Source organism: Lunatimonas salinarum (assembly GCF_017811155.1).
In the GTDB taxonomy this organism is placed as follows: Bacteria; Bacteroidota; Bacteroidia; order Cytophagales; family Cyclobacteriaceae; genus Lunatimonas; species Lunatimonas salinarum.
In genome coordinates this window covers 1-57,671 of sequence record NZ_JACVCV010000011.1, presented here as the reverse complement: position 1 = coordinate 57,671, position 57,671 = coordinate 1, and the positions used below count along the sequence as shown (strand labels likewise).

General features: G+C 44.8%; 51 protein-coding genes (1 of these 51 running past the window's edge). 20 read left to right on the top strand and 31 right to left on the bottom strand.

The features are described from left to right. Both IAQ59_RS14235 and IAQ59_RS14230 read left to right on the top strand, forming a co-directional pair. Nucleotides 1-259 carry the 3' portion of a bactofilin family protein gene (locus IAQ59_RS14235; protein WP_209331501.1) on the top strand. 188 nt of this gene lie to the left of the window's left edge, so the window shows 259 of its 447 coding nt (coding positions 189-447); its start codon lies off the left edge, out of view; the stop codon is at nt 257-259. A 147-nt stretch (nt 260-406) separates the two neighbouring features. Beyond that, a complete protein-coding gene (locus IAQ59_RS14230) occupies nt 407-925 on the top strand; it encodes a hypothetical protein (RefSeq protein WP_209331500.1) in 519 nt (172 codons plus the stop codon). 57 nt (nt 926-982) lie between these two features. On the opposite strand, the gene IAQ59_RS14225 is transcribed toward IAQ59_RS14230, so the two are convergent. The 3 genes from IAQ59_RS14225 to IAQ59_RS14215 are packed head-to-tail and all read right to left on the bottom strand — an operon-like array spanning nt 983 to nt 3,786. Beyond that, nucleotides 983-2,023, bottom strand: a complete 1,041-nt coding sequence (locus tag IAQ59_RS14225) for a vWA domain-containing protein (protein ID WP_209331499.1) — start codon at nt 2,021-2,023, stop codon at nt 983-985. Continuing rightward, on the bottom strand, nt 2,016-2,915 hold the full coding sequence (locus tag IAQ59_RS14220; RefSeq protein WP_342450707.1) for a hypothetical protein: 900 nt from the start codon (nt 2,913-2,915) through the stop codon (nt 2,016-2,018). Before IAQ59_RS14220 ends, IAQ59_RS14225 begins: the two co-directional genes overlap by 8 nt. After that, complete coding sequence (locus IAQ59_RS14215; protein WP_209331498.1) at nt 2,908-3,786, bottom strand: DUF58 domain-containing protein; 879 nt, start codon at nt 3,784-3,786, stop codon at nt 2,908-2,910. Before IAQ59_RS14215 ends, IAQ59_RS14220 begins: the two co-directional genes overlap by 8 nt. Before the next feature lie 105 nt (nt 3,787-3,891). Here IAQ59_RS14215 and IAQ59_RS14210 point away from each other — a divergent pair, with 105 nt between their 5' ends. Then, nucleotides 3,892-4,236: a DUF4296 domain-containing protein gene (locus IAQ59_RS14210; RefSeq protein WP_342450706.1), complete on the top strand. Its 345-nt coding sequence runs from the start codon at nt 3,892-3,894 to the stop codon at nt 4,234-4,236. Beyond that, complete coding sequence (locus IAQ59_RS14205; protein ID WP_209331497.1) at nt 4,233-6,632, top strand: endonuclease MutS2; 2,400 nt, start codon at nt 4,233-4,235, stop codon at nt 6,630-6,632. The genes IAQ59_RS14210 and IAQ59_RS14205 overlap by 4 nt, the downstream gene beginning before the upstream one ends. A 94-nt stretch (nt 6,633-6,726) precedes the next feature. On the opposite strand, the gene IAQ59_RS14200 is transcribed toward IAQ59_RS14205, so the two are convergent. The 7 genes from IAQ59_RS14200 to IAQ59_RS14170 all read right to left on the bottom strand — a co-directional run bounded on the left by IAQ59_RS14200 (nt 6,727) and on the right by IAQ59_RS14170 (nt 12,827). Next, entirely contained in the window at nt 6,727-7,161 is a 435-nt protein-coding gene (locus tag IAQ59_RS14200; protein WP_209331496.1) for a nuclear transport factor 2 family protein, read from the bottom strand. Nucleotides 7,162-7,164: 3 nt separating this feature from the next. Continuing rightward, nucleotides 7,165-7,653 carry a hypothetical protein gene (locus IAQ59_RS14195; RefSeq protein ID WP_209331495.1) on the bottom strand — a complete coding sequence of 163 codons (489 nt, stop codon included), beginning with the start codon at nt 7,651-7,653 and terminating at the stop codon, nt 7,165-7,167. Between the two features lie 64 nt (nt 7,654-7,717). Further along, entirely contained in the window at nt 7,718-8,338 is a 621-nt protein-coding gene (locus IAQ59_RS14190; protein ID WP_209331494.1) for an ABC transporter ATP-binding protein, read from the bottom strand. 1 nt (nt 8,339) lies between these two features. After that, nucleotides 8,340-9,119: an acyl-ACP--UDP-N-acetylglucosamine O-acyltransferase gene (gene lpxA / locus IAQ59_RS14185; RefSeq protein ID WP_209331493.1), complete on the bottom strand. Its 780-nt coding sequence runs from the start codon at nt 9,117-9,119 to the stop codon at nt 8,340-8,342. Continuing rightward, nucleotides 9,116-10,510, bottom strand: a complete 1,395-nt coding sequence (locus tag IAQ59_RS14180; RefSeq protein ID WP_209331492.1) for a bifunctional UDP-3-O-[3-hydroxymyristoyl] N-acetylglucosamine deacetylase/3-hydroxyacyl-ACP dehydratase — start codon at nt 10,508-10,510, stop codon at nt 9,116-9,118. Before IAQ59_RS14180 ends, lpxA begins: the two co-directional genes overlap by 4 nt. Nucleotides 10,511-10,556: 46 nt before the next feature. Beyond that, complete coding sequence (gene lpxD, locus IAQ59_RS14175) at nt 10,557-11,579, bottom strand: UDP-3-O-(3-hydroxymyristoyl)glucosamine N-acyltransferase (protein WP_209331491.1); 1,023 nt, start codon at nt 11,577-11,579, stop codon at nt 10,557-10,559. An 18-nt stretch (nt 11,580-11,597) separates the two neighbouring features. After that, on the bottom strand, nt 11,598-12,827 hold the full coding sequence (locus IAQ59_RS14170; RefSeq protein ID WP_209331490.1) for an HD domain-containing protein: 1,230 nt from the start codon (nt 12,825-12,827) through the stop codon (nt 11,598-11,600). A gap of 66 nt (nt 12,828-12,893) precedes the next feature. Between IAQ59_RS14170 and porX the strand changes: the two genes are divergently transcribed. From porX to IAQ59_RS14155, 3 genes are read left to right on the top strand one after another with little or no spacing between them, the layout of a single operon-like run. Beyond that, nucleotides 12,894-14,450 carry a T9SS response regulator signal transducer PorX gene (gene porX / locus IAQ59_RS14165; protein WP_209331489.1) on the top strand — a complete coding sequence of 519 codons (1,557 nt, stop codon included), beginning with the start codon at nt 12,894-12,896 and terminating at the stop codon, nt 14,448-14,450. A gap of 3 nt (nt 14,451-14,453) precedes the next feature. Beyond that, nucleotides 14,454-14,870: a tRNA (adenosine(37)-N6)-threonylcarbamoyltransferase complex ATPase subunit type 1 TsaE gene (tsaE, locus tag IAQ59_RS14160; protein WP_209331488.1), complete on the top strand. Its 417-nt coding sequence runs from the start codon at nt 14,454-14,456 to the stop codon at nt 14,868-14,870. 1 nt (nt 14,871) lies between these two features. After that, nucleotides 14,872-16,092: an alanine dehydrogenase gene (locus tag IAQ59_RS14155; RefSeq protein WP_209331487.1), complete on the top strand. Its 1,221-nt coding sequence runs from the start codon at nt 14,872-14,874 to the stop codon at nt 16,090-16,092. A gap of 3 nt (nt 16,093-16,095) precedes the next feature. Here IAQ59_RS14155 and IAQ59_RS14150 read toward each other — a convergent pair whose 3' ends face one another. Beyond that, on the bottom strand, nt 16,096-16,560 hold the full coding sequence (locus IAQ59_RS14150; protein WP_209331486.1) for a response regulator: 465 nt from the start codon (nt 16,558-16,560) through the stop codon (nt 16,096-16,098). Between the two features lie 259 nt (nt 16,561-16,819). Here IAQ59_RS14150 and IAQ59_RS14145 point away from each other — a divergent pair, with 259 nt between their 5' ends. From IAQ59_RS14145 to IAQ59_RS14120, 6 genes are all read left to right on the top strand, one after another. Next, nucleotides 16,820-17,929, top strand: a complete 1,110-nt coding sequence (locus tag IAQ59_RS14145) for a ThiF family adenylyltransferase (RefSeq protein ID WP_209331485.1) — start codon at nt 16,820-16,822, stop codon at nt 17,927-17,929. Further along, the gene (locus IAQ59_RS14140; protein ID WP_209331484.1) at nt 17,913-18,614 is read left to right on the top strand and encodes a hypothetical protein; all 702 of its coding nucleotides are present in this window, start codon (nt 17,913-17,915) and stop codon (nt 18,612-18,614) included. The genes IAQ59_RS14145 and IAQ59_RS14140 overlap by 17 nt, the downstream gene beginning before the upstream one ends. Next, a complete protein-coding gene (locus IAQ59_RS14135; protein ID WP_209331483.1) occupies nt 18,611-20,740 on the top strand; it encodes a 7TM diverse intracellular signaling domain-containing protein in 2,130 nt (709 codons plus the stop codon). Before IAQ59_RS14140 ends, IAQ59_RS14135 begins: the two co-directional genes overlap by 4 nt. A 7-nt stretch (nt 20,741-20,747) precedes the next feature. Further along, a complete protein-coding gene (locus IAQ59_RS14130) occupies nt 20,748-21,839 on the top strand; it encodes a hybrid sensor histidine kinase/response regulator (protein WP_209331482.1) in 1,092 nt (363 codons plus the stop codon). An 87-nt stretch (nt 21,840-21,926) separates the two neighbouring features. Continuing rightward, complete coding sequence (locus tag IAQ59_RS14125) at nt 21,927-22,466, top strand: inorganic diphosphatase (RefSeq protein ID WP_209331481.1); 540 nt, start codon at nt 21,927-21,929, stop codon at nt 22,464-22,466. Between the two features lie 68 nt (nt 22,467-22,534). Further along, entirely contained in the window at nt 22,535-23,590 is a 1,056-nt protein-coding gene (locus IAQ59_RS14120; protein WP_209331480.1) for a porin, read from the top strand. Between the two features lie 88 nt (nt 23,591-23,678). Here IAQ59_RS14120 and IAQ59_RS14115 read toward each other — a convergent pair whose 3' ends face one another. The 3 genes from IAQ59_RS14115 to sppA all read right to left on the bottom strand — a co-directional run bounded on the left by IAQ59_RS14115 (nt 23,679) and on the right by sppA (nt 29,042). Continuing rightward, on the bottom strand, nt 23,679-26,309 hold the full coding sequence (locus IAQ59_RS14115) for a valine--tRNA ligase (RefSeq protein ID WP_209331479.1): 2,631 nt from the start codon (nt 26,307-26,309) through the stop codon (nt 23,679-23,681). Nucleotides 26,310-26,547: 238 nt separating this feature from the next. Further along, nucleotides 26,548-27,003, bottom strand: coding sequence for an exonuclease/endonuclease/phosphatase family protein (locus tag IAQ59_RS14110; RefSeq protein WP_209331478.1), 456 nt, complete (start codon nt 27,001-27,003; stop codon nt 26,548-26,550). A 281-nt stretch (nt 27,004-27,284) separates the two neighbouring features. Then, on the bottom strand, nt 27,285-29,042 hold the full coding sequence (gene sppA / locus IAQ59_RS14105; RefSeq protein WP_209331477.1) for a signal peptide peptidase SppA: 1,758 nt from the start codon (nt 29,040-29,042) through the stop codon (nt 27,285-27,287). A gap of 80 nt (nt 29,043-29,122) precedes the next feature. On the opposite strand from sppA, the gene folK reads away from it, so the two are divergent. Further along, a complete protein-coding gene (gene folK / locus IAQ59_RS14100; RefSeq protein ID WP_209331476.1) occupies nt 29,123-29,614 on the top strand; it encodes a 2-amino-4-hydroxy-6-hydroxymethyldihydropteridine diphosphokinase in 492 nt (163 codons plus the stop codon). A gap of 21 nt (nt 29,615-29,635) precedes the next feature. Here the strand turns inward: folK and fabD are convergent, their stop codons facing one another. The 3 genes from fabD to IAQ59_RS14085 all read right to left on the bottom strand — a co-directional run bounded on the left by fabD (nt 29,636) and on the right by IAQ59_RS14085 (nt 34,216). Continuing rightward, nucleotides 29,636-30,511 carry an ACP S-malonyltransferase gene (fabD, locus tag IAQ59_RS14095; RefSeq protein WP_209331475.1) on the bottom strand — a complete coding sequence of 292 codons (876 nt, stop codon included), beginning with the start codon at nt 30,509-30,511 and terminating at the stop codon, nt 29,636-29,638. 109 nt (nt 30,512-30,620) lie between these two features. Next, the gene (locus tag IAQ59_RS14090; protein ID WP_209331474.1) at nt 30,621-31,247 is read right to left on the bottom strand and encodes a carbonic anhydrase family protein; all 627 of its coding nucleotides are present in this window, start codon (nt 31,245-31,247) and stop codon (nt 30,621-30,623) included. Between the two features lie 191 nt (nt 31,248-31,438). Next, a complete protein-coding gene (locus IAQ59_RS14085) occupies nt 31,439-34,216 on the bottom strand; it encodes a T9SS type B sorting domain-containing protein (protein WP_209331473.1) in 2,778 nt (925 codons plus the stop codon). 553 nt (nt 34,217-34,769) lie between these two features. Between IAQ59_RS14085 and IAQ59_RS14080 the strand changes: the two genes are divergently transcribed. The 6 genes from IAQ59_RS14080 (at nt 34,770) to IAQ59_RS14055 (ending at nt 41,331) form a co-directional block, all read left to right on the top strand. Further along, nucleotides 34,770-35,453 carry a succinate dehydrogenase cytochrome b subunit gene (locus tag IAQ59_RS14080; protein WP_209331472.1) on the top strand — a complete coding sequence of 228 codons (684 nt, stop codon included), beginning with the start codon at nt 34,770-34,772 and terminating at the stop codon, nt 35,451-35,453. A gap of 40 nt (nt 35,454-35,493) precedes the next feature. Beyond that, nucleotides 35,494-37,428 carry a fumarate reductase/succinate dehydrogenase flavoprotein subunit gene (locus IAQ59_RS14075; RefSeq protein ID WP_209331471.1) on the top strand — a complete coding sequence of 645 codons (1,935 nt, stop codon included), beginning with the start codon at nt 35,494-35,496 and terminating at the stop codon, nt 37,426-37,428. 27 nt (nt 37,429-37,455) lie between these two features. Next, entirely contained in the window at nt 37,456-38,205 is a 750-nt protein-coding gene (locus IAQ59_RS14070) for a succinate dehydrogenase/fumarate reductase iron-sulfur subunit (protein WP_209331470.1), read from the top strand. A 168-nt stretch (nt 38,206-38,373) separates the two neighbouring features. Then, entirely contained in the window at nt 38,374-39,801 is a 1,428-nt protein-coding gene (locus tag IAQ59_RS14065; protein ID WP_209331469.1) for a sodium:solute symporter family protein, read from the top strand. Between the two features lie 17 nt (nt 39,802-39,818). After that, complete coding sequence (locus IAQ59_RS14060) at nt 39,819-40,259, top strand: GNAT family N-acetyltransferase (protein WP_209331468.1); 441 nt, start codon at nt 39,819-39,821, stop codon at nt 40,257-40,259. A 1-nt stretch (nt 40,260) separates the two neighbouring features. Beyond that, entirely contained in the window at nt 40,261-41,331 is a 1,071-nt protein-coding gene (locus tag IAQ59_RS14055; protein WP_209331467.1) for an alanine racemase, read from the top strand. A 113-nt stretch (nt 41,332-41,444) separates the two neighbouring features. Here IAQ59_RS14055 and IAQ59_RS14050 read toward each other — a convergent pair whose 3' ends face one another. The 14 genes from IAQ59_RS14050 to IAQ59_RS13985 all read right to left on the bottom strand — a co-directional run bounded on the left by IAQ59_RS14050 (nt 41,445) and on the right by IAQ59_RS13985 (nt 57,302). Then, nucleotides 41,445-42,329: a carbohydrate kinase family protein gene (locus tag IAQ59_RS14050; protein ID WP_209331466.1), complete on the bottom strand. Its 885-nt coding sequence runs from the start codon at nt 42,327-42,329 to the stop codon at nt 41,445-41,447. Next, entirely contained in the window at nt 42,322-43,665 is a 1,344-nt protein-coding gene (locus IAQ59_RS14045) for a sugar porter family MFS transporter (protein ID WP_209331465.1), read from the bottom strand. Before IAQ59_RS14045 ends, IAQ59_RS14050 begins: the two co-directional genes overlap by 8 nt. Nucleotides 43,666-43,712: 47 nt before the next feature. Next, nucleotides 43,713-44,045, bottom strand: a complete 333-nt coding sequence (locus IAQ59_RS14040; RefSeq protein WP_209331464.1) for a GH32 C-terminal domain-containing protein — start codon at nt 44,043-44,045, stop codon at nt 43,713-43,715. 6 nt (nt 44,046-44,051) lie between these two features. After that, nucleotides 44,052-44,744, bottom strand: coding sequence for a hypothetical protein (locus IAQ59_RS14035; RefSeq protein WP_209331463.1), 693 nt, complete (start codon nt 44,742-44,744; stop codon nt 44,052-44,054). 93 nt (nt 44,745-44,837) lie between these two features. After that, complete coding sequence (locus tag IAQ59_RS14030) at nt 44,838-45,329, bottom strand: DUF4494 domain-containing protein (protein ID WP_209331462.1); 492 nt, start codon at nt 45,327-45,329, stop codon at nt 44,838-44,840. A 112-nt stretch (nt 45,330-45,441) separates the two neighbouring features. Next, nucleotides 45,442-46,611 carry a hypothetical protein gene (locus IAQ59_RS14025; RefSeq protein WP_209331461.1) on the bottom strand — a complete coding sequence of 390 codons (1,170 nt, stop codon included), beginning with the start codon at nt 46,609-46,611 and terminating at the stop codon, nt 45,442-45,444. Between the two features lie 112 nt (nt 46,612-46,723). Then, entirely contained in the window at nt 46,724-48,073 is a 1,350-nt protein-coding gene (locus IAQ59_RS14020) for an FAD-dependent oxidoreductase (protein ID WP_209331460.1), read from the bottom strand. A gap of 17 nt (nt 48,074-48,090) precedes the next feature. Next, nucleotides 48,091-49,542, bottom strand: coding sequence for a pyruvate kinase (locus IAQ59_RS14015; protein WP_209331459.1), 1,452 nt, complete (start codon nt 49,540-49,542; stop codon nt 48,091-48,093). A 1,145-nt stretch (nt 49,543-50,687) separates the two neighbouring features. Next, on the bottom strand, nt 50,688-50,993 hold the full coding sequence (locus tag IAQ59_RS14010) for a helix-turn-helix domain-containing protein (RefSeq protein ID WP_209331458.1): 306 nt from the start codon (nt 50,991-50,993) through the stop codon (nt 50,688-50,690). 4 nt (nt 50,994-50,997) lie between these two features. Continuing rightward, nucleotides 50,998-51,324 (bottom strand): type II toxin-antitoxin system RelE/ParE family toxin, encoded by a 327-nt coding sequence (locus tag IAQ59_RS14005; protein WP_342450711.1) that lies wholly within the window; start codon nt 51,322-51,324, stop codon nt 50,998-51,000. Between the two features lie 496 nt (nt 51,325-51,820). Further along, nucleotides 51,821-53,374: an Eco57I restriction-modification methylase domain-containing protein gene (locus IAQ59_RS14000; RefSeq protein ID WP_209331457.1), complete on the bottom strand. Its 1,554-nt coding sequence runs from the start codon at nt 53,372-53,374 to the stop codon at nt 51,821-51,823. Next, on the bottom strand, nt 53,364-54,059 hold the full coding sequence (locus IAQ59_RS13995) for a hypothetical protein (protein WP_209331456.1): 696 nt from the start codon (nt 54,057-54,059) through the stop codon (nt 53,364-53,366). The genes IAQ59_RS14000 and IAQ59_RS13995 overlap by 11 nt, the downstream gene beginning before the upstream one ends. Nucleotides 54,060-54,066: 7 nt before the next feature. Then, complete coding sequence (locus IAQ59_RS13990; protein WP_209331455.1) at nt 54,067-55,047, bottom strand: response regulator; 981 nt, start codon at nt 55,045-55,047, stop codon at nt 54,067-54,069. Next, nucleotides 55,044-57,302 carry an ATP-binding protein gene (locus tag IAQ59_RS13985; protein ID WP_209331454.1) on the bottom strand — a complete coding sequence of 753 codons (2,259 nt, stop codon included), beginning with the start codon at nt 57,300-57,302 and terminating at the stop codon, nt 55,044-55,046. The genes IAQ59_RS13990 and IAQ59_RS13985 overlap by 4 nt, the downstream gene beginning before the upstream one ends. Between the last annotated feature and the right edge of the window lie 369 nt (nt 57,303-57,671).

Below are 57,671 nucleotides of genomic sequence, written 5' to 3'. Positions count from 1 at the left end.
GAATGTAAGGGCCGCCAACCTCTGTGTAATGGGGGAGTTTGTCGGTGAAGCCTTGGTTGGTGAATTGGCAAAGATCGAAGCAACAGGTAGCGTCAGCGGTACCCTGCGGTCTGTACATTTCCAAATAGAACCGGGAGCCACCGTTGAGGCCAACTTGGGGAGGCTATCCGCGGAACACCAAAACGTCGGTGCTATGGAACCTATTGACTTTAATGCTGATAGAAGGAGTATTAGCAGCCTTCACCTATCGGTAGGGTAAGCATGTTTTTGAAGTAGTTAGCAGCCATCTTCCTGCGGGGGAGATGGCTGTTTTGGATTTGGCACCTGCTGTTTCTTGAAGGGTTAGCATTATTTTTAATCCGGTCCTTTCTTCATATTATTCCCACATTTCCGTAACTTCATGCGCATGGATGCAGGAACTATATTTTACATCATTGCGGTTGTCATTTACTTCATTTACTCAGCGCTCCAACAAAAGAAGGGTTTGCCAAAGGAAGGGGAAGCAACAGGTGAAAATCGGGATGCTCCGCAGGATATTCCCAGAAGGGGGACTTTCGAGGATTTATTAAGGGAAATCCGAAAGCAACAAGGTGAAAAGGAAGATGATTTGGTGCCCACGGGTAGACCTAAAGAGCCTGAGATCAAAGATGCCCCCGTAACCAAGCCGTATGTGGTGAGGGAAGAGGTAGCGCCTTCTGCGGCTCGCGGAAGAGTGGCTGAAGCTTATGAAAAATATCAAAGTAAACAGCCCCTTGTAAAGTTGGACGATCAGGTGGATATCCACGATGATAAGCGGATTCTCGGCAACGTAGCATCTCTGTCTACGAAAAGCAACAGAAATCCCTATGCGCAACTTTTGAAGAATCCGAATACGTTAAGAGAGGCCGTGGTGGTTTCTGAGATCCTAAATCGTAGGCATTTTTAACAAGACAACTCCGAAAGAGGGATTAGTTGGTGCTTAAAATAGTTATTTACCGCTATGTCAATCGATTAAGAAATTGTTGAAGAACGTATTTTTAAGCAGAAGCCAAACGAAGAAAAAGCCCATCCCCCACAGGAGATATACTCGGTAGAAGTCGATGGTTTCCTTATACCGAGACTCGGTAATCTCGGCCTTCTCAAGTTCATCGATTTCGTCGAATATTCCTTCGAGGGCATCACCATCAGCTGCACGATAGAACCTTCCTTTTGCTATACGGGCGATATCCCTGAGGGTGGTTTCATTGAGATAGCTCTCCACCATCTGCGGCCTACCAAAAAAGTCGGTTCCGTAGGGAACCATACCGTCTTTGCCTACGGCAATTGTATAGATTTTGATATTCATTGCCTCCGCGAGTTGGGCGGCAAAAATTGGGTCCACATTTCCGGCATTATTGTCTCCGTCGCTGAGCAATACCATGACCTTCGAATTGGCTTCAGATTCCCTCATTCGATTGGTCGCAACGGACAATGCGCTCCCTATCGCCGTACCTTTGGCATCCATCATATTAAACGAAATATCTTTGATCAAGTCTTTAAGCAAATCATAGTCGGTGGTTAGCGGTGCCAGTGAGAATGCTTCTCCAGAGAAGATCACGACTCCTATCCGGTCTCCAAATCTTCCTTCAATAAATTCCGTTGCGGTTACTTTGGCTGCTTCCAGTCTATTGGGGGTGAAATCCTGTAAATCCATGGATTCAGAGATATCCAATACCAACATGATATCGATGCCTTCTGTAAATTGCTCTACTTTTTCATTTGTTCGCTGAGGCCTTGCCAGGGAAATAATTACCATCCACATGCAAAGGGTGAAAAAACCCATAGGTACCAGTCTTAGGTAAGTCCATGGGTTGGATCTCGGAGCCATTTTCGGAATAGATAATTCCAAGCGGGGGTTTTTCAGGATTTTCGTAAACTTTCGGATCAGCAGTAAAAGAGGGATTACCCAAAGCAAGTGTAGTGCCCAAAGATTTTCCCATTCATAGGATCGGAAAGTTTCTGGCGTAAACCAGGTCCACGAAAAATAGCTGTTCATGTCATTCATGGCCGTGGAGATTTTTAATTTTTCTTTGGAATTCCTGTTCTGTTAACGAAGAAATACGTTCACAGGCTTTCCTGATGCCTTCGGTTACTCGGTTTGCATAGATGACTACTTCGATTTCTCTTAAGTCCTTTACCAGTTCTGGCTGCTCGAGGTTTTGGGCAATCTCGGTAGAAGTCCACTCTCGAAAAGGCCGACCTGTCAACGACTCCATGTAACCTCTCCATACCCCCAAGAGCTCATCGGCAGCTTCTAAGTCCTTTTTTTCAAAGAAAACCGCCTGTGCCTTATCCCATCGTAAAACAAATCGCTGCCTTCGTTTTTTCTCAAGGTAGATAAGCCACTGTCGATTCAGTCGGTCGCCAAAGAATACATAACCCGCAGCGAGGAGAATACAGACTACCACCGTCATCAAAATAAGTATGGGGTAATTAAAGCCGCGTTGTAGTTTTTGGTATGCGTTTGTTTCTTGAAATGCCAGGGCGTCAGGGAGTTCATCGATAACCAGTTTCAGTGCCAAAGGCGCATCTGCGGGCCGGTGGGTGATGCTGTCGTACCGCAATATCTCAAACACCGGCAAATGGTACATTTTCACCGGTTCTAACGAGAAGTTGGCCAGGAAATACAGTGCGCTGTCTGTCGTAAGGGTGTCCCGGGTAACCGAACGGAAGGTCTGTTTTCCCAGATATTCCATGCTGCCAAAATTATGCAGCGAATCGGGGAACAACAGGTTCATGTCAGCAGGGTATTCTGCTTTGAGCACGTAGGTTACACGTTCTCCTAACTTGGCCGAATCCTGCATAAAATACCCACGAACCCTTACTTCCTGTGCAGGCAATTTGAACTGGGCGATCAATAAAAATAGAATAAAGTAAATATAGCCTGTTTTAGCCACGCTTCATGCTTCGGTTTCGGATTTTAAATAGTTCCATCAAAGGTAAGACAATGTCTTGCCTTGTGTCAATCTGCAGGTAATTGATTTGATTTTTTTTGCATAAATCTTTTAATGATTCCCTGTCTTGGTGGAAGGACTGAAAGATCTTTTTTGCAAAGCCGCCAAAGGCCGTATTTACCCACGTAGTTTTCCCGAGTTCCTTGTCATAAACCGGTATGATACCCAAAGATGGTAAAGCAGATTCGAGCGGGTCAGTAACCTGAATGGCGATCACATCGTGTTTGTTTGCCAAGGATTTTAAGGGCTGCTCGTAGTTTTCGTCAATAAAGTCAGAGATCACGATAATGATGCTCCGCTTTTTTATGAGGTTAAGGCAAAATGAAAACATTCCCCTAAGGTCTGTTTTCACAGATCTATTGGTATGGTTAAAAATTCCTTGGATGACTTTGATCGCTTGCCTCGGCCCTTTGCCGGGCACAATGATTTTTTCTTTTTGATCAGAATAACTGATTAATCCTACTTGGCTTCCTTCGTATATCGCAGCGAGTGTGAGTACGCCGGCCACTTCCTTACTGGTGTCGATTTTTTTTTGTTCTTTACTGCCTATATCCTGGGACCCGCTGATGTCCAGCAGAAAGTAGACCGATTGATCTTTGTCTTCCTTAAAGGTTTTTACAAAAGTCCCATGTCCTTTTGCCGATACCTTCCATTCTACAGTGCGGATATCGTCACCATATTGGTAAGGCCTTAAATCATCAAATTCCAAGCCCGCCCCTTTGAATATAGATTGATAGTCTCCTTGGAGATGGTTGTTGGCAATCTTTCGGAGCATGATCTCATACCTGCGCAGTTTTTTGATTAGTTGGTTCATGTGGGCGGTCTATAAAAGGCCTAATTTAAGGTACTCGGCTGAATAATAAAACGACAATGTGGATACATATTGTCAAAATTGTGAAGAATTGGGTAATTTTGCCCCGTGAAATATTTTATCGGGTTAGTAGCGGCATGCTTCTTTTATGGCTCTTGTAGTTCTGATGATAAGCCTCCGGGATTGTTGTCAGAAGATCAGATGGTCGCCATCGTCGTGGATATCCACCTTACGGAAGGGTTTGTGCAGTCGTTACCCATACCCTATGACTCTTCAAAAAAGGTGTACCCTATTTTGGAAAGGGAGATTTTCGAAAAACATCGGGTCTCCGATTCGGTTTATATGGCTAGCCTCCAATATTACCTGAGATATCCGTCCTTCATGGAGCGAGTATACGAAAGAGCGATTGATTCCTTATCCGTATTTGAAAAAAGAGCTGAAACCAGTAAATGAAGATATATCCCCTTAACCTAGAGCAGAAGATCAGTTTTGATAAAATCAGGGAATTGATTAGGGAGGAGTGTAGTAGCAGTTTAGGGTCGGACTTTGTCCAAAAGATTTCCTTTTCAAGAGATTCGGTTCTGATCCAACGGCTTTTGGATCAGACCGAAGAATTTAAGCGCCTATTGCTGTCTGGAGAATATTTTCCGACTACCAATTTTGTAAATATTCATCCCTACTTGGATAAGGCCCGCCTTGAGGGTACATTTCTGTACGAAGAGGAGTTCCACGAAATCAAGCTAGGACTGCAAACACTTACTTCTTGCGTGGATTTTTTTAATTACAACGAGCAGGAATATCCGCAGTTGTTCCAGCTTTTGGGTATGGTAAACGATGATAGGACCCTAATTAGAGCCATTGATCGGGTACTGGATGAAAGGGGAAAGGTGAAAAACAACGCTACACAAGAGCTAGCGATGATACGTAGCCAGTTACTCTACGAGGAAAGCCGCCTCCGCAAAGTGCTGGATGCTGTTTTTCGTCAAGCTAAATCCCAAGGCTTTACACCGGAAGATGCCTCTGTCACCATAAGGGGTGGCCGAATGGTCATGCCGGTATTGGCCGAATATAAGCGACGAATCAAAGGCTTTATCCACGATGAGTCCGCCACCGGGCAAACGGTTTACATGGAGCCTGCGGAAGTATTAGATATCAACAATGATATTAGGGATCTGGAATACATGGAACGCAGAGAGGTCCAGAAAATTCTTACCCAACTGACAGATATACTCCGCGGATATATCCCCGACCTAAGAAAGGCATTTCATTTTTTGGGCCTGGTAGATTTTATTCGTGCAAAGGCAAAATTTGCCCTAAAGATTGAGGGAAATAAGCCGCATCTGGAAAGAAGTAAGCAGATAAGCTGGAAAAAGGCCAGGCATCCCCTTCTCGAACTGAGCCTAAAGGCCCAAAAGAAGCAAATCGTACCGATTGATGTTTCGTTGGATCCCAATCGAAGAATACTGGTAATCTCCGGTCCCAATGCAGGAGGCAAGTCTGTGACGTTAAAGACGATCGCCCTGCTGCAATACATGTTTCAGTGCGGAATCCTGATACCAGTGGAACCGGAGTCAAAATGTACGGTGTTCGACCAGTTTTTCATAGATATCGGTGATGAACAGAACCTGGAAAACGACCTAAGTACTTACAGCTCCCACTTGATGAACATGAAAAACTTCACCCGTTTTGCCAATAAGCGGACCTTGTTTTTTATTGATGAGTTTGGGACCGGGACAGAACCTCAGTTTGGTGGCGCCATAGCCGAGGGTATTTTGATTGCGTTGAACAAGTCTGGCGCTTTTGGAGTGATCACGACTCATTATGGAAACCTGAAGCAATTGGCCTCAAAAAGCCAAGGTCTTGTCAATGGGGCAATGCGCTACGATGTGGAGCATTTAGAGCCGCTTTATCAGCTTGAAATGGGAAAGCCAGGAAGCTCTTTTGCGTTTGAAATTGCCAAGAAAATTGGCATTGACGAAGAAATCATCCTACATGCCAAAGCGCAAGTGGGTGAAACAAGGGTGAACTACGACCGCATGTTGCTTAAGTTGGAGGGTGAGAAAAACCGCTATGAACAGCTTCTTTTGGAAAATGAACGAAAGGAAAAGCAACTCAACAGACAGTTGGTTGAATACACTGAATTAAAGGCGACTTTGGAATCCAGCAAGAAGCAGATTTTGAACGAAGCGAAAGTGCAGGCAAAGGCCTTGTTGGATGACACAAACAAGCGGATTGAAAATACAATTCGCGAGATTAAGGAAAACAAAGCGGATAAGGAGAAAACCAAACAAGTCCGAAAATCACTGGAGGAACACAAAGCATCCATCAAGCCGGAGAAAAGCAAGCTACCCCAACCCACGGCTGAGATAAAAGTGCTAGATGGGGAGATCAAAGTGGGGGATCAGGTAAGGCTGAAGGATAATGGTGCGATTGCTGAAGTGATTGCCATTCAGCAACGTACTGCTGAAATCACCATAGGTGACCTTAAATCAAAGGTCAAGCTGTCCCGCTTGGAAAGGGTGTCAAACACAGCAGTTAAAAAGGAAAAAAAGGCATTGGCGCGAAGCTCGGGCTTCAGTACTCACACCCGCATGTTGGAGTTTTCGACCAACTTAGATCTTCGCGGCAAGCGAGGAGAGGAGATTTTGCCCTTGTTACAAAACTTTATTGATGATGGCTATATGCTAGGGAGGACCGAACTACGCGTGGTACACGGCAAAGGGGATGGAATTCTTAGGGATCTTTGTAGAAACATGCTTCGTCACATGCCTGTAGTCAGTAGGTTTGAAGATGAGCATGTAGATCGTGGGGGATCGGGCGTCACGCTGGTATTTCTCAAGGAAAATTGAGATGGTTCCAACTGAAAAAAAGCGCTGGGATCGGAAGATGCCAGCGCCTTGTTAGTAGTACCTTGGAGTGTTTCCGGGAAGGGGTATCAGGTCTTCAGCGTTTGAAAGCTTGTCTTGCGAGCAGTTTCCAGTTTTTACCTTCCTTTTGCCAGACCAAAAGAACACCAAGGTTGACTGTGGCCGGGTCAGCGCCTTTATTGTGCGTGGAGCCAGTGAGATTATGTCTTACCAAGGCTATTTTTCCCAGTACCTCCACTGATTGGTCAGCAAGGGTGATTTGTGTAAAATTGTTGTTGCCACTTGCCAATGCCTCCACAAATGCCGCTTGGTTCTCTATGGTTCCATTGGAGTGGCCATAGGTGAGGTTTTTGGAGGAGATAGCTTTTAGTGCGGCTGCGTCTCCACTAAGCATCGCTTCACGGAGATCCGAAATGGCTTTTTCTACAGCTAAAAGATCTTTGCCTTGGGCAGCGCCAAGCATCGAAACACCGAAAAGCAAAAGAAGGGAAAGCAATGAAAATTTAAACATAGGTTATGGTTTTGGTTTTAGAGTAAATACGTAAAACCCTACGAGCGCTTCCACCCTGGCAGAAGCTTCCGTTGGATTTGGTACAGTGAATTCCAATCGGAGATCGGTTCCTTGCTTTTCGTACGAAATGTCCCTGTTTGCAACAGGTTGTATGCCCGATAGTCGCAACAGACTGTAGGATTCACCTTCCAATGACCATGACCCAGAGGGATCAAATAACCCATTACTGCCGGTTGTTTCGTAGTTTAGTCCAGCGGAACCTCGATTTCGAAAGGTTACCTCAAAATCTGTGTAGTTATTGGTCAACGATGCCCCGTCTCGTGAAACTGACCCTCCGCCACTGATGGTCCAGGTTTGCTCAGAAGTCCCTGCAAGTGATTCAATAGCGATCTCTTCTGGTGTTTTTTCAGGGCCTTCATCCTCATTTGAACAAGAAAAAAAAGTGAAAGATGTCAAGCCTAGCAGGAAGAATATTATGCCGAAATACTTCATATTGATTGAGTAGGAACGTGTTGTAAAATTAAGCAATTTGGAATCAAAACAAAGAAAAACTGTGTCACTTGAAGTTTTCGATGCCCAGACGATCCTTGCAAAATGGAAATTCCCTGGGGTCGTTTGACCCGACAATGATGGTTTTATCCTGTCCGTATGATTCCACAAGATCCAAATACCAGTTCACGCCCCTTTCATCGAGGTTTGACGTAGGTTCATCCAGCAGAAGCAACGGGCTGCTGGATAAGAAACATAATCCCAATTTTAGTCGCTGCTTCATTCCAGAAGAAAAATTCTGAATCGCTTTCTCTTTGGATTTTTCCAGGTACATGATTTTTATCGCTTCGCTAATGCTCAAGCCCGGGGAAAGGTTTTTGAACTTAAAGTGAAAATGTAAAAATTCGACTAAGGTGAATTCTTCCGGGAGATCAAGGTAGGGAGCGGAAATCGACAGGTGTCGGTAAATCTCGGTGGCTAGAATGGGGGTGTCCCCAATTTGATAATGTATACTTCCTTCGGATAGAGGCATTTGTCCCCCGATGCATTTGATAAGTGTGGATTTGCCGGATCCGTTGCTCCCCATGATGGCCAATTTTTGGCAGGGCGTGAGGGAAATTGTCAGTTTTCTGAAAATCCATTCATACTGAAAGCGTTTCCCTGCTTGGTCCAGCTTCAATTTCAGCATCTTATTGGATGTATCCTTTCATCACACCTCGTTCCGACGATCGAATAAAGTTTACGATTTCATCACGTTCTTTGGTCGCCGGAAGATTTACTTCGATTTCTTCGAGAGCCCTGCTGTTGTTCAGGCTATTCAAAAACAGGTATCGATAGACTTCTTGGATTTGATTGATTGTTTCACTGGTGAATCCCCTTCTACGCAAGCCAAGGGAGTTTACGCCAGCATAACTGAGCGGTTCTCGGGCTGCTTTTGTGTACGGAGGAACATCTTTTCGAACCAGCGAACCTCCTGAAATCATGCTGTGGGTACCAATTTTTACAAACTGATGGACGGCACTACTGCCTCCTACAAAGGCCCAATCGTCAATGGTTACATGCCCGGCTACCTGAACGGTATTAGCGATGATTACGTGGTTTTTGATGATACAGTCATGGGCAATATGAACATAAGCCATAACCAAGCAAGACTGGCCGATCTTTGTCGTTTTCTTGTCCAAGGTTCCTCGGTTTATTGTCACACACTCCCGGATAGTTGTGTTGTCACCGATTTCAGCCAAAGAGGATTCCCCTTGGAATTTCAAATCCTGTGGGATAGCCGAAATGACCGCACCTGGAAATATTTTGCAATTTTTGCCTATCCGTGCACCGGGGTAGATGGTCACGTTGGAGCCAATCCATGTTCCCTCGCCGATTTCAACATTTTCATGGATGGTAGAAAAAGGTTCTACCGTAATGTTATCACCGAGTACAGCGTCGGGGTGTATATGGGATAGTTTACTTATCATGCTTCTTTTCTTACTATACTGGCTGTCATAACCGCCTCACAAACTAGTGTGTTGCCTACAAAAGCTTCGCCCTTCATCTTCGCAATACCTCTCCTAATGGGATTTAAAAGTTCACATTTGAATATGAGCGTATCTCCAGGGAGTACCATCTTTCGAAACTTACAATTTTCGATGCTTAAGAAATATGTCCAGTAGTTTTCAGGGTCATCTACTGTACTTAAAACCAGGATTCCCCCGGTTTGGGCCATGGCTTCTACTTGAAGTACGCCAGGCATCACTGGATTATTGGGGAAGTGTCCCATGAAAAAGGGTTCGTTGATTGTCACGTTCTTTACCCCTGCCACCACGGTCTGGTCTAGGTAGATTATTTTGTCCAGCAATTGAAAAGGATACCGGTGGGGTAGGATATTGCTGATTTGATTGATATCGAGTACCGGAGGTAATTTCGGATCGTAATAGGGGATGTGCATGGGGCCTGCCTTCTCCATGGCTCGTTTGATTTTTTTGGCAAAGGCAACGTTGGCCGCATGTCCTGGACGGGCAGCCATGATTTGGGCTTTCAAAGGCCTGCCAACCAAAGCCAAATCACCGATTACATCCAATAATTTATGCCTCGCAGGCTCATTTTTATACCGTAACTCTACGTTGTTCAGAATGCCTTCTTTACGGACTTCGACCTTTGGCTTATTGAACATTTTCGCCAAATGACTCAGCTCCTCCTCCTGAACTGCGCGATCTACCACCACAATGGCATTGTTTAAATCGCCACCTTTGATCAGGTTTTGGTTATAAAGCATTTCCAACTCATGGAGGAAGCAGAACGTTCGGCAGGAGGCTATTTCGGCTTTAAATTGGCTGATATCGGTAATGGATGCGTGTTGGCTCCCCAATACAGGAGAGTTATAATCCACCATGACGGTTACCCGGAAATCGTCTAATGGCAAAGCAGCCATTTCAACCTCACGAGCGGCATCTTTATAGTGGATACTTTCCGGAATTTCAAAAAATCGACGGAGCGCATTCTGCTCTTCCAGCCCTGCCTCCTCCAAGATATGGATGAAGGGCAGGCTGCTGCCATCCATGATAGGCGGTTCCGGGCCATTGAGCTGAATCAACACATTATCGATTTCCAATCCTACCAAAGCCGCTAGGACATGCTCTACTGTAAATACTCTGGCACCGCTTTGTTCTAGCGTGGTTCCTCTGGACACATCTACTACGTTGTCCACATCCGCATCCACTATTGGGTATCCCTCCAAATCCATTCGCTGAAACTTGTATCCGTGATTAGGTGGAGCTGGGATAAAAGTCATCGTTGCTACTACGCCGGTATGTAAACCCACCCCGGTAAGGGTTACCTGCTTCCCAATAGTGTGTTGCTTTACTTTCATTAAAATTTTTTATGAAGCCAAATAGGTCAGTATTAAGGATACAAATTTATTGTTTTTTTTCCAGTTCTGTTAATTTGTTCTGCAAATCGGGTAACTTTTTGAACACAGCGTATGATTTCAGGAAGTCTTTCATCTCCATGCCGATGTACCCCAATAGGGTTTGTCCTGGTTTGGTAATGGATTTCATGATACCGGTATTCCCACCTACGGTCGTGTTGTCTGCGAGTTTGATGTGGCCTACAATGCTGGATTTTCCGGCGAGCACGCAATTTTTTCCGATTTCTGCCGATCCTGAAATTCCTGACTGTGAAGCAATCACGGTATTTTCTCCTATGTGGACGTTATGGGCTACCTGTACCAGGTTATCGATCTTCACCCCTTTTCCAATGTGGGTGGATCCCATGGTAGCGCAGTCAATGGTGGTATTGGCTCCGATGGAGACATGGTCTTCGAGCCATACATTGCCGAGCTGCGGGATGTTTTTGTACCTGCCGTCCGGCTGCGGCGCAAATCCAAAGCCATCGCTTCCGATCACTGCTCCTGGATGGATTTCGCAATAGTTGCCGATACGGCATCGTCGCATGATTTTCGCCCCGGGGTGTATGACACAGTCGTTGCCAATTGTCACTCCATCGCCGATGTAGACGTGGGGATGTATCTGTACTCGATCTCCGATCAGGCAGTTTTTCCCAATGTATGAAAATGCCCCTCTATAGCCACCAGTCCCCATGTTGCTGCTCGCATCCATGTACGCGGGTTCTTCCACGCCGTAGAAAGTGGGTTTCGACAGCTTTTCTACTGATTCCAATAGCTGGGTAAAACCCAAATAAGCATCCTCCACCCTGATTAGCGTGGAAAATAACGGCTTACTGGGTTGGAAATCGGCAGAAACGATGACCGCAGAGCTCCGGGTGGTGTATAAATAGGGTTCATACTTCAGGTTAGACAAAAAACTAATTCCCCCTGGTTTGCCTTCCTGGATTTTTTCCAGGCGGTTGATCTTATGGGAACCATCGCCTTCTACCCGTCCATTTAAGAGCTGAGCTATCTGGTTTATGGTGAACTCCATGTATGATTAACTTAAAATTCAGTGTAAAGGTAAATCTTTCGCCCGACAAGCGTAATGTTTTTTTACGATTTTGCTCATGGCTTTGATGTTTGGAAGGTCTGCAGCTTGCGCCACATCTACGACTTGGCCCTTTTTTGTCAGGACATAAATGCTCTCTTTGGCAGCATAGGCATGGTTGCTGATGCTACCGTGTGCGAAGAAGTAGGGAAGTTCCTCCTCCGACAGCTTTAATTTTGTTTTCGTTCTGACCCTCATATGATCCAATTCCTCTTCCGTAAAGGATTGGTTGCTCAGCGTGATCTTATATAGCCGCCTTAATAGAAACATGGTAGCGATGTTTCTGAGTATGCGATCTTTGCTTTTCTGCCAGAGCTTTAAGGCACCCCAAATGTCAAAATCATCCAGTTCTGCGAAAAAGGGCAATACGTCACAATTCTCTGTAAAATCTTGAATCGTCAGGTCATTGCTCAAAAAATAACGCAAGGCTTCCGACCCTGGAAGTGATTCTCCGGATGTTTGGAGGTGCTTGGCTCGTAGAATCAGATTAATTAACATTTTCTCGGCGCTTACCGTGGTTTTGTGTAGGTAAACCTGCCAATACATCAATCTTCGTGCGCTGAGGAAGTTTTCGATACTGTAGATGCCCTTTTCTTCGATCACAAGGCGGTCGTCTTTGATCGCCATCATTTTGATGATACGGTCGGCACCGATCGTACCTTCAGATACACCGGTGAAGAAACAGTCCCGTTGAAGGTAGTCCAGTCGGTCGATGTCAAGCTGGCTGCTCACGAGCTGGTGAAAAAATCTTCTTTCATAATTTCCGTTAAATATACGCAGAGCAAGATCCAGTTGGCCGTGAAATTGCTTGTTTAAGTCAAGGAGGAAAAGCTGTGAAAGCTTTTCGTGAGGAATATTTTGCAGAAGACTGAATTCAAGTGCATGGGAAAACGGCCCATGTCCAATGTCGTGGAGCAAAATGGCAATTAGTGCGGCCTCGTATTCCTGGTCGTCAATTTCCACGCCTTTGTTTCGGAGGTGGTCTAATGTGATACTCATCAGGTGCATAGCTCCGATAGCATGATGAAACCTGGTGTGCAGCGCACCCGGGTATACATAATCTGTCAAACCTAACTGTTTGATTCTTCGTAATCTTTGGAAATACGGATGGTCGATGATTGCAAAGATCAGTTCACTAGGTATATTTATAAATCCATAGACAGGATCATTAATTATTTTGTGGCTTTTCAATACCCTGCTATTTAATGTAAGAAATCAAAAGTAACTATTATCTATAAAAGAACTAACCAAGACGAGATGCAAAAATTCAATATATTATGGGCGGATGATGAAATAGACCTGTTAAAGCCGCATATTTTGTTTTTGGAACAAAAAGGGTATGACATCGTGACGGTGAACAGTGGCTTAGATGCGGTGGAAAAGGTTGAGGAAGAGAATTTCGATATCATTTTTCTTGACGAAATGATGCCCGGCATGACAGGACTGGAGACCTTACAGCAAATCAAGATATTGAAGCCTCAGGTACCGGTAGTCATGATCACCAAAAGTGAAGAGGAACACATCATGGACGATGCCATCGGGGGCAAAATTGCCGATTACCTCATTAAGCCGATCAATCCGAACCAGATTTTTCTTTCGGTAAAGAAGATCCTTCAAAACAAGCAGTTGATCAGCGAAAGAACCAACCTTTCCTATCAGCAGGATTTTAGGAATATAAGCATGGCGTACAACGACGCCATAGACCATCAAGAGTGGACCGAGATCTACAAAAAGTTGGTTTACTGGGAAATAGAAATCGATGAGACGGAGAACAAAAGCATGCAAGAGGTGCTGGAAACGCAAAAAACAGAAGCAAATGCCAATTTTGCAAAGTTCATTAAGGAAAACTATCTTGACTGGCTGAATGACCCCAAAGTTTCTAAGCCGGTCTTGTCTCATCAGGTGATGAAAAAGCATGTATTCCCCAAGATAAGGGAAGGAAAGCCGCTGTTTTTTGTCGTGATCGATAACCTCCGGTTGGACCAATGGGAGGTGATAGAGCCATTGCTGAGCGAATATTTTGTAACTACAAGCGATGATTTGTATTACAGCATTCTCCCCACCACCACCGCATATGCGAGGAATGCCTTATTTAGTGGTATGATGCCTGCGGATATGGCGAGGTTTCATCCGGATTTATGGGAGGGCGAGGATACTGATGAGGGGAAAAACAATCGAGAGGAGGATTTTTTGCGTGTTAACCTCAAACGAAACAACCTTCCCATCAAGACTTCTTATCAAAAGATCCTTCAGGTTTCCCAAGGAAAAGCTGTACTGGAACAGTTTACCAATATGCTCAAAAATGATTTGAACGTCCTCGTATATAACTTTGTGGATATGATGTCGCATGCCCGTACCGACATGAAGATGATCAGAGAACTTGCCCCGGATGAATCGGCCTACAGGTCACTCACGTTGAGTTGGTTTACCCATTCTTCGCTTTTCGAACTATTTAAAAGAATCGCAGATGTGGGTGCCGAAGTCGTCATTACAACAGACCATGGCACCAAGCGGGTAAATAAGCCTTATAAAATTATTGGTGACAGAAATGTTACGACAAATTTGCGTTATAAACAGGGGAAAAACCTTAATTTTGAGTCTGGAAAGGTATTTGAGATCGCCAAACCGGAGGAGGCCAAGCTTCCCAAAGTCAATATTTCGACCAGTTACGTGTTTGCCGTGGAAGATTACTTCTTCGCCTATCCAAATAATTACAACTACTACGTGAATTATTATAAAGATACCTTCCAACACGGCGGGGTGTCGCTTGAGGAGGTCATCGTTCCAATAATCCACATGAGTCCAAAGAAATAGTCATTGAAGCAGTTTGTATGTGCAAGCCTGGAAGAACTCGATTCCTGTGCACAAAAGATAATCGATGCATGTAAAGGGAAGTATGTTTGGCTCTTTACAGGTCCTATGGGGGCCGGAAAAACAACCCTCATTAGGTCAATTGCAGCGAAATTGGGGGTAATTGATCATGTGAGCAGCCCAACATTTGGCCTAGTTCATGAGTATGCGGACAATGCTGGAAATACCTATTTTCATTTTGATTTTTATCGAATAGAAAATCAGGAGGAAGCAGTGGATATGGGAGTGGAGGAGTATTTTGAAAGCGGAAGTGTATGTTGGGTAGAATGGGGAGAGCTAATCCCCGATCTCATTCCTGTGGATGCGGTTGTGATTACGATAAAGCCCTTGGATAAAAACAGTAGGGAAATAACAATAGGTTAGCATGGCATCGCAAATGGAACTCGCCGAGATAGCGGCTCAGACGGGAGCAATTCCCCAGGAATCACTTGAGCGCACTGGTGGCACGAAGAAAAAGGTGATTATCGGTGTTCCCAAAGAAAATGCTGAACACGAAAAGCGTGTCCTACTAACACCCGAAGCCGTCGGTCTTCTTGTAAACAATGGCCAAGACGTAATAATCGAGTCAAACGCGGGGTTAGCGGCAAAGTTTTCAGACAAAGCGTATATGGATGCCGGTGCCCGGGTAGTATTCTCGCGAGAGGAGGCCTACGACGCAGAGGTAGTGCTACGGGTTGACCCACCCAGCGTGGAAGAGATCGGATTCATGAGGCAGCGAGCTTGTTTGTTGTCCTCCCTTCAGATCGGGAATCAGTCGGCAGCGTTTATTCAATCGCTGAACCAACGGAAAATAACCGCTGTGGCATTTGAATATTTGGAAGACAAGGTAGGGGGTATGCCGGTAGTAAGAGCGATGAGTGAAATTGCCGGCAGTACGGTGATGTTGATCGCGGCAGAATACCTAAGCAGTGTAAACCGAGGAAAGGGTTTGATTCTAGGAGGAATCACCGGTGTGCCCCCCACACAGGTAGTAATCATCGGAGCTGGAACGGTCGCAGAATATGCGGCCAGGACAGCCCTTGGGCTAGGTGCCAATATTAAGATTTTTGATAACCAGCTTTACAAGTTGCGGAGGATTAAGCAACTGCTTGGTCAGCAGGTTTTTACTTCAACCATTGACAATTTTACATTATGCCAAGCATTGCGGGAGGCAGATGTAGTGATTGGTGCGCTCCGTGCAGAACGGGGCAGGGCAAAGATGGTGGTGTCTGAAGACATGGTTTCGCAAATGATGGATGGATCCATCATCATAGATGTAAGCATCGATCAGGGGGGATGTATTGAGACAGCAGAGGCAACCACACACGGTGATCCGGTTTACTATAAACATGGTGTCATTCACTACTGCGTACCGAACATAGCATCCCGCGTGGCCCGAACTGCGTCGTTTTCTTTCAGTAATATTTTTACACCCATGCTGCTTCAGATGGCCGATTTGGGCGGTGCTGAAGAGATGATCTTTAATTACAAGTGGTTTATGCGAGGAGTATACGCCTACAGGGGTAGCCTCACGAACGCTCACTTGGCAAGAAAGTTTGGCATGCCCCACAAGGAACTGCAATTGTTGCTAGCTGCCAGGTATTAGCGGTTAGGAAAGCAGGTTTTGACGCAAGAGAAATTCTAGCTGATCATTTGCTTTTATCAAGCTATCTGTCAGCTGTTTATTTTCTTTTCGTAGGGAATATACTTCATAGGCATTTTTAACGACTGTGCGCAGATAGTCTTCCTCCCAAGGCTTGGTGAGGTAGTGGTATACCTTCCCTTTATTGATGGCATCTATTACTGCCTGCACGTCGGTATATCCGGTCAACAATATTCGCATGGGTTCGGGATGGAGGGGAATGATCGATTTTAAAAAATCCACTCCGTTTTCTTCGGGCATGCGTTGATCGGTAATAATAATGTCAATATCCTCGTTTAAAAGGACTTGACGGCCTTCATTGGCTGATTCTGCTAAAAAAATCCGGTAGTCCCTGCGGAACGTAGCTTTGAAAGCCTGCAGGTTATTTACCTCATCATCTACATATAAGACCCTGATCTTCTCTCTCTCCATGTGCTAAATATCGTGATAAGCCATCAATTAGTAAAGAAATCCGCTCTTAAAAATAAATGCCTTAACATATTTTTTGGTGTCTAAATTTCACTGAAGAGATATGGGCAATTCCGTTTACGCCTATTAACAAAGCTTAATAGGTGTAAATCTATTAAGTTTGGCCAAAAAAAGCGAGCTTTTTTTTCAATCAAGGCATATTTATGATTACAAACCTATAACTTTACTCCTGTTATCACCCCATTAATACACATAATATCATATGAATGAATCGGAGAAAGCAGGTGGGTCAGCGTGTGGTTACAAGCCTCAGATTTTATCACCTCGATCACCGCTGGAAAAGGATCAGATTAATTTTTTTTTAAACAGAAGCAACACCATTGTGGTCGACGAAATTGAACGGCAGCTTGACGAACTCATTAAGATAGACCATCCCTCGGAGCAGTTAGGAGAGGCAGACCTAAAGAGGTATCGGCAGGACTACCTACGGGGTGATCGGATGGAGAACTTTGGAAACTGGGTATGGTACCCTTGGCGGAATACGCTTGTACACATTCTGGAGGAGGCACCGTTTGTACGTATGCGTACGTCGCGAAACCAGTTCAAGATTACCCCGGAAGAGCAAGCCATCTTGTCTCAAAAGAAAATTGGTGTTATTGGTCTTTCTGTGGGACAAAGTGTGGCACTGAGCTTGGCCATGGAGCGAAGCTTTGGAGAGCTCCGAATAGCGGATTTTGATACACTTGATTTGAGCAATCTTAACCGTATTCGGACGGGACTTTATAATTTGGGATTAAAGAAAACAGATATTGTCGGCAGGGAAATTGCCGAAATTGATCCGTATTTAAAAATCACTACATATAATGACGGAATAAATGAGCAAAATATGCGTGATTTTTTTACCTTGGGGGGAGAATTGGATATTCTTGTAGAGGAGTGTGACAGCTTGCCCGTTAAAATCAGCAGCCGTATCATGGCGAAGGCACATGGAATTCCGGTTTTAATGGATACAAGTGACAGAGGTATGATGGATGTGGAGCGGTTTGACCTTGAACCCGACAGGCCCATTTTTCATGGATTGTTGCGGTCGTTTGGTGATGAAGGAGGCCTCTCTGGGTTGTTGCCGGAGAAAAGCAAGGATATCATGATGGGATTATTGGAGTTTGAACAGCTTTCAGACAGGGCAAAATACAGCTTTACTCAAATTGGCAGAACGATAACCACCTGGCCACAGCTTGCCTCCTCCGTTATCATGGGTGGGGCAGCATGTAGTCAGTTATGTAGGATGATATTGTTAAATCAAAAAGTTACATCAGGAAGGTATTATTTAGACTTGGAGTCATTATTCAATTCCCATGAAGGTAAGAGTTAGGATAGTCAGGGCCATTGATGATGTGGAAGCAACAGAGAAATATATCTATGGTCATCATAAGGTACTGGAATCCTATGGGATAACGAAGGTAACATCGGCAGACAGGTCTTGGGCATTAAATCCCCATGTCTATCTGATCCTTTTTGAATCAATGGAGGATTTCAGGGTATTGGGTGGGGGGCGAATACAGCTTCGGACCGAGCATTTTCCATTGCCTTTTGAAACGGCCATTCAAGACATAGACCCGGGCGTAATTACGTACTTGTCCGAATACCAGGATCTGGAGGTAGCGGAGTATTGCGGGCTTTGGAATAGCAGGGAAGTGGCCGGATATGGTATCGGTAGTATTTACTTGGTACGGGTTGGTATCGCCATACTTCCGCAATTAAGATTGAAGAAGCTTTTTGGACTGAGCTCGCCCGTGACGTTGAGTATTTCTAAAAGCGTAGGATACGAAGTTATTACTTCCTTGGGCGATAATGGTTCCTTTTATTACCCAAAAGAGGGGTTGATTGCGACGGCATTAGAAATTGTTGATATTGATAATCTCCCCCATGCGAATGAAATCGAAAGGGAATACATCTTTGATTTGAGGCAAAAAATGAGCTTTAACACCGTGGAGACGGGACCGAGGGGGAAGATGGAGTTACAGTTTGAATTACAGATACCTAAACCAAATCAATGAAAGCAAAGTATTCCAATTTCTTAAATACAGGTTTGACGCTTGTTCTCATCTTACTGGTCATTGTCCCTACTTTCTATTTTTTGGGAGTATTTGGCGGGGGGGAAGGCCATACCTTCCAAGAATATCGGTATTCTTTCGGAAACTTAAATACATCAAAAAGATTTGATGCCGGAGACTTTGATAAGCATCTCGAGGGGAAAGTTTCGCTAGGTGTCATCAATGAGCCGCTCACCATCCTAGTGGACTTGCGGGAGTTGGTGGATCTTAGCGAAGATTCGCAGTATTTTATCGAATTCAGCAATAGCGATATTCGGGAAGCCACGATGTATTTTGTGGATAGTCAAGGGAATTACCGCTTGGCCGGAAAGTCAGGCACCATGCTATCAGAGGAAAACGAATTCCGGTCACCAAATCTATACTTTCAATTAAGCGCTGATGCGATTAAATCGGATCATTTGGTCTTTGAGATCCATTCTGTGATGCCAGTGGAATTTTCGATAAATGCATATGAAGACCGGGTATTTTTGGAGAATAACTCCAAACGAACGATTATTATTAGTGTATATGCGGGGATCATGGTTGCTTTGTTCTTATACAATCTGATCTTGTTTTTTTCGATCTTAGACAAGGTATACTTGTTCTATTGTTTTTATATATTATTCATTGGTTTGGCGCAGTTGTCCCTGTCAGGTTATTCCTTTTTCATTCTTGGACAGAATGCGTATCTCTATGAAATCAGCATGGTTGGGTTCACCGCCCTGTCCAGTATTTTCGTGATTCCTTTTTTTCAGTTGTTTTTGAAGACCTCCGTGTATGTTCCAAGGGTAGCCAAGTACCTGTACGTCATCGTCGTTTTTTATTTTGTGGCGTTTTTTCTGCGTATGTTAGGGTTGGTGGAAATGAGCTACTCGATCGTAGACGTGAGTGGCTTGCTCCTGGTGATTGCGTTTTTTTCCATCGGGGGGTATGTTGCGAGTAAGGGGGATAGATCGGCCTATTTCTTCCTGTTAGCTTGGAGTTTCTTATTAGTTGGTTTGGTTGTATTGATACTGAACAATCAAGGTGTCATCGATTTGGGTGCCTATGCAAACCTTCCCATGCTTTCCGGTACGGCGATAGAGGCGCTCTTGCTGTCCTTTGCATTGGCAGATAAGATCAACCTGCTGAAAAAGGAGAAGGAACGGGAGCAGCACGATAAATTAGAGGCGCTGAAGGAAAATGAGCGATTAATCAAGGAGCAGAATGTGTACTTGGAAGATATGGTGAAATCCCGGACAATGGAACTGGAGCAGACGCTCAAAAACCTAAAAGATACACAGACACAGTTGGTAAACCAGGAGAAAATGGCATCTCTGGGTCAGTTGACGGCGGGCATTGCACACGAGATCAATAACCCGATAAATTTTGTTAGCTCTAACATTTCCCCGCTAAAGCGGGATATCAAAGATATCTTGGAATTGATGGACTTGTACAGGGAAAAGGGAGAACAAGAATTTTCTGCTTCGAGCAAATCAGAGGTAAAGGATTTGGAAGAGGATTTGGAGTTAGACTACTTACTCGATGAGGTAAATCAATTGCTGGCCGGTATGGAGGATGGGGCTAAAAGAACAGTGGAAATTGTTCGGGGCCTCAAGCTCTTTTCCCGTATAGATGAACAGGATGTCAAAGAAGTAGACATCCATGACGGGCTTGAAAGTACGCTGATTTTGTTGAATAGTTCGATGGCCGGCAGGATAGCGGTACACAAGGAATACAGTGAGTTGCCACAAGTTGAGTGCCTTGCCGGTAAAATCAATCAAGTGTTCATGAATATCATCAGCAACGCGATTCACGCACTCCTAGACCATCCGATTGAGGGAAGATCACCCCAATTGACCCTGAAAACAAAACCGGCAGGTGACCATGTGATCATCGAAATTGGGGATAATGGTCCTGGTATGCCTGAACAGATAAGGGAGAAAATATTTGAGCCATTTTTTACTACAAAGCCAGTTGGAAAGGGTACTGGGTTGGGATTGTCAATCGTATATACTATTATTGAAAATCACAAAGGGACAATCGTGGTGGAGTCGGCTCCCGATCGAGGGACAAACTTTATTATTACCCTGCCTATTAAGCAAAATTAACGGATAAATGGAGCGGAAGATAAACGTGCTGTATATTGACGATGAAGACAATAACTTGAGTTCGTTCAAGGCAAGTTTACGCCGTGATTTTAAAATATATACTGCCAGTGATGCAGAAGAGGGCCTTCGGGTAGCAAAGGAACAGGAGTTTGAGGTAGTAATCGCCGATCAGCGAATGCCTGGTATGACAGGCGTGGAATTTTTTGAAAAGTTGGTGTCTGTAAATCCCCTGCCCACACGTATTTTGCTCACCGGCTATTCGGACATAGCCAGTGTGATAGATGCTATCAATAAAGGTGAAGTGTACCGTTTCATCGATAAGCCGTGGAACCTTGAGCAAATCAAGAATGCCATCATCAATGCTGCGGAGATTTATGACGCAAAAAAGGAGTTACGGGAAAAGAATGAACGACTACAGAAACTGCATTCAGAGATGAATCAGTTTGTGTACAGTCTTTCTCATGAGTTAAGAGGTCCACTAATGAGTATTTCCGGGATTTCAAAGCTTGCTAAGATGGAGACTACCGATGAAGGTATTCTGGAATATTTTGATATGATCGATTCAGCCACGCTTAAGCTGGATGATTTTATTTACAAGATGTTGGATTTTTATCGCTCCACAAAGATGGAGAATAAGGTCGAACTGGTAGACTTCAGAGAAGTGTTTGAACAACAAATACATGACTACCGCGCCAAATGGAATATTGAAGATGTGGACATCAACGTGGAGATTCATCAGGACTTTCCATTTCACTCTGACGTAGCCAAGATCCGGGTGATCCTGAATAACCTCATTGGCAATGCCTATAAATTCCAAAAGGAAAGCGGTACAAAGCGTATTGGCATTAAAATTTCAGTGGCAAAGAGACAGGCAATGTTAATTGTATCTGACAATGGAATTGGCATTGAGGACAGACATCAAAAAGATGTTTTCAATTTGTTTCATCGTGCCACGCAGCGCAATGTGGGCTCTGGATTGGGGTTATACATGGTAAAGGAATCGGTAGAGCAAATGAAAGGAAGTGTCGACCTCAAATCCGTTCAGGGCAGTGGTACCACGGTCACTGTTATATTGCCAGACTTAGCCCCAGAAAGCTAATGGATTAAATTCAGCACCTATTTTTTTGTAAACAGCCAAAATTGAAGGTAATTTGCAGCTTCAAAAAAAACCTTCTAATTCATTTTTATGATTAATCCTTGGCATGATGTAAGTATTGGAGACGGTGCTCCCGAATATGTGACCGGAGTCATCGAAATTCCCAAAGGAAGTAAGGGCAAGTATGAGCTGGATAAAAAGTCTGGCATGCTGTTATTGGATAGGGTACTGTTTTCATCGGTTCATTACCCCGCCAATTACGGCTTTATTCCACAGACCTTCTGCGAGGATCACGACCCCTTAGATATCCTGATAATCTCTCAAATCGATATTCCTTCTATGACACTGGTCAAGGCCAAAGTCATCGGCGTGATGCGAATGATTGACGGCGGAGAGGCTGATGATAAGATAATTGCAGTTGCTGCCGACGATCAGTCGGTAAACTACATCGAGGATATAGGTGAATTACCTCCCTACCTGATGAAGGAGACCCGTCGTTTTTTTGAAGATTACAAAAAACTAGAGAATAAGGAAGTCAAGGTAGAGGATTTTCTGGGCAAAGCTGAGGCTCAACGAATCATCATTGATTCTATCAAATTATACAACAGAACCTTTCGAACAGTGAAATAACATCAGTGAAAACCCAACTTTAGCAGTTGGGTTTGTTTTTTTACTCCTGTTAGTTATCGTGGAGGCCCATGACAATAAAGCAACTTCGCTTTCTTCTTTTGTTGGTTTTTCCGGTGGCTGGTTTTAGCCAGGAAATTGCCCCTTCGTGGACGTTTGAGGGCTACGTGGAAACCTATTACTTGTATGATTTTGGAAAGCCTGAAAATCACGAGCGTCCTGATTTTTTATATAATTTCAAGCGGCACAACGAGTTTTCAGTCAATTTAGCCTTATTGGGAGTTGGTTACGAAACAGATAAGTACCGGGCGAAGATCAAATTGATGTCCGGTAACTATGCCCAGTATAATTTAGCAAATGAACCGACTTGGGCTCAGTTTATTTACGAAGCGGCTGTCGGTATCAAACTGCAAGATCGCCTTTGGCTAGACATGGGGGTTATGCCTTCTCATATAGGTTTTGAAAGTGCCATAGGTGCAAATTGTTGGCATCTTTCCAGGTCACTATTGGCCGAAAATTCTCCTTATTTTCTGACCGGGGCGAGGCTCACCTATGATGTGTCGGATGAATTGTATGCGACGCTTTGGCTCACAAATGGATGGCAAAACGTACAGCGCATAGATCGAAACCAATCTTTGGGCATGGGATTGGGGCTGAATTATCAGCCAAATGAGCGCATGGAGATAAACTATGCCAACTACTTGGGGAATGAATATCCACAGCCCTTGGCCAGGTACCGCTTTTTCCAAAACTTCTACCTTCAGCATTATGGCAAAATCGTTGATGTCACGATAGGCATTGACCATGGAACTGAACAAAGACTCTCTTCAAACCGGTTAAATCAATGGTTTGGTGTTACCGCATCCGTTCGCAGGCCGCTCTCTGAAAAGATCACCGCTGCGGTTCGCGGAGAGTATTATGCAGACCCTTTTGGCGTGATCCTATCTGACGGGATGAAGATTTCCGGCTTTTCCCTAAATGCCGATTTTGAAATCTCCCCAAAAGCAGTATTCAGATTGGAGGGGCGACGCTTTATCAGCCCTGACCCTATCTTCAACCGCCCTTTGGGGTTGGTTAATCGTGGCAATTCCGCGCTTGCGACTTCTATAGCCATTCGGTTTGACTGAGGAGTAACTAGCTCGACTAATTAGAGGAAGGCGCCTGGTTCCCCCCTTTGAGAGTAGCCAAAAAGGAGGGAAAAAGGGATTCGGAGTTTTATCCCAGCTTAGATAGCGACTCTTCCAGTGCTTTTATCTTGGCCTCTGCGTCCGCTCTTTTTTTCTTTTCGTTTTCTACTACTGCCGCAGGAGCACCGGCCACGAACCGTTCGTTTGAAAGTTTCTTATTTACAGATAACAGAAAGCCCCTGCTGTATTCCAGTTCTTTTAACAGGGTTTCTTTTTCTTTGGCTAGATCTATTTGTTCACCTAGTGGAATATGGCATTCGTCCCCTTTTACCACAAAGCTTACGGCATTTTCCACCGTACCTCCGAAATGAATGGCGGTTAGGTTCGCTAATTTTTTCAGCACCGTTTCGAAGGATAAATAGACGGTCGGCGAAGCTGTTTTCACGGTAAGCTCAAATGCTTCCTTGGGAGAAATCCCTTTTGTTGCTCGGATATTCCGGATCTGGGAAACCGTTTCGAAAATGTGTTGTGCTTCTTCTATGATTCCTGGGTCAAATGATTTCTTTTCTGGCCAGGCGGTTACAATGAGTGCATGCTTTGGTTCTCGCGACTCCAGCTGCTGCCAAATCTCCTCTGTGATAAAGGGCATAAACGGATGCAATAGCTTAAGAATATCCTCCAAAAATGCAATGGTTTGGGTGTACGTTCGGCCGTCTATAGGTGTCTGAAAGGGTGGTTTGATCATTTCCAAGTACCAAGAGCAAAAGTCATCCCATACCAGCTTATAGATGCTCAATAGCGCATCGGATATACGGAATTTACTGAAATGGTCTTCGATTTCCGCCAATGCTTGGTGAAACCTACTTTCAAACCAACGAATAGCCGCTTCATTTTCTTCATTGATTTCATTATCGGCTACTTCCCATCCTTTGATCAACCGGTACGCATTCCAGATCTTGTTTGAAAAGTTCCTGCCTTGTTCCACCAGTTTTTCATCAAACGGAAGGTCGTTTCCGGCTGGTGAACTGAATAGCATGCCCGTTCTTACCCCATCGGCGCCATAATTTTGGATAAGCTCAAGGGGATCCGGAGAGTTGCCCAAGGATTTGGACATTTTTCTCCCTAACTTATCGCGGACGATTCCGGTCAAATAAACGTTCTTGAACGGCTTTTCCCCCAAGTACTCGTATCCGGCTATAATCATTCTTGCCACCCAAAAGAACAAGATCTCTGGAGCGGTTACCAGGTCATTGGTAGGATAATAGTAGGTTAGATCCGCGTTCTTTTCCCCCGTTCGAAAAAAATCAGGGTCGAATACAGAAATAGGCCAAAGCCACGACGAAAACCAAGTGTCCAGCACATCTTCGTCTTGACGTAAATCTTCGAGTGAATACGTCTTATCTCCTCGCTTATTGGCTTCTGCAAGTGCTTCGGCTGCGGAGTGTGCTACGATAAATTCACCGTCGGGTAGGTAAAATGCAGGAATCCGATGACCCCACCAAAGTTGTCTGGAGATGCACCAGTCCCGTACATTTTCCATCCAGCTACGGTACATGTTTTTGAATTTGGGAGGGAAGAGTTTTACCTGATCATCCATCACCGCTGCTAACGCCGGCTTGGTTATTTCACTCATTTGCAAAAACCACTGCATGGACAGTTTAGGCTCTATCACGGCGTCTGTTCGTTCAGAGTGGCCTACGTTTGAGGTATAGTCCTCTACTTTCGCTAACTGCCCGGCTTCCTGTAGTAGGTTGGATATTTTCTTCCTGGCTATAAAGCGGTCTTCTCCTACAAGGATCCGCGCCTTTTCGTTTAGAGTTCCATCATCGTTAAGTATATCGATCACTTCCAAGTGATGACGCAGGCCGATTTCATAATCGTTTATGTCGTGGGCGGGAGTTATTTTTAGGCAACCCGTACCAAATTCACGGTCTACATACTCGTCCTGAATAATGGGAATGGGTCGGTTTATCAGTGGAATGAGTGCATTTTTACCCTTTAGATGCGCAAAGCGCTCGTCTTCCGGATGAACGCAAATTGCCACATCTGCCATGATGGTCTCTGGCCGCGTAGTGGCAATCGTCAGTCGTTCTTCGCTTCCCTCAAGTTGATATTCGATGTAATAAAGCTTGGAGGCTACTTCCTTAAAGATGACTTCATCATCTGAAAGCGCCGTTTTCCCCTTCGGATCCCAATTCACCATCCGGATCCCCCTGTAAATTTTTCCTTTTTTATAGAGGTCTATGAATACTTGGATTACCGACTCGCTTAAGTCATCGTCCATAGTAAACCGGGTGCGATCCCAATCACACGAGGCTCCCAGCTTTTTTAATTGATCCAGAATAATGCCTCCGTACTTTTCTTTCCACTCCCAAGCATGCGAAAGGAACTCTTCCCGGGAAAGGCTTTTTTTGTCGATGCCCTTTTCCTTTAACATTGCCACTACTTTGGCCTCTGTCGCAATGGAAGCATGGTCGGTCCCGGGAACCCAGCAGGCATTTTTGCCCTCCATTCGTGCTTTGCGAATCAGAATATCCTGAATGGTATTGTTAAGCATATGGCCCATATGCAGTACTCCTGTGACGTTCGGCGGAGGGATGACGATCGAAAAGGGTTCTTTATTATAGTCAACCTGAGAAGAAAAATGCTTGTTCTCCAGCCAGTAATGATACCATTTGGATTCGGCAGAACGGGGATCGTACTTCGTAGATATGGACATGCGAGGTTTTTTATTTTGTCCGGCAAAATTAATACAAATATGGATTTTATGGCAATCAGGAGCCCCTTTTGTCCAAATGGATACAGAGGTGTTTTGCCTATCTCGTTAAAAAATAAAGTGGCGAAACAGGACGGAAATAACCGGTGCCACTTGTTTGACGTGCACTCTACTGCAGCAATAAGATGTGTTTTTAGGATGTACTCAGGCTAGTTTCTCACTGCGTATTGGTTGAAATCGGTCAATTAATGGTAGGGGTATCTTGAGGGCCTGTGCTATAAAAATCGCCCGTCAGGATAAAGGGAAGCCCGTCTTTATTGATCTGCCTGATTTTTTCCAGAATCAGTTTCTTGTCATCAACAGCTATGCTGGAAGTAGATTGCACATTGAATACAAAAATAACTTGGTTGTCTTCCAAGTTTTTGAATTTTCCCCAATCGCAGATTCTGCTCTTTCGCTGGCTTCCGTTTTCGACTGATTTGGTGCGAGCGGAGACGGTGAAACTATCGTGGTCTAATAGCTCAAACTTATCCGGATTGTAAAAGACCGATTTTGATTCGGCCACTTCCGAATAATTTGACTCTATAGAAGGAAATTCTGCCAAACTTGAAAGGATACTTGGTTCGGTATCCGTCTGACTGAAGATGCCTACTTCCGGACCGATGATATCTAGTTCATGGAATTTAAGCAGCTGCATCAGATGGGGGGATTTATCAGCTGCCGCATTCGCTTTTTCGCTACATATCGAATACGTCGGGAGTTCTGACGACGATGTTTGCCCAAAGGAGTTAACTGGTATGAAGTAACCCCCAATAATAGAGATTGGCAAGAGGAAAAAACGAAACAACCTACGCTGAACTACCATGGTACTTTTTTTATCTAAAATTCGCACCAAAGGTAGTTTAAAATACGCTATTTTCTATAAGATATGTATTTTTTTTGAAATTAAGTTTGGTTTTGATCCGTTGTTGGCACCAATCAACGTATTTCCTTGAAAAAGGGCATTCTGGCAACCGGCCCCTCCAGCTTTCGTAATTGTTCCCATTGTTGCCATATTTCTAGCGGCACGCCAAGTTTGTAACTTTGGAAGGCACTTTGAACTTCTCCGCCAAAGTCACTTAAGAGCTGTTCTATCCATGTTTTTTGTTCTGGATAATACACTACCCGGTAATCATCCAGTACATCCGCTTCCGTAGCAGCCCAGGTAATGGCATCTTCTAAACTTCCAATCTGGTCAACCAGGCCATTTGATTGGGCTTGTTGGCCGCTCCAAACCCTCCCGGATGCAATCGACATTACTTGGCTTTTATCCATTTCCCGTCCGTCGGATACCCGCGTCAAGAACGTCTCGTATCCATCTTCCACGATTTTTTGATAAATCGCAGCCTCTTCGGCACGCATAGATCTGAAGATACTTGGGAAGTCAGAGAATTCGCCGGTTTTAACCACATCGGTGGTTATCCCCAGTTTTTGGTTTAACAATTCTTTCGTGTTAAACCATACACCAAAGATCCCGATTGATCCCGTTAGGGTATTAGGTTGTGCGAAAATCTCGTTTGCTGCAGCCGCTATATAATACCCGCCGGATGCTGCTAGATCACCCATGGAAGCAATCAGCGGCTTTTCTGCTTTAAGCTCCATCAGTTCCCTCCAAATGACCTCAGACGCTAAGGCCGATCCACCGGGTGAGTTGATGCGCAGCACTACAGCCTTGACATCCTTGTTTTTCTTTAGTTGTCGGATTTCCTGAAGGAACAATTCCGAGCTGACTTGGCTGTCATCACGCCCTCCCACGATTTCTCCTTCAGCAAACAAGATGGCAATCCTGTTTTTAGAAAGCCTATTTTTCGAGGGAGTTGCCTGATTTAAATCCGTAACATTGATGGTATTAATGGTGTCATCGTCATTAAGCTGAAGCTTTTCCCGCAGCAGTTCGACTACTTGGTCATCATACCACAAGCCGTCTACCAGTTTTAGCTCCAAAGCATCCTCGGGTACTTTTACAGACATCAGACGGCTGATTTCCTGAACTTTTTCGAGCGCTAGTTTCCTGGATTCAGCGACACTTGCCAAAATAACTTGATTCATCTCATCGAGGTAAGCTTGGGTTTGAAGCCGACTTTCCTCACTCATTTTATCCAGGATAAAGGGTTCGACGGCACTTTTAAAATCACCTACCCGAAAGATCAAAGGTTCTACACCGATTTTTTCAAAGAACCCTTTGAGAAAAATGCCCTCACTCGCTAGTCCATTGAACTCCAACATCCCCTCGGGGTTTAAGTACAGCTCACTCGCCACGGAACTCAAGTAATACCCCCCTTCGGAATAGTATTCTCCATAAGCGACTATAAATTTGCCGCTATGCTTGAATTGTTCCAAAGAAGTCCTCAGTTCGCTAAGGGTTGCCTGTCCTGCGATTGGAACGCCGGCCCTTAAGTAGATTCCCTGGATTTTATCATTCTCAGCCGCAGCCTCTATGGCCCGCTTTAGTTGAACCAAGCCCACCGTAGGAGGAGGGCCAAATCCAGGAAATGCTGAAAAATCCAGTTCATCATCCGCAGTACGTTCCACGATAGTTTTTCCTTCCAAGTTTAGGAACAAGAGGCTGTTTTCTTTTACGGATACCGTTTCTTCGGAGGATATGATGGCAATCAAACCGGCCAAAAAGAAAAAACCCAGCAGGAAGAATACGATCAACCCTACGACAACCGAAAGGACGTTACTTAAAAATTTCATATGTTTACCGTGTTGTTTTGTAAAAACAAATTTATACTATTTTATCTTATTAAAGGGCATTATGTCCGTAGAACACGCAAATGCACAAAGTAGTTTTGTTGATAGGAGGTAATTTGGGAGATAGGTACCGGAATTTATGTCTCGCAGAAGATTATTTGTCCAAAGGAATGAATTTAGTCGGCAAGTCTCGTGTTTATCAGACCGCCGCATGGGGAGGGCAAGCGGAAGGTGACTTTTTGAACCAGGTTTTGATTTTTCAAACGAGTCTGACGCCACGGGAGACGCTTCGACATTGTCAATCAGTAGAGGAGAAGCTGGGCAGATTTCGGGATCGGAAATGGGGCAATCGTACCATGGATATCGACATCCTATATTACAACCAAGAAATAGTGGAAACACCTGATCTCAAAATTCCTCATCCGTTCATACAGGAAAGGAGGTTTGCCTTGGTACCATTGGCCGAATTGATTCCCGACTTCCTTCATCCCATTTTTCTGCGTACCCAATTGGAGTTGTTGCATGATACATCAGACCACGCGGAGGTACGTTTGTGGAACGTACCTCCGCAATAGTCGAGATCTGGTAAATTGAATTTACAATCCAGAAACCTCTGCGTTTCGGTAAATTTTTTTGACCAATCCTTGCAGTACTTTTCCAGGTCCACATTCCACAAAATGGGTGGCGCCATCATTTACCATCTGTTCCACGGACTGGGTCCACTTTACGGGTGCGGTCAACTGGGAAATGAGGTTTGCTTTTATGCTTTCTACATCCGTTACACCGGTAATGCTGACGTTTTGGTACACGGGGCAAGAGGGCAACGAAAAATGCGTATTTACAATGGCAGTCTGCAACTTGACCCTTGCGGGTTCCATTAGCGGGGAGTGAAATGCGCCGCCTACAGGAAGAACCAAAGCCCGTTTGGCTCCCGCTGCCAGCATCTTTTCACAGGCGATTGCTACTCCTTGCTTGGTGCCCGAAATAACCAACTGGCCGGGGCAGTTGTAGTTGGCAGGAACCACGATTTCATCGGTGATGGATGCGCATATTTCTTCTACCATCTCATCGGCAAGCCCCAATACCGCTGCCATCGTAGACGGATTGATTTCACAGGCTTCCTGCATGGCAAGTGCCCGTTGATGCACTAAACGAAGGCCGTCTTCAAATGATAGAACCCCATTCGCCACCAAGGCGGAAAATTCACCCAAGGAATGGCCAGCCACCATATCAGGATCAAAATTATCGGCCGTTTTGGCCATTACTACCGAATGGATAAAGACAGCGGGCTGGGTAACGTTCGTTTGTTTAAGGGCTTCCTCACTTCCTTCGAACATGATATCTGTGATCCTGAATCCCAATATATCGTTGGCCTTCTCCAAAAGCTCCTTAGCTGTTGGATTTTGTTGATAGAGCTCTTTTCCCATTCCTGGGAACTGGGCGCCTTGGCCCGGAAAAACAACTGCTTTCATAATTGATGGAATGTTAGGGGAATTTGGCCTGCAAGTTTACTTAAAAAAGCGGTATTTGGCAGGTTTTTTTTGTGGTTACACGAGTATTGCTAAGTCTAGTACTAGCGAATTAATCCTCAAAAAATTCTACTACACCGGTTTCCACGTCGTAAATACCACCAACGATCAAGATTTTTCCCTCTTTCTCCATCTGTTCAATGATCTCGCTACGGTCACGGATTTCCTCTAAAGCATGTAACACGTTTAAGTTGGCTACTTTTTCTACGAACTCGCTATTTTTGCCATCGCGGTTTTCTTTGACACTTACTTCTTTATCAATTGCTGGTTTTATTTTATGCATCAGGGCGGTAATATTTCCATCTTTCACTTTGCTACAGGCCGCTGTTACTGCTCCACATTTGGTATGTCCCAAAACGACGATCAACTTGGATCCGGCGTATTTTACCGCATACTCCATGCTACCAAGGACGTCCTCGTTCACCACGTTGCCTGCCACCCTCACACTGAATACATCTCCCAGGCCCTGATCAAAAACCAGCTCTGCGGCCGTCCTCGAATCAATGCAGCTCAATATGACCGCAAAGGGCCATTGCCCATCAGAAGTCTCATTCACCATTTGGAGTAGGTTTCGATTCGCTCTGAGGTTATTGATAAATCGGTGGTTACCTTCTTTGAGGTAATCGAGGGCATCTTGGGGGGTTAGGCTGGATTGGCTTTTCTTGTCGTGTGCTTTCATAAATTAGCAGTCGTTTTAAAGAGTAATTTAGCGGTAATTGTCGCTATTAGTGGTGAAGATAACTAAAAGTGCCGATTTGGCAGAGAAATTTAGTGCCAACTGGTAAAGACCGTAAAATAGCGTTTGTAGTAACGTGTTGTTTATCAATAGGAAATCAATCAGGGGCGGAATTGAAATTTCCGCCCCCTTACTTATTTCATTAGTTGGATAGTCCCTTTCAGCTTCCGTTCCCGCTGTGCAGGATCTAACACATTAAACAATACAGTGCCGGAATAGAAATAGGTACCCGACGGAAGATCCCTGCCTTCGCTGTCTTTTCCATCCCAGTTTATATAAATGTTGTTTTCTGTAGAAGATAGGCTGTTGTAAGAATGTACAAGAACTCCCCATCTATTGTAGATCTTTATTTCTACAGCCTCCACGAAGCGGGGACATCTCGGAAAGGGATTGTCAAAGGCTTGGAAGGTATCGTTGATGTTATCTGCGTTAGGAGTGAATACATTGGGCAGCTCGTAGTTGGGACAGTTGTCGACACATACGATGTTTGACGGGTCACTTTCATTACCGGATCGATCAACCGCAGTAATATAATAGCAGCCTTTTAGATCAGATAGGCCTGTTATCCGCGTGTTGTTCTCCACTACTGCCAGAGTTTGGACTAACGTAAAGGTACCTTCCTCTCCGGAGGCAGAGAAGTATAATCGGTAACCATTAAGCTCCGTATCGCAGCTACCCGAAAAATCTGGCTCCCAGCTCAGGTCATGGTAGAAGTCACTGAAATTGCATGGCTTGTCAGCTAAAAATTCCTGACATTCGGGTCCCTCGTAAGTAAGCACCGGTGGACAGGGAAGTCGATCGTCATCCGGTCTGGCACATACTATCTGAGACTTATTTACCAAGGGGTACTCCAATAGGCTTAAATTGTACGCACCATTCGTTACGATATAATAGCAGTACTCTTTTTCCGTGTCCAAGTTGATCCCGTTATGGCTTCCGTCGTCAAGGAATACAAACCCTTCGGATGTCACATCCACCTCTCCGATCAATGTAAAGGTGTCTGCGTCATTGGCCTCGGGATCGGTACGATTTCGGTATATCAAATGCGGGAACTCCGATATTTCATTATTCCACGGAACATTGAAATCCCAGGTCAATTCTATGGCCTCGTTTATGATAGTCGGTTCTACTCGAACCGATGAAGCCATACTGGATTGGTCAATTTCTTCTCCCTGGGAAATAAGAACCACTTGGTAGTTATGTACGAGGTTTTCGGTATTCATTCCTGTGTCTACAAAAACCGTATCGCTTGTAGTCGTTACACTTACGGAATTTTGTACTCCCATAAACCCTTGGTTTCGAACGAGCCTATATTGATACGGGCCAGGGAACAGTTCTTGATCAATATCATAGGGTGGGGTCCAACGTACCAATATTTCGCCATCCTCCGTATCGGTATTTTCTATACTCACATTGGTTATGATAGGGACATCTACCGCGATGGTTACGCATATTTCCTCAGATACGATACTTAGCCCTCCTCTAGGGGATGGATATCCTGCCACCAATCGGTAACAGTAGGTGTTTCCAGGACTCAATCCCATTCCATTGTTGGTATCTTCGAAGTCGAATGTTTCCATGTCAGTGGTTCCCACCAAGTCGTAACCCGACCGGATACCTACTTCACAGGAATCAGGCTCGTAAGGATCACTATTGATCCTCCGCCATACCTGTATCGTTTCTGCCGAGGTACCACAGCTATAGGGATCCCAAGAAATAATCGAAGACCTGCCTTCGCCCTGCGAAATGTCGCTGACTACGGGCGGTGGCCCTACAATCGTGATATTCCAGGTTTTGATGTCTACCAGTGAAGGCCCAGAAGAGGGTTGATCCGAAATCCGTACCCGCACTTGGTATTGCCTTGCCCGCACGTGGTTACAGACGGTTTGCCATTGGAAATTGATGATTCCCGGGGAAGGCTGAAAAACAGATGCCGGCGCATAGCTTGCCGGAGAGGAGGTTATTTCTATCGGATCTCCGAATATTTCGATTTTAATGGGGTCCCCGTCAGGATCAAATCCTTGGATGATTTCTTCTATATTGGTGCCCGCTTCCACGCAAATATCTTCCGGCATAATCAGTTCCGGCCGTTGGTTATCGGTATTTTCGATGATGATTTGCATATCACGCAATACATATCCGATCCGAACCCATTCACCAGCCACCAGTCGCCACTCTTCGATACGAAAGGCCACATTGTATTGCCCAGCTATCCCAGGTGCATCCCATATCAAATCTCCTGTCACAGGGTCAAGTTCCAACACCGGTGGCGTGGAACCATCCTGTCTTGTAAATGAAAACTCCCCCGAAGCGGGACTTCGGTAATTATTTACCGGTCGCTGAAAAGCCTGCTTAGGGATGTCCATTACATAAACGAGTGAATCTCCATCCGGATCGTACGCCCCCGGGTTGTGTATGTATGTTTGATTAACCGCACCATTATCCACTGGTGCAATGGTCAATACCGGCGAATTATTCACCCCTAAAAAAGGATCAATCCGAATCAATGTTTCCAGATAGAAAGGAGTATCAACCGATTGATCCATGTTTAATGTACCGGCATTTCGGTTAAACTCCAAAAAGCGAATGGTGTAATTACCAGGCCCTTGATAGGTATGGGTAATAACAAACACGTTTTTTTGGATGTTATCGCCCAACGTTTCTGTTTGTATAAAATCACTTTCTGTGTTGAGGCGTTCTTCTCTCCCGTCACCAAAATTGATTACACCGGGGCCAAACTCTACCGTTGACCGGGTATCGGTATATCCTACTACCGTGATTCTGTAGGTAAGTGTCTGTACGGAGACCCGCTCTGCAATGATTTCTCCCGCCCGAATGTGCGTAGCCAGGGAGTTTGTGTATACAAAGCTCAAGATCAGGGTGATACCCAAAAGTAAGTTGTTGTACTTCATGTGATTTTATAAGTTCAACGAAATCCTTTTGGACTATATCCAAAAGGTAATGCATTCCTTTTTTTAGCGTCTAACCTTTGCCGTACAGCCCTCTGATACCGGCCCAACCATAAGAAACGGTTTTGAATTTACTATGGTTACCCTAAGTTAAGGGATACTAAGCCATTAATTCAAATAATTGTCAATAATAGCGATTTTTTTCCCTTCCTCAGAAAAACACCGGTAGGCTTTTCATCAACGAACGCGATAAATCACGGGAGTAATATAACCGAATTCGACCGATCTAATCTTAAACTATTATATTATAAGTGTTTATCTGTTGTCTTTTTGAGCAGATAATATGGAAGCCTAGGCAACATGCTATCTAAACAATAAATAACGTAGATTGGTTATACTTACCGTCGTGGTTGGGCGATCGAATGCGTTCATCCTATCCTATTTAGAACGTTTTAAAATAAGAAGGTGCGTTTTGTGATTGATTGTTTGCTATCAAATCCGAATGTAAATTTGGCGTTTAAGTAGAAAACCATCAAAACTAGACAAAGTAAACTATATGAGTTGGGTAACAAAAACCTTAAATAGTACACTGGGCAGAAAGTTGATTATGGCCCTCACCGGTTTATTCCTTATTTTATTTTTAGTAGTACACCTTGCTGGAAACCTACAGCTATTGGCCAATGACGGGGGACGCATGTTTAATCTATATGCAGAGAGCATGGCCACCAATCCGCTTATCCGGGTTGTTTCCATCCTTAATTTTGTGTTCATTGCGCTCCACGTTGCCTATTCTGTGGCACTTACCCGCCACAATAAACAAGCCCGTCCGGTTGGATATGCGGTCACCAATGCTTCTGCCAATTCCTCTTGGGCTTCCCGCAACATGGGGATATTAGGGACCATTCTCCTCATATTTCTATTGGTGCATTTACGGGGATTCTGGTATGAGGTTAAGTTTGGATCGTTGCCTACAGCCACCTATGAAGAAGGAACGTTTAAAGACGTTTATACAATAGTGGCGGCGGCTTATTCTAATATTTTCTACGTGGTATTCTATGTAGTGAGTATGGGCTTTTTGGCCTTCCACTTGTCGCATGGGTTTGTCAGTGCTTTTCAAACCTTGGGTCTTAACCACAAGAAATATTCCCCACTCATAAAGAAGGTTGGCGTTGGGTTTTCCATATTGGTTCCCTTGCTGTTCGCCCTCATTCCGGTAGTGATGTTTATTCAGGGAAGTTAACATGAATCTAAATTGATTACGAAAATAAAGCTGAAAATCAATGATACTGGATGCTAAAATACCCTCCGGCCCTTTGGCGGAAAAGTGGACTAAACATAAATTTAATGTAAAGCTGGTAAATCCTGCCAACAAGCGAAAGTACGATGTGATCGTTGTGGGTACCGGATTGGCTGGGGCCTCCGCTGCGGCTTCCTTGGCAGAACTTGGATATAATGTCAAGGCTTTTTGCTTCCAAGACAGTCCTAGGCGTGCACACTCTATTGCGGCGCAGGGCGGGATCAATGCGGCAAAAAACTATCAAAATGACGGGGATTCGGTTTTTAGGTTGTTTTATGACACCATTAAAGGTGGCGACTACCGTTCCCGTGAGGCAAACGTATATCGATTGGCGGAGGTATCCGTCAATATTATAGACCAATGTGTGGCGCAGGGTGTACCTTTTGCCCGGGAGTATGGAGGTCTGCTCGCCAACCGATCTTTTGGAGGTGCGCAGGTATCAAGAACTTTTTATGCACGGGGACAAACCGGGCAGCAGCTTCTCTTGGGTGCCTACTCGGCATTAAGCCGTCAGGTGGCGAATGGAAAAGTGAAGCTATATCCTCGTACGGAAATGATGGACGTCGTAAAAGTCGATGGGAAGGCAAGAGGGATTATAACCCGTAACTTGATTACCGGGGCCATTGAATCCCACAGTGCCCATGCCGTACTGCTTTGCACCGGAGGTTACGGAAACGTCTTTTTCCTTTCCACCAATGCGATGGGTTCTAATGTGACGGCCGCTTGGAGGGCACATAAGAAGGGCGCCTATTTCAGCAATCCATGCTACACCCAAATCCACCCAACTTGTATCCCGGTATCTGGAGACCATCAATCCAAGCTGACCCTGATGTCTGAATCCCTTCGAAATGACGGTAGAGTATGGGTTCCGAAGACGGTGGAATTAGCAGAGAAGCTGCGAAAGAAGCAAATAAAGCCCCAAGATATCAAGGATGAGGATAGAGACTATTATTTGGAGACCAAATACCCGTCCTTTGGCAACTTAGTGCCTCGTGATGTGGCCTCTAGAAACGCGAAGTATGTATGCGATGAAGGCAGGGGAGTGAATGAGACCGGAGAGGCTGTTTTTCTTGATTTTAGAGACGCAATTTTGCGGGATGGGGAAGACTTGGTGAGAAGTAAATACGGTAATCTATTTGATATGTACCAACAGATCACAGGAGAGAACCCGTACAAGACACCGATGATGATTTACCCTGCGGTGCACTATACCATGGGCGGACTTTGGGTGGATTATAACCTAATGACAACTGTTCCAGGGTTGTATGCACTTGGAGAAGCCAATTTCTCCGATCATGGTGCCAACCGATTGGGTGCTTCTGCATTGATGCAGGGTCTGGCAGATGGTTATTTTGTAGTGCCCTACACCATTGGAGACTACCTGGCCGGAATGCCCTATGAGCGGATCTCCGTTGATCACCCGGCGTTTAAAGAGGCGGAAGCAGATGTGAAGGGCCGCATTCAGCAGCTTCTTTCCATCAATGGCTCAAAAACGGTGGATTACTACCATAAGAAGTTGGGCAAGATCATGTGGAACTATTGTGGAATGGCCAGGTCGGCAGACGGACTTACCAAGGCAAAAGCCATGATCAAGGAACTGAAAGCGGAATTTTGGTCGAATGTGAAGGTATTGGGCACCGGCGAGGAACTCAACCAATCGTTGGAAAAGGCGCACCGAGTGGCAGATTTCTTGGAGCTGGGGGAATTGATGATTGATGATGCGCTAAACCGCGACGAAAGCTGTGGTGGCCACTTCAGAGAGGAATTCCAAACGCCGGAAGGAGAAGCGCTTCGGGATGATGAAAACTTCGCATATGTAGCTGCTTGGGAATATCAGGGAGAGGGCAAAGAAGAACAATTGCACAAGGAGCCTTTGGTGTTCGAGAATGTCAAGCTTACCCAACGTAGCTACAAATAAACAAAAACCACAAAAGGAATCGACGGTATGAATCTTACACTAAAAATATGGAGACAGAAAAACCACAGTGACAAGGGTGGTTTCAAGGATTACAAAATAGGCAATATTTCCGAAGACATGTCTTTTTTGGAGATGTTGGATGTGCTGAATGAGGAGCTATCCGAAAAAGGAGAGGATCCGGTGCATTTTGATCACGACTGTAGGGAGGGAATCTGCGGTATGTGCTCTCTTTACATCAATGGAAGGCCACATGGTCCTCAGCAGACAACTACCTGTCAGTTGCATATGCGTTCCTTCAAGGATGGGGATACGATCACGATTGAGCCTTGGAGGGCAAAGGCATTTCCAATAATGAAGGACTTGGTGGTGGATCGAGGAGCTTTTGACCGGATTATTCAAGCCGGTGGCTATGTGTCGGTCAATACCGGTGGGGTGCCTGATGCCAATGAAATCCCTATTCCCAAGGTGATTGCAGACGAGGCCTTTGATGCGGCTACCTGTATCGGATGCGGTGCCTGTGTGGCTGCCTGTAAAAATGCGTCGGCCATGCTGTTCGTTTCGGCCAAGGTTTCTCAGTTGGCATTATTGCCGCAGGGCCAAGTGGAGCGAAGGGACCGGGCAGAGAAAATGATCGCCCAGATGGATGCTGAGGGATTCGGGGCCTGCACCAATACCGGTGCTTGCGCGGCGGAATGTCCAAAGGAGATCAAGCTAAGTAATATTGCACGATTAAACCGAGAATTCTACACGGCGTCGGTAACTACCGAAAATGTATAGGAAGCCCATACACATATCACGAAAACGCGAGAGGCCCCAGGGAACTGGGGCCTTTTGTTTTTGGTACAATTCGAGTGTAGAATGCGAAAATATGACTAGAAATACCTCTTTAGCTCGATTGAGTTTGAGCACTGAGGTTAAGTAACATGAAATAGGATTGAAAGACTCATGGCGATTATAGATTTGATTATTTTTTTGGTTTACATGGTAGTCATGTTGGGGGTAGGCGTCTACTTCATGAAGAACAACAAGGGCCAAGATGATTATTACGTGGGAGGTAGGAATATAGGAAGTTGGCATATCGGACTTTCCGTGGTAGCAACCGATGTGGGAGGTGGGTTCTCAGTCGGGTTGGGTGGATTGGGGTTTGCCATGGGGCTGTCTGGTAGCTGGATGTTGTTTACGGGACTTCTCGGAGCTTGGCTTGCCGCCGTTTACCTGATTCCTATCGTCAGATCCACTCCTCAGTTTAGGCATTTCTATACCTTGCCTCAAATTGTCACATACCTATTCGATCGCAAAGTTGGGGTGGTAGCTGCCGTGATTTGCTTCATAGGATATTTGGGATTCACCTCCTCTCAGTTGCTGGCTGGAGCTAAATTGGCATCTGGTACTTTTCCAGAACTGGATTTGCAGGTAGCATTGGTGATTATGGGTGTGATAGCGGTGGTCTACACCGTGATGGGAGGGCTTAAAGCAGTCATTTATACCGATACGATACAGTGGATTATTTTGTTGCTGGGCTTTATTTTTATTGGATTGCCGATTTCGTATTTCCACGTAGGAGGCTGGCAGGTTATCCGTGATACCCTGCCGACTGCATTTTTCTCTCTCAATAACCTTCGGTGGCAGGATCTTGCCAACTGGGGAATAACCATATTGCCTATTTGGTTTGTGGGAATGACGCTCTATCAGCGAATTTTCGCTAGCAGAGATGTCGCATCCGCTAAAAAAGCCTGGTACATTGCGGGTTTTTTTGAATGGCCGATCATGGCATTCATGGGCGTATCACTTGGGCTTTTGGCACGTGTGGCCTTCGAACAGGGGAGGATTGCCGTGGATTCGGAAATCTTGGATCCAGAAATGGGGCTTCCCATATTACTCAGCACGATACTTCCCGCGGGCATCATGGGTCTTATGATGTCGGCCTATTTTTCGGCGGTATTGTCTACTGCTGATTCCTGCCTGATGGCCGCATCCGGCAATCTGACCACCGATATTTTTGGACGGTGGATGAAATCCCTGTCTGAGAAGGTGGTGATGCGGATGAGCCAGTTATTTACCCTATTGATAGGCGTATTGGCGCTGTCCATAGCACTTCAAATGACGAATGTGCTGGAATTGATGCTGTATTCCTACGCATTTATGGTGTCGGGTTTGCTGGTACCTATAGTTGCAGGTTTATTTTGGAAGATGAGATCGCCTAGTGCGGCCCTTTCGGCGATGCTGTTGGGAGGAGGGTTGACTGCCGGCTTATCCGTGGCAGATGTACCCTTGCCTTTTCAATTAGACCCGAATTTTTTCGGTGTATTTGCGTCTTTAGCAGCGTTTTTGCTTGTATATCGTGTAGAAAAATTTAAAAAACAGAATAACTAATAAAAACATTTTAAAAAATGACTTCGTTTCAGACCCTTACAGCTATCGATAACGCAACCTATTTGCAGAAGAAGGAAATTGCTGATTTCCTCTTCCAGCATTTGGACGAATATGGAGACCCACACGAACACATCATGCGCTGCTTGGACTATGCGTTGGATCAAGCAGTGGATAAGGGAGGGTTTGTGGTGCTGGCACGAGAAGGTGAGGAAGTGGTAGGGGCGGTTGTCGTGAATAAAACAGGGATGTCTGGCTATATACCGGAAAACATCTTGGTTTACGTAGCCGTGGATGCTTCCCAGCGAGGAAAGGGACTCGGAAAGCGGCTGATGCAAATGGCCATAAACCTAGCCCAGGGGGCTGTTGCCCTGCATGTAGAGCCCGACAATCCGGCGAAAAAGCTCTATGAAAAGTTGGGCTTTACCCACAAGTATTTAGAAATGAGATTAACGAAATAGCATGGCATTCTTAAACCTACACAAGGAGAAGCTTCAGGATAACTTTGAATTTTTAAAGAAACATTTTAATACCCACGGTGTCGCTTGGGGCGTCGTTTCCAAGATGCTATGTGGCAATAGGACGTATTTGAAGGAATTGATCAATTTGGGAGTCGACGAAGTGCACGACTCGCGCATCAGTAACCTTCGAAAGATCAAGGAGATCAATCCCCAAGTACAAACCGTGTACATCAAACCGCCCTCTAAGCGCAATTTGGCAGATATGGTTCGCTATGCCGACGTGAGTCTCAATAGTGAACTAAATACCATTCGTTGGATCAGTGAGGAAGCGGTCAAGCAGGGAAAGAACCACAAAATCATCATCATGGTGGAGACAGGAGATCTCAGGGAAGGCGTGATGGGAGATCATTTGGTTGATTTTTACGCAAAGGTCTTTGACTTGCCGAATCTGGAGGTTATTGGTTTGGGGACTAATCTCAATTGTCTAAATGGAGTTTTGCCCTCGGCTGACAAACTTATTCAGCTTTCGCTTTATAAACAGATCATCGAGTTGAAATTTTCCAAGGAAATTCCTTGGGTATCTGCGGGCACTTCAGTAACTATTCCCTTGATGCTACATAAGCAACTTCCCAAGGGAATCAATCATTTCCGCGTGGGAGAGACCCTTTATTTTGGGGTGGACCTTTTTGAGGATAAGGTGATTGATGGGATGCATGGAGATGTCTTTGAGCTGTTTGTGGAAATCATTGAAATGCAGGAAAAACCCCTGTTGCCCAGTGGTGTTTTAGCGGCAAACCCCCAGGGTGAGGTGATGGAGTTAGATGAATCCCTTTACGGAAAAACAAGCTATAGAGCCATTATAGATATAGGCCTGCTTGATGTAGATCCCAAGTACTTGCTGCCTGTTGATGAAGATTTTGAGATCATAGGCGGTAGTTCCGATATGCTGATCCTGAATCTTCAGCAAAACCCACGTGGATACAAAGTAGGTGATTTGATCGCATTTAAGCTGAAATACATGGGGGCACTTGCCGTGTTGAATTCCAGCTACGTTGAAAAGCGGGTTGTATAGTAAGGGACGATGCTATCAAGACGTTATCGGAAGCAACTTTTGCCACCTTTCAGGAGCAAACGATTGCCTGAAAGAGCACTCAATAGGCGGGCTGTTTTGCTTAAGGGCCCTTTCTAGCTTTTCCGCAGAAGTTCTACTTCATGTTGGTCGTATTTGGGCGTTCCCCCTTCCATGGTGGCCACCAAAGCCCCCAAGGCACATGCATAATCGAGCATTTGTTCAGGTGATTGATGCTCCAAAAACTTTGCGATGAACCCTGCCAAAAAGGCGTCCCCCGACCCAACCGTATCGGCCACTTCCACGGGGTATCCTGGGTGGGATACGATTTCTCCCTCTTGGTAGAGTAGGGCACCTTTGGCGCCTAGGGTGACACAGATAAGATCCAATTCAAATTGTTCGGCTAATTTTTCCAGTGCAGCGTCGGTCTTGGAAGGCAAATCGTGAAAGGAAGCGATCTTGGAAAGTTCGTCTTCGTTTATTTTGAGGATATTGCAGGACATCAGTAGCTTTTCGATCAATTCAGCCGTATAGAATGGGGGCCGTAAATTGATATCAAGCACTTTTAGCGTATCGGAAGTCTCTAAGAGTGAAAACAGTGTTTCGCGGCTTAGCGGTTCTCGCGCAGATAGGCTCCCATACACAAACACATCCGCCATTCTTACGACCCGTTGGATGGATTCATCCCATGCTATACGGTCCCAGCCAGCAGGCTTTACGATCTCGTATTTGATGTTTTCACGATCCGAATCGTCCACATGTACCGTTCCGGTCGGGAGCTCATCGTCTAGTTGAATCAGCGAGGTGTCTAGTCCAAAGCCTTCCACAAACCGGATGAGGTCTTTGCCTAGCTTGTCCCTTCCGACCCTGGAAATCATCGTCGTGTCCAGTCCTAAGTGTTGCAGGTGAAGTGCCACGTTCATAGGAGCACCGCCCGCAATTTTTCTCTTGGGGAACACATCCCAAAGCATTTCTCCAAAACAGATGGCTTTCTTAGGCATGGTTTTTCGTTAAATCTTGTTGGATTTCTTCCAGCGACCGGCCTTTGGTTTCTGGCATTTTAAATGCTACCCAAATGAGTTGAAGAACCATCATGACCGCAAAGAAGGCAAAAATGGGTACAGGCCCAAATTGGTTGGCAAAGAAAGGAAACACGTTTGCGATCAAAGCGGCGAGTATCCAATGGGTAAAACAGCCGATGGATTGTCCGTAGGCCCGCAGTTCGTTTGGAAAAACCTCCGAAATGAACACCCAAATCACCGCCCCCTGCCCGACCGCATGGGAAGCGATAAACATAAATACAAATATAGGGAGCAACCCTACACTCAACTGTCCCCCGGAAAAGGAATAAGCGATCAGTGAAAGGGAAATAATGTATCCGATGGAGCCAATGTACATCAGTTTCTTTCTGCCAATGCGGTCAATGAGGTATAGGCCCAGCATGGTTGCCACAAGGTTGATGGCCCCGATACCCACGGTAGATAGCAGGGCACTTTCCGCGCTGATCCCCGCCATCTCAAATACCCTAGGGGCAAAGTAAATGATGGCGTTGATACCGGAGAGTTGGTTGAACATGGCGATTACTACGGCTAATAGGGTAATGTGAAGGTATTGGTTTTTAAATAGTGCCATAAAGCCCACCTTCAACTTGTTGAGTTCCTTTTCTTCCAGTGCCAGCTTTATGGCCTCTTTCACCCCCTCTGGGTCCGTTTTTGTTAAAATGCGCTCTGCTTCCTGAAAATTACCGTGTTTTGCGATCAACCATCGGGGGCTTTGAGGTACTTTAAAGACCAAAATCGTGTAAATCAACGCAGGTATTGCCTCCATACCCAGCATCCAGCGCCAGCTTTCGGTTGCAATGGTCATGTCTATCAAGTAGTTACTAAAATAGGCCACCAGTATTCCAAACACCAAGTTAAACTGGAACAGAGCGACCAGTTGTCCTCTGTTTTTCGCAGGAGAGATTTCGCTGATATACATAGGTGCTACGACAGAAGAGGCTCCCACGCCCAATCCTCCTATAAAACGGAATGCCATAAAGGAAATGACCTCCGGGGCTACGGCAGAGCCTAAGGCGGAGACGAAGTACAAGAGCCCTATCCAAATAAGGGATTTTTTTCGGCCATATTTGTTAGCGGGAATTCCCCCAAAGAGGGCTCCAATCACCGTGCCGTACAATGCAATCGCCACGGCTAGACCGTGGCTCCAATCGCTGAGCCCCCAGACTTGCTGAATGTACCGTTCTGCACCGGATATTACCGCTGTATCAAAACCAAAAAGGAATCCTCCAAGCGCAGCTACCACCGAAAGAAATAGTACGTATTTGTTTATTTGCATAAGTTGATTGGGTTCATGGTTCGCATCAAAGAATAAAACTAAAAAGTTTACAGACATAAAAAAAACCTACCATGAAAATAAATGAGCGGAAAGGATTTACTCCCAAATGGATTCGATAGAAAAAATATCCGTGTATTGGTTGCGCCTCCGGTTAGTTCCATGGTGCGGTAAGGTTTATTGGGGAAGAGAACAGCGGTCATTACCCATTCTCCCGAATGGAAAAATACTTCTATGGAACGGCTGTCCAAAAAAGGCTGTATTGATTTTTCAGAAAGGCCATTGTAGAGAGAAGCAAGGTGAACTTTGACGAAATTGGTGTGAAAATCCCCATCCGGATACTCTACTGGAATTTTCAGCAACCCGCCCAATCCATGGCCCATGGTAGGCTATTTCCCGATGGAGATCCGGTAATAAAACTGGAGTTGAGCCGCCATGTCTGGCTTGATGGATTTTTGTTGCTGATCGTTTCCTTCCATCTGACCGAATACAGCCGTCATAAATGAACTTTCCAGACCGATCTCCGCATCGCCTTTTTTCAAGTCCTTGTAGATGCCCAATCGAAATGGAATGTATATACCGGAATTTGATGCATCGTAGGTTTCATCCCGAAAACCACCCATATCATTGATGACCCGTCGGGTATCTCTTCTGCTGGATTGGAAGTAGCCCAAGCCTAATCCGGTGTAGACTTTGATTAAAGACGGCAAGTAACCGCTTTTATTTGGGTTGATATGATAGATGGGCATCACATCCACGAACAATAGGGACCCCGTAAATGCGTGCGGAAGACCCGCTTCGGCAATTTTGTTTATAGCCCGAATACCATAAAAATCACCACTTTGGATCGCTTGAAATCCTGCGGTTGCTTTCGCATCAAATTGCTCCGTCAATTTCTTGTTAAAATCCAGGGAAATAGCCGGCAAGACTTTAAATTTGAACTCACTGTGAATACCTGTATTATCTCCGTATAGCTTGGACGGACCAATACCTATCCCGATCCGATCTTTTCGGTCATCCTGACCTAGTAGGAGTTGAGAAGAAGCTAAAACAATGGTGATTAAAAGGAATACATTTTTCATGTCAACGACTTATTTCGCTGCAATATAATAAAAGATGTATTTTAAATTAAGTTATTTGCTTTTTATGAAGGAGTTTGTGTGAGGGTTGGTTTTTCAGGAAGGGGTAGACTCATTTATTGGTTTTAGATTTTCAGGTATCGGCGGGTTTAAATCATCGTCTTTTTCATAGGGGAAGACTTCCACGATGGGACTTTCCACCACCTCGGGCACATTGAATGTGACCAGCATGTTGTTCAGGCTTTCGTAAATTCGCTCATAGGCTTCCTTGACATGGTGCGCGGTAACCAACATAAACTGGGTAACCTTTTTTTCCTTGCCACTGTCTGCGTCTGCTACGATATACGTGATTTTGCACTTATGCCAAATATCGATGTCCTCAAAGAAAAATACGTCCACGATATTGCTTTTACTGATGTTGGTAACCTGAAAGTCGCCGCGAATGACCGAACCCAGCATATCGTAGATCCTGGCTTCTGCCTCGGTAAAGGACACCGCATCAACCAAGTATTGCTCAGATACATTTTTGAGCAGTCCCTGCTCGTTTTCTTTCGCATATTTGACCTTACACAAAAACCATACTCTCATATTTTTTCCATTAATTCGTTTACCCCTGCGAAGGTACGGGTTAATACCCAAAAGGAAAAAAGCTTTGGAAATTTCATCCAGCAATTTGGTGGTGTCTGTAAGTACGCATCGATCAATTTTCTAAATGGAGGCGCACTTTATACAGTTGCACAAAATCCTCTTCCCGATCTTTGTTGAACCTCGACAAAAACCACAATTTTCCATCCTTATAGAGTAGTTGTCGGTAGTCAAGTTGTGGGGGAATTGCTATGTCTGCCAATCGTTTTCCCTCCAGGTTCATGACAAGCAATCTGTTGGGGTATTTAGCTTCCATTTCTGCCATGAATTCACTGTAGTCCCTATCCAAATTTAGGTACCTTTCCCGGTCTACTGGGTCAAAGCCGGGATGGTAACAGGCCAGGAGGAGGGTGTCCATCAGCGTGAGTGACCTGGTTCGACCGGCTGACCAATCCACAGCAATCGCTTTGACGTCGGCCTCTGCGGGAGCTTTCCCTTGACCTGGATTGAAGGAGGTATGTTCCATCTTACGTGTAGTAATCGGTTCCACATCGGTATTCATCCGGTATATATACAGGTTCGGATCGGTACCCACGGTTACATACAGGGTATCCCCGTGAAGTGCAAATGAGGGCATCATTTCGGTAACGTCATACGCGCGCCCATTTTTAAACAGGCTTTCTTGGGCCAGGTGTAAAAAACGTTCCACAGTACCTAGTTTTGGGTTGATTCTAGCGAGGAGTTGAAAATTGTCGTAATATGCTGGTTCTGCTTTGGTAAACTCTCCCCAAGCGGTTATGCCGCGAATAATGTATTCTGATCCGAGACGGGCTACCGGATTGTCAGCTGCGGCCCTGCCCGAAAAGCTGGGGATTTCTTTTGAAGCAAAGGGGACAGCTCGCATGAGTCGTCCGTTGGGTTCAAATTCCTGGTAGCCCTTTACACCGATAAGAAAAAAATGCCCGTTTTCCAGAAACTTAGCGGGAGTCCAGGGAAAACTTCCATAGCTATCCCTGCTGTCACCTCGTTTTTCCATGGTTTCCAAATGGGTGCCTGAGAAATCGGTCAGAAGGATTACCCCTCGTTGCGGATCATGCAATAGTATTCGGTTTCTCGTTGGATCAATATCCATCAGGTCCAAAATGCCCTCATAATTTACCCGTATAGAGTCTTCCATCTGTAGGCGTGCCAGGAGCGGAGCCCTTTCTTTAGCGGGCTTGGAACATCCCGGGAGCCCAGCGATCGTAAATCCTAGAAATACAAAAAGAAGGTTTTTAGTCATCATCTGAAATATAAGGTTCAGGTTCTAAGGTAGTTGTTTTAAACTAAAAAAATAAGAATAATGCAGATTATTTTTAATTTCTGATGTGTTCAGGCATGGTCATTGAAACCGGGTTTCAGCTCAGTTGCCGGGCGGCGATCTGAATGGGGTCCCAAACTCCGGAAAAGGGTGGGGCATAGGCCAAATCCAAATATACCAGGTCTTGTACGCTCAGGTTCCCTTTGATTACCGCTACGACAGTATCAATCCGTTTTGCGGCCCCTTTTGATCCAATGATCTGAGCGCCCAATACCAGCCCATTATCTGCCCGACATATCAATTTGACGGCAATTTTTCCGCTCCCCGGAAAATACCGGGCAATGGTACTACTTTCGATCGTTGCTTTACGATAGGCCATACCCAAGGCGACTGCTTCTATCTCGGAAAGCCCCGTGCGGGCGATTTCCATATCTTGAAATCTGGTAATGGCGGTTCCTACTACTCCTGGAAAGCTGGCTTTTTCACCTGCGATGACAGTGCCTGCGACCAATCCTTGTTTGTTGGCTACTGTGCCTAGTGAAATAAATATATCCTGATTCTTGATCAGGTGCTTGGAAGAAGCACAATCTCCGGCCGCCCAAACATCCTTTTCGGATGTTTCCATTCGTTCGTTCACGGCGATTGCGCCGGAGTCACAGAGTTGAATGCCCGCTGCGGCTGCCAGCTCTGTGTTTGGCCTTACTCCTATACCAAGGATAACCAATTCGGCATCAAGGGTACGTTTTTCCGTTTCTACTCTACATACTTTATGGGATGCGTCGGAATGGATAGCGAGTAGCGTCTCTTCCAAGAATAGTTGTACTCCCTGTTCCTGCAGGTAGTCGTAAACCCGAGTAGCCATGTCTTTATCCAGCGTACCCATGATTTGATCGTTTCGGTCGATCATGGATACGTGCATACCTTGTTCCAGTAAGGCTTCCGCCATTTCCAGCCCGATATATCCGGCCCCTACGATAACCGCACGCTTGGGACGATTGGCCGTTACGTATCTTTTTGCCAGTATGCCACTTTCCAACGTGGATAGGGAGAATACCCCCTGGGATTGTACTCCGGGTAAATTGGGATGAATGGGCGATGCGCCGGTGGCAATCAGAAGGTGATCGTAGGTCTGCCAATCGGTTTGTTGGGTAGCGAGTTCTTTCACCAGTACACACTTCTTTTGAGTATCAATTTTTATGACCTCGTGGTGTGTAAGGGCAAGTATTTGGTGCTTTTTCAGGAACGTTTCCGGCGAACGTGCGATGAGGGAGTTTTCTTCCTCGACCATGCCTCCTATGTAGTACGGGATGCCACAGGCAGCGTAAGAGGTGTGGGGACTTCGTTCGTACACCACAATTTCCCAATCGGGCTGCGCCCTTCTCACTTTGGAGGCAGCACTCATGCCGGCAGCATCGCCACCGATCACGACCAATTTCTTTTTATCCATACCCTAAAAATACCTCATCATAGCTTGCCAAGCTTCAATTTCCCTACCAAAAATCTTTTTTTGGTACGCTGAGCCTTCGATCGGTGTATGATTTCCTTCAGGTATTGTATCACGGTGATGGTGTGAGGGCCCTTGTTGATCATTACGCATTCAGCCAAGGCCGACTGCGCCGCATCTGTGATTTCTGAACGGGTGGCAATGCCGGTTTTATGGAGGTTTTCTAACACCTGAGTGGCCCATACTACCGGGATTTGTGCTGCTTCACAGAGCCAGAGGATGTCATCCTGTATTTCTGCCAGCTTCTGAAACCCCGTTTCTACGGCCAAGTCCCCCCTTGCGATCATTACACCGGATAAGGGGTCTTTCATGCTTTCCAGCAAAAGCTCGGGGAGGTTTTTTACAGAAAGGGCTGTCTCAATTTTTAGAATAACGGGAGGAGGAAAAGCGGTGAGCTCAGACAGGAGTTTTCGGAGATATAGGAGATCTTCCGCTGAATTGACAAAGGAATAGCCGATGAGGTCTGCGTGTGCTACCACAAAGGGAAGTACCTCACGGTCGTAGGCGGTAAGTGCCGGTATCTTGATTTTGCTATCGGGGAAGTTTATTCCTTTGTCTACCTTAATTCGTTGTCTTTTGGCAAAGTATTTTCGAATTCGTACGCCCACACCGCGATGGTCTTTTGTTTCGATGGTTCCGAATACTTTCCCATCATCAAAGAAGACCCGTTGCTCCGGTTTTAAGTAGGGGATTACTTCGGGTACGGTGGGGCTGATCACCGTATCTTCTTTGCCATAGCCCTCTTTGGAACCGGAGAGATATACCAAGCTTCCTTCGGCAATTGCCAGGGATTTCTTTTTTCGTTCTTCCCCTAGGAATTCGGTGCGTATTTTGGGGCCTGCGAGATCCATATATACTTTACAGGGGATACCGGTAGCCTGAGTGGCTTCTCTGACAGCTTCAATCAACTGCTCCCACATTGTTTGGTCTCCGTGCGCGCAGTTGATGCGTGCCACATTCATGCCCTGAATCAGCAATTCGTTCAATTTTTCGGGTTCCTCTGTGATGTCCGGATCTAGGGTAACCATGATATACGGCTGTCGGCTTTCGTCGCCGCTACCGAACAGGTCGTTTGATTTTTGGGCTAAGCGTTCTTTGGTTTCGGGGTATCTGTGCGTGCAAAGCTGATCAGTTGTGTACTGATGCCCAAGTCGTTGCCTAACTGCCTGCACTTGGGAAAGGATATGGCTTTCTGCATTGGAAAGGGCGGATAAGCCAAGACGATGCAACGCAAGCTGCAGCTTGGTTCGGTCTTCGCTTCTAAAGGCCAGGTAGTGCAGCAGGTTTTTTGCCGCCTGTTGGTTGTCGGGGTGGATGGCTGCGAGCAGCGTCTGCTGATCTTCGCAGGTAAGAAGCATCTCTGATTCAATCGATGCCAACTGCTGCTCAATAAATATAGAATCCACTTTCATTTGAATATATCAAGCGTCTTGTCATTATTAAAGAACTCCGTTGCTGACAGGCCATCCGGGTCGTTTTTGATTTTTTGAATGGATTCTATGATATCTTCTAGCGATTTCAACTAGTAATATCTAAATCACGCTCATCCATTTGTTGATTTCTAGCATAGGAACCAAAAACAGCTAAGTTTCTCAAGCCATATTTACTGCTGAGTCTTGGCTTGTGAGCAAGAAGCGTATCCTTTATTGTTTTTAAATGCAACATGTTCAAATGTATGAAATGTTTGATTTTGATGCAATTGGCCTTTGCTGCCTAATCGGGTCAGGCAAGGGAATCTACTCACCAATTTTAGGATTTTAGCGGCGTTTGTGATTTTCAATTCACCCTCAGTTTCCAACAGCACTCCCGAAAACCGGAATAGGCCGTGCGTGAGACGCTCACCTGCTTTCCTCGCTGGGACACCCATTTCAATTTCGGTTATGAAAATTGACCCGATACCTTTTTTTCGTCCATGCTCTTGATGGTATCCGATGATTTGGTGTGACCCTATTATCTTGATCGTTAAATTGTATATTGGAGAAAAACCACATGCTCACTTTATCTTCCGCCTTGCAGATTTTAGCCAAAAGATGCACAGCGCGGGGTTTTTTGGTTACTTTTTTGACCTGCAGCAAAAAAGTAACAAGGATTCGATACACTAAAAGTTGGCCATCTGAAGGTAAACGGCCTCTACACCGGTTCACATAAGATAATACCCAAAAAGGTAACCTTTTGTCTTCATCCTACTGAAGGGGTTTTCATGCTTGGACACGACCCAAAATAGCAACAATGATGACCGGAACACCCATATTTATCAAAAATACGCCTTGAGAGTGTTTAAATGCACTTTCGCAAATCTTCCGAGGAAAACAGGAAAAAACCGATTATGTTGAGTTAGGGCTTCTAAATATGCGCTAAAATCGGATCAGGCAAGGGAATCTACTCATCAATTTTAGGATTTTTAGCACAGCGTCCATGATCTTCAATCCGCCTATTGACACCTCAACTAAGCAACCCGCTAGGCTTCGGTTTCGCCGCAGCAGGCATCACAGCCTAAGCCCGAAATTCCGCTGCGCTCCACATCGGTTTAGCCTTGTATGTTTGGGTGCATATTCCCTCATTCTATCGTAAAGGATACTTTTTTGCCCAACCCGATTTCAAGAATCCTATACAATGTAGATAGCTGAATATCACTTTTCCCATTTTCAATCCTTGAAATGAAGCTCTTTTTTGTCCCGGTTTTCAACGCAAGTTCTTCCTGGGTCATGTTCGAAAGTCTTCTTTCTTCCTTTATAAGTTCCCCAATGGCAAAAGCCTTCGCCTTCGCCTCAAATGCTATTCTTTGATCGGTTCCCGGTGCCCCATATCTTTTTTCTAAGTGTTCTTCAAAGGTTGTTACATGCTTTTTATCCAAATTTTCCATCTTATCAGAGGTTTTGCTTTTCTTTAAAGTAGTCAGCTTTTAGTCTCAAAGCTTTTTCTATTTCTTTTCTCGGTGTCTTTTGGCTCTTTTTCTGAAAGCCATTGAAGAGAATCACCAAATCACCGTCATCAAAGCAGCAAAAAATTCGATAAATGTCGCTGCTGAACTCCACCCTGATTTCGTAAAGACCATCGGTACCCTTCATATGTTGAGAAAATTTTAAGGGGATTCTTTCCAAGACCATCACCAAATACAGTACTTCGTCTATTTTATCCTGGACCTTCACTGGCAGATTGTCGAAGAATTCAGAGAAATAATTCTTGTAAAAAATCAGGGTTCTCTTCCTATCCCTCCCGTAAAGTTAACGAATAATGGTACAAGAATTTGGAGAATCGTTCATTTTTTTGGTGTTTGGATCTTTAAATGCGCCCCAATCTGGTCAGCCCCGGAAACCTACTCACCATTTATCGGATTTTGCGGCGTTCGCAATTTTCAATTCACCCTCAACTTCCCACGGAACTCCCGAAAATAGGGACAGGCTGCAAGGGTAATAGGTCAGCGCTCCCCGTCAGGGGAATCTGTCGGGGCCGTTTACACGATTAGCTACTGTAGCCCCATTTCCCTAAATATTTATTAGCAACATTTTGTCCCCCTTTTTTGTCGGGGGAGGAGAGGATCTTATTTAATTTTCCATTTCTATTTTCTTGTAAGCAATTACCTGTGCGCTGGTCTTTTGCTCTTTGCCACCATAGGAACGAGGATGGCAATGTGCAAATAGCAGAGGACATATACAGTCAATGTTGTCAAAAATCCTTTTTCCAATTTGTCTATAAACTTGAATGATTCCTTTTACAAGAATTACTAATTTCATAAAAGGCATCTTCAACTAACTGCCTCAAGTCATCAGGCATATTCAACCTTTCGTCAATAAAATCAGATGCTATATTAACCGCTTTTTCCTTTTGCCCTGAGGCAAGTAATTGTAACAATGAGTTATAAACTCCCATAACCGCCTTGTCCTTCTTCTTTAAAACAATTGCTTTAATCAGCGCTCCCGGTTCAATTTTAAGCATCCCTCTGCCGTAAGTTTTGGCATTGGCAGAAATGGAAAGCTGACCGTAAATGGATAGTAGGCTAACGAAAAACCACTTTTTCTCTAAAATACTCAGCTTCTTAAAATAAACGCGGTGAATGGAATTGGTGCTTTGAATTTTATGGTCGTTAAGAACTAAGTAGGGAATTTTACCAACCCGGTAGGGGAAAAAGGCATCTGGTGTTTCACCGGGTTTTATCTGATACCAAGGCTTTCTTGATTTTGAATGAGAGCGTTGGTCAAACCCCGCCTCTAGCCCTTCATCAATGAACCATTGTATTTTTACTTCATCACATTCCTGAAGAACAAGTAAGCGTTTTAAAACATCCGGCCCATCAGCGATCAGTTCTGCAATTTCTTTTGCATTTGTAAGAATGGGAATACGTTGCTTCTGTGAAAAGTTGTTCCTTTCGCAGTAGTCAACATCTCGGATGAAATACTTGTTTGCTCCGGTTACTACACCAATATGCGCCCTTGCACAAGAGCCGAAAGAACAGAATCCAAACTCGTTTTTCAAGCGATTAAATATGCCATTCACATCTTCTTTTGCTACTGAAATTACCCGGCTTGCTTTCCAATCGGTTAGGGTAATAGGTGAATAGGAAATTTCGTCAGCAAAATCTTGTGCAAAAGCTGAGACAATGGATTGATTTTTTTTGCCATACCCAGTAAGCCAAAGAAGTACAACCCGTTCCTGTGCAGATTCGAAATAGGGGTTGTTTAGTGCCAATACTTTTATTTCTGAAAACCGTTCCGACAGCCAAACACGAAGTTCCTTTGAATAATCTGCCTGAATGAATGCCCAAGGCAGGATTGCCCCAACTGAACCATTTTCGCGAAGATGTGTCACTGCTTTTACAAGAAAATAAGCCCACAAGTCGGATGAGTTGCTCAGAAAAGACAACTCCGGGTTGTTTTCCCGATAACTGTTTATATTCTCCTTTATTTGATTTTGATGGCGGATGTATGGCGGATTGGTAAGGATTACATCAAATTTTCTTTCCCTGTCGTAATCGAAAAAATCTTGCTGTTTTAGATTGGCAGCGGGCAAATGTTCGAGTAATCCATTCACCGGGTGAATGTCGCATCCATATAAAGCCAATTCCTTTACTGTTTGTTTTTGACGCGAAACAGACTCACCCGCCAGCAGGAGCGATCCCTGCCCATAAGCGGGATCAAAAACAGCCAACTTTTCCCCTTTTATGAGAGGACTGGCTAGATGTTCTGCCAGTGCATCCGGTGTATAATAGATGCCATTCTCTTTCTTATTTGGCGTGCTATTCTCCATAGGCAAAGTCCCTGAACAGGCAGGTTGATTTGTGGTTACTGCTTATGAATTTGCCTATACCCGTAAAATAGGGTACCAATATCTTGTCCTCGTTGGTCTTGATCATATTGCGCCATTCGCTTTTCTCTATCACGCGCTTTGTTGCTTCACTCGGAAACTCATTGAGTACCATGTCGAGCAGCAGTGCAAGATTGATCGGGCTAATGGGTAATCTGGGAACCGACAACCAATCGTGCAATGGCTCTGCGGAAATACCATTGTCTTGTAATTTGGGGGTGGTTTTACCCCCGTATTGAAGATGGTACTTGGGTTTTTTATCGGTTGAAGAATTGCCTTGAGGGTCATAATCGAAATGAAATTTTCGAATCAATGTTTTTTCATCAGTATCTGAATCGCACATGGACAATGCGTATGTAGCAAGCGAATAGTTCTGCTGCACGTTGGCCTCAATAAAAAGGCTTCGGGTTGCGTTTTCGATTTCCATTTTAAGTTCACATCCAAAGTTGAAATTGGTAGGAGCAGAATTTTTATGCCTTCCAATGTAAAGGCTATAAACACTGGCTGCTTCGGCAAATAACTCCGGAAAGGAACTGGCTACGGATGTTTGCGCTTTGATAAATCCGAGCGTTTGTACTTCATTTTTAATAAAGTCGGGCGATGCTATTTGATTTTGGTCAATGCTCATCTCATCGTTAATCTGCGGCTTCCATTATTCGTAATTCTTCGAAGAACAGCATGTCTTCAAAGAGTGGATGCGGATCTGTATATTTTAACTTCATGGGGTGCCACTCGGCATCGTTGGTTGTGTCTACGGCTGCGACCGTTTCGGGGAATTCTTCCTCACTCACGTAGCATTTAGAAAAATGAGCTTTTTTGTTTTTTACCAATGCTCTGCCAATCTTCCATGGCAGCCCTACCTCGCCTGTTGCTTCGCCAAGAATTGAAAGCACCTCTGATTTCCACCATCGTTCATCGGAATCGTTTGCAAAAACCCCGTTGTATTTCGCTGCGGCAAATTTGGCTTCTACCTGTTTGAATCCACCCGGGTTAAGTCCTAACAGTGTACTCACCCATAGCCGATCATAAAGGAAGCCCGGACGTTTAAAAAGCGTTGATTCACACCAGCGATACATTTCTAACAGCAAACTTTTATCCTGAAAGTTGTCCTTTAACTCACGGGGGAAAATCTTGGCCATTTTGCTCCTCTCATCATCAGGTACTTTTAATTGATTTAGAATATCATCTATAGTTTTGAGAGGGCTTTGCTTTAGTGCTTTGAATCCTTCGGCAATGGTTATGATTCTTGAGTAGTTTTTGGATATGCTACTAAACTGGAATATCGCTTCATAAGCAGATTTATGCCTTGTATCCATATCAACTATATCTGTGCCTGTTACAGATACAATCGGACAGGATTGCCATTTCTCCCTGATGATTGCTGCAGCCGATGACCCACTGCGGATGCCCTCATAGTCAGCTTGATCTAAACTGTGATCCATGAGTATCAGGTCAGGCTCCTGTCCCTTTAAGATACTTTGAAGTTCCTCATTTACGTTTTTGCTTTTAAGCCCATGGAAGTCCACTTCTGTTTTGAGCGCTTCGCCCATGTTTTGGGCGGATTTTTCCCTTTCAGGGGTATCGTCTATCCAAATGAACTTTAGATTGTTGCTCATGGTAATTTAATTTGAAGTTGAGTAGCCCATCCATTATCAGGATGCTGGAAACCAATAGAACCTCCTTTTGCTTTTACAATCTCATTCACAATCCCCAGGCCTAGCCCGGAACCAGTTCCGACAATCATGTTGTCTTCCGGGTTCAATCGGGCTTCTAAGTTTTCATAAAGCCTACCGTCAGGGTCAGATACAAAAGGAATGAAAACTTCGCTAAACCTTTCTTCTTCCAATCCAACACCGGTGTCTTGAATTGTTATTTCATTCATGCCGTTATCCCTGTTGGCACTGATTCTGATATCCTTTTCACGTCCACCGGCAATGACAGCTTTGATTGAGTTTGACATGATGTTTAAAAGTACAGAATACAATTCTGCTTCGAGAACATCCTTAATGACAATATTATTCGGAACTGCTTCGTAGTCGATATCAATTCCGTATTTCTGGATAATCAGCTCGAAAACTTTTTCAACCTTCCTGATTTTTGGTTTTAGCGCTACTTTTCCTGGCTTAAACTTCGACTTGGCAGAAGAGCTTATTAGGGAAGTCATTTGTAAAAGTTCTTCCAACCTTGTGTTTAACTCTTCGAAGTCTTGCCCCATTTCGTTGATGGTGCCTTTTTCGCTTGCCGGTAGCTTTTCTGCAATGAGTTTAAGAGAATTTTTACTTTGTTCGAGCAACCCGAGCAAAGACTTCACTTCATGGGAAAAAATAAGGAGCAGAGTAGACGTAGATGCTATGAGCCGCAAATGAGACAACTCAACCTTAACAGATTCGTTGTAAGTTTTTATGGCCTCTGTTGCTGTTTCGATTGAGGTGGCTACCTCGTTTTTCACGTTGGCGGGTAAATGCTCGTAGACTTTCGATTTGATTTCTGATCTGATAAAGGCTAGGGCTGAATCTACTACTTTACGGCTGTCAACCTTTTGCTCTATCAGGTTTTCAAATTCCTCTTTTGCCGCATCCGCAGCCTTTAGTTTCTGTTGCCTTAAATAATAATCACGCAGTATGTTAGCCCAATCAATGGCAAAACGTGCAAATTCGCGCAAATCATCCATGGCAGGTGAATCAATGAAGCCTTCACGGCTGGCTTTCATTTCAAAACCGGTAGTTTCTGGACCTAAACTCACATTGCCAATATAATTGTGCATGGAAAGCGCTGTTAAAAGAGAACGACCGGGGTCTACTCCTTGTAATGAAGAAGCAAAGGCCTGCAACTCATCATTTGGCGCTCCTTTCCGCAAGCCTCGATCGCGATCTATTTTAAGCCAGTCATCGTTGCCATAAGGAAAAACTCTGAATCCTCGGTGCCTGATTTGAACGCCTCCCCACTGCCCCAAAATAGTGCGCAGATTTCCTTTCGAAAGAATACTAGTATCACGCATCTGTTCCCGGTCATCGACGATTAATCCAACGTGTAGCTTAATGTCCTTTAATCCGGGAAAGATTTGCTTTGAAGTGATGGTTCTTTTACCTATCCCCATTGCATTCAACTGGCAAATTGCTTGATGCTTATCGTTCAGTGTTGCCGTAAGTGTTCCCCAGCCTGCATTGACTAAATCTTCCCTTAAATCCCTGATTCCTCCTTCAAAATCTGGTGCTGTTATCATGATCTCAAATCCGGGGTCGGGTTCAAATCCTTCTTTAAAATCTCCCCTGTTTGCGGCTAAAACGGCTAACTGTCTTGTAAGCCAGTTTAGACCTCTTGTAGACCATTCACCAACCGCATTCTCGATAATAAGAGTTGTACCGGTATGTCCCTCGTCTAATTCTATTTGTTCTCCGGGGCAATCAATTTGCGTTACATCTGTTCCGGCTTCAAACTTTGTCCAGGGGAACACTACCTCCGTTTTTTGAATGTGTTTTTGAAACCCGCGTTTACCGCCCTCTGCGGTTCCCTGGGTTATTAATGTTAGTTGCGTTCCCAACCTTCGGCAAGAAAATCGACCAATTCCTTTTGCACCTGTTAAATACCTTCCAAATACAGGTGAAACATCCTGCTTCTCTTTATTAGTTGTGGCAATCCTCATCCAATAATTTTGGACAGAATCGAAGTTCATTCCTGTGCCGTTGTCAATTATTTTAATTCGTTCAATCCCCGATTCGCTCGTTTCAAAAATAACTTCAACTTCTGTAGCATCGGCATCATAGGCATTTTTCACCAATTCGGATAAGGCTAAGTGAACTGTTTCAACCAGCTTTTCCCCAAGTTCTCGCAACAGGGCACTATCAACAGAAAACTGTAGCGTTTTTTGCATATATTATTCTATTCTTTCATTGTTAACTTGAGATCATTACAAATCTCCTTTAGAACCTCGCCGCGGTCGGCGTCAATTGCTAGGGTAATCAGGTAAAATTCCCGGACCCTTAGTTGAGCAGAGGAGTTGAGAGTCAGTTCACTGATCCTTGAGTTACTGATACCGGTTTTCTTGGCACTTTCCGCTTTACTCGCAGATTTTTTAGTTAAATATGATCGGAGTTCCGTCATGATAATTTCTTGTTTTCATGATCTAATTTTAGATTTATTTATACTGTCATCCGACAAAAACACTGCGTGTTTTTGGTCATCTTGAAAAAATACAATAGCGAGGTTTTGACACCTCGCTAAAATTTATGATGTTTGAAGT

Bases quoted from the DNA above. Each gene is read 5' to 3' on its own strand.
- IAQ59_RS14180 (WP_209331492.1), bottom strand. From the start codon at position 10,510: ATGAAAGTAAAGCAACACACTATTGGGAAGCAGGTAACCCTTACCGGG.
- IAQ59_RS14050 (WP_209331466.1), bottom strand. From the start codon at position 42,329: ATGCCTAAGAAAGCCATCTGTTTTGGAGAAATGCTTTGGGATGTGTTC.
- IAQ59_RS14065 (WP_209331469.1), top strand. From the start codon at position 38,374: ATGGCGATTATAGATTTGATTATTTTTTTGGTTTACATGGTAGTCATG.
- IAQ59_RS14040 (WP_209331464.1), bottom strand. From the start codon at position 44,045: ATGGGCCATGGATTGGGCGGGTTGCTGAAAATTCCAGTAGAGTATCCG.
- IAQ59_RS14025 (WP_209331461.1), bottom strand. From the start codon at position 46,611: ATGATGACTAAAAACCTTCTTTTTGTATTTCTAGGATTTACGATCGCT.
- IAQ59_RS14020 (WP_209331460.1), bottom strand. From the start codon at position 48,073: ATGGATAAAAAGAAATTGGTCGTGATCGGTGGCGATGCTGCCGGCATG.
- IAQ59_RS14060 (WP_209331468.1), top strand. From the start codon at position 39,819: ATGACTTCGTTTCAGACCCTTACAGCTATCGATAACGCAACCTATTTG.
- IAQ59_RS14215 (WP_209331498.1), bottom strand. From the start codon at position 3,786: ATGAACCAACTAATCAAAAAACTGCGCAGGTATGAGATCATGCTCCGA.
- IAQ59_RS14115 (WP_209331479.1), bottom strand. From the start codon at position 26,309: ATGTCCATATCTACGAAGTACGATCCCCGTTCTGCCGAATCCAAATGG.
- IAQ59_RS14090 (WP_209331474.1), bottom strand. From the start codon at position 31,247: ATGAAAGCACACGACAAGAAAAGCCAATCCAGCCTAACCCCCCAAGAT.
- IAQ59_RS14015 (WP_209331459.1), bottom strand. From the start codon at position 49,542: ATGAAAGTGGATTCTATATTTATTGAGCAGCAGTTGGCATCGATTGAA.
- IAQ59_RS14140 (WP_209331484.1), top strand. From the start codon at position 17,913: ATGAAGGTAAGAGTTAGGATAGTCAGGGCCATTGATGATGTGGAAGCA.
- IAQ59_RS14070 (WP_209331470.1), top strand. From the start codon at position 37,456: ATGAATCTTACACTAAAAATATGGAGACAGAAAAACCACAGTGACAAG.
- IAQ59_RS14120 (WP_209331480.1), top strand. From the start codon at position 22,535: ATGACAATAAAGCAACTTCGCTTTCTTCTTTTGTTGGTTTTTCCGGTG.
- IAQ59_RS14075 (WP_209331471.1), top strand. From the start codon at position 35,494: ATGATACTGGATGCTAAAATACCCTCCGGCCCTTTGGCGGAAAAGTGG.
- lpxD (WP_209331491.1), bottom strand. From the start codon at position 11,579: ATGGAGTTCACCATAAACCAGATAGCTCAGCTCTTAAATGGACGGGTA.
- IAQ59_RS14010 (WP_209331458.1), bottom strand. From the start codon at position 50,993: ATGGAAAATTTGGATAAAAAGCATGTAACAACCTTTGAAGAACACTTA.
- IAQ59_RS14000 (WP_209331457.1), bottom strand. From the start codon at position 53,374: ATGGAGAATAGCACGCCAAATAAGAAAGAGAATGGCATCTATTATACA.
- IAQ59_RS14110 (WP_209331478.1), bottom strand. From the start codon at position 27,003: ATGCAGCTGCTTAAATTCCATGAACTAGATATCATCGGTCCGGAAGTA.
- IAQ59_RS14135 (WP_209331483.1), top strand. From the start codon at position 18,611: ATGAAAGCAAAGTATTCCAATTTCTTAAATACAGGTTTGACGCTTGTT.
- IAQ59_RS14045 (WP_209331465.1), bottom strand. From the start codon at position 43,665: ATGCAAATAAACAAATACGTACTATTTCTTTCGGTGGTAGCTGCGCTT.
- folK (WP_209331476.1), top strand. From the start codon at position 29,123: ATGCACAAAGTAGTTTTGTTGATAGGAGGTAATTTGGGAGATAGGTAC.
- fabD (WP_209331475.1), bottom strand. From the start codon at position 30,511: ATGAAAGCAGTTGTTTTTCCGGGCCAAGGCGCCCAGTTCCCAGGAATG.
- sppA (WP_209331477.1), bottom strand. From the start codon at position 29,042: ATGAAATTTTTAAGTAACGTCCTTTCGGTTGTCGTAGGGTTGATCGTA.
- IAQ59_RS14190 (WP_209331494.1), bottom strand. From the start codon at position 8,338: ATGCTGAAATTGAAGCTGGACCAAGCAGGGAAACGCTTTCAGTATGAA.
- IAQ59_RS14150 (WP_209331486.1), bottom strand. From the start codon at position 16,560: ATGGAGAGAGAGAAGATCAGGGTCTTATATGTAGATGATGAGGTAAAT.
- IAQ59_RS14200 (WP_209331496.1), bottom strand. From the start codon at position 7,161: ATGTTTAAATTTTCATTGCTTTCCCTTCTTTTGCTTTTCGGTGTTTCG.
- IAQ59_RS14205 (WP_209331497.1), top strand. From the start codon at position 4,233: ATGAAGATATATCCCCTTAACCTAGAGCAGAAGATCAGTTTTGATAAA.
- IAQ59_RS14130 (WP_209331482.1), top strand. From the start codon at position 20,748: ATGGAGCGGAAGATAAACGTGCTGTATATTGACGATGAAGACAATAAC.
- IAQ59_RS14195 (WP_209331495.1), bottom strand. From the start codon at position 7,653: ATGAAGTATTTCGGCATAATATTCTTCCTGCTAGGCTTGACATCTTTC.
- IAQ59_RS14035 (WP_209331463.1), bottom strand. From the start codon at position 44,744: ATGAAAAATGTATTCCTTTTAATCACCATTGTTTTAGCTTCTTCTCAA.
- IAQ59_RS14125 (WP_209331481.1), top strand. From the start codon at position 21,927: ATGATTAATCCTTGGCATGATGTAAGTATTGGAGACGGTGCTCCCGAA.
- porX (WP_209331489.1), top strand. From the start codon at position 12,894: ATGCAAAAATTCAATATATTATGGGCGGATGATGAAATAGACCTGTTA.
- IAQ59_RS14085 (WP_209331473.1), bottom strand. From the start codon at position 34,216: ATGAAGTACAACAACTTACTTTTGGGTATCACCCTGATCTTGAGCTTT.
- IAQ59_RS13990 (WP_209331455.1), bottom strand. From the start codon at position 55,047: ATGAGCAACAATCTAAAGTTCATTTGGATAGACGATACCCCTGAAAGG.
- IAQ59_RS14030 (WP_209331462.1), bottom strand. From the start codon at position 45,329: ATGAGAGTATGGTTTTTGTGTAAGGTCAAATATGCGAAAGAAAACGAG.
- IAQ59_RS14155 (WP_209331487.1), top strand. From the start codon at position 14,872: ATGGCATCGCAAATGGAACTCGCCGAGATAGCGGCTCAGACGGGAGCA.
- IAQ59_RS14225 (WP_209331499.1), bottom strand. From the start codon at position 2,023: ATGAATGACATGAACAGCTATTTTTCGTGGACCTGGTTTACGCCAGAA.
- IAQ59_RS14145 (WP_209331485.1), top strand. From the start codon at position 16,820: ATGAATGAATCGGAGAAAGCAGGTGGGTCAGCGTGTGGTTACAAGCCT.
- IAQ59_RS14080 (WP_209331472.1), top strand. From the start codon at position 34,770: ATGAGTTGGGTAACAAAAACCTTAAATAGTACACTGGGCAGAAAGTTG.
- IAQ59_RS13985 (WP_209331454.1), bottom strand. From the start codon at position 57,302: ATGCAAAAAACGCTACAGTTTTCTGTTGATAGTGCCCTGTTGCGAGAA.
- IAQ59_RS14055 (WP_209331467.1), top strand. From the start codon at position 40,261: ATGGCATTCTTAAACCTACACAAGGAGAAGCTTCAGGATAACTTTGAA.
- IAQ59_RS14230 (WP_209331500.1), top strand. From the start codon at position 407: ATGGATGCAGGAACTATATTTTACATCATTGCGGTTGTCATTTACTTC.
- IAQ59_RS13995 (WP_209331456.1), bottom strand. From the start codon at position 54,059: ATGAGCATTGACCAAAATCAAATAGCATCGCCCGACTTTATTAAAAAT.
- lpxA (WP_209331493.1), bottom strand. From the start codon at position 9,119: ATGATAAGTAAACTATCCCATATACACCCCGACGCTGTACTCGGTGAT.